This window comes from Spirillospora sp. NPDC052242 (assembly GCF_040679555.1).
Lineage (GTDB): Bacteria > Actinomycetota > Actinomycetes > Streptosporangiales > Streptosporangiaceae > Spirillospora.
The window spans coordinates 1-44,929 of sequence record NZ_JBFAUZ010000069.1 but is presented as its reverse complement, the minus strand read 5'-3'; the positions used below and the strand labels follow the sequence as shown (position 1 = coordinate 44,929).

Here is a 44,929-nt window from a genome sequence, read left to right as displayed (position 1 = left end):
GGGTCTGGCGCGGGCGGGGTTGGGGGTTTGGGGGGGGGGGGGGGGGGCCCCCCCCCCCCCCCGCACGCGCGTTCCCGGACCGGTCCGCGGACGATCCGCGGACCGGCGGGCCGGGACGGTCGCGGGTCAGCGGGTGCGGACGTCCTCCTCGGCGTAGGGGACGAGGCGGACGGGGCCGATCAGGCCGTAGTCCTGCGGGCGCGCGTTCCCGTAGACGCCGGGGTCGGCGACCCGCAGCCGGTTGTTCAGCGTCGTCGCGACCTCGACCTCGATCGTGTTGCGGCCGCGCCGCAGGTACGGGCCGACGTCGATCTTCGGGACGAGCACGCTGACGGCGGGCAGCCGGCGGCCGTTGACGGTGACGCGGCAGGTGTCGAACACCGAGCCGAGGTCGAGGACCGCGCCGGCGGCGCCGTCCCGGCCGTCCCACTCGACGGTGGTCGAGTAGGTGCCGATGCCGGACACGTCCGCCAGCTCGGGGATCTGCGGCCACGGCTTGAGGGCGTCGAGCCGCAGGTCGTGCCGCTTCACCCCGTCGGGCGTCATGTCCTCGACGCGCAGCCGCCAGGACGTCAGCTCGCGGGCCTCGGGGACGCGGCGGATCTCGGTCCGGACGGTCCGGCCGTTCGGCAGGGTCGTGGCGTAGGTCCCGGCGGCGGTCGCGCGGGCGACCAGCCGGTTCCGCTCGACGCGCAGCTCGGCGTCCGACGCCGTGGCGTGCGGCGCGTTCCCGCCGTGCGCCAGCTTGATCACGACGGCCTCGCCGGGCTGCAGCGCGATCCGGAGCGTGACCTTGTCGCCGTCCTCCTTGAACACGGCGACGCGCCGCTCCTCGCCCGTCCACAGGTCCAGCCGGTACGGGACGGCCCGGCGGTCGGAGCGCGTGAACGTGACCTCGTGGTCGATCGGCGCGATCGGGGGCTTCACCTGGTCGGCGTGCTTGCCGTTGACCAGGTAGTAGTAGTCGGCGCGGCGGTCCTCGCGGTGCGCGACGAGCAGCGTGGAGCTCTGCGCGTAGGACACCGCCGGCGTCACGCCGAGGTCGGCCAGGGCGCCCGGGACGTCCGCCTCGGCGGCGACGACGCGGACGCGGGGCTGCGCGAACAGCTCCTTCAGGACGGCCCGCAGCTTCGCGTTCTCGCCGTCGCGCTCCAGGCCGGGGACGGTCGCCGCGGACCAGTCGCCGAGGAAGACGAGCGGCAGCCCGGCCTTCGTCAGCTTCAGCATCGTGCGGGCGCTGTCCAGCGGGAGCGTGCACTCCTTCCCGGCGAACCGGTCGCCCTCCACGAAGACGACCTTGTAGGCGGGGCCGTCCGGGGCGAGGCGGCCGTTCCGGACGGTCGCCGAGCGCAGGTCGAGCAGCGGCGCGCTGATGAACTGGTGCGTCCAGCCGAGCGGAATGCCGTCCTTGGTGAACCAGCCGGCGCCGATGCCGGTCTTGGTGTAGCCCTTCTGCCGGAAGACGGCCACGTCGATGCGGCTCGTGCCGGTGCGCATCGTGTGGTGGATCCGCGACATGTAGGCGGCGACGTCCGGGACGTGGCGCCACGTCGGCTGCCGCGGGCCCCACGACTCGGAGTAGCCGATGTTGCCGCTGTACGGGGTGAACCCGGCGAAACCGGGCCAGTTCGCGCCGGGGGCGGTGGCGTAGGAGAAGCCGTGCAGGACCGTCTGGTTCAGCCCGGCCGCGTAGGCGCCGCCCATGGTGAGCAGCAGCTTCTCCCACGTGGTGTTGTAGGCGCCGCCCTGGTAGGCGCCCGCCTCGCACGACAGGACCTCGCGGCCCGCCATGTCGCGGCCGCCCGCGAGCGCCCGGTAGTCGTCGAGGTTCTTGAACCCGAGCGACTCGCCCTCCGGGACGTCCAGGATCGCCGCCGCCTGCATGGAGTCGGTCTCCAGCCCGTACGGCTGCGCCCGGTACTCCAGCCCGATCGAGTGCGCCCACTTCGCGATCGCCTCGAAGTGGTTCTCGGCGAACAGGTCGGAGATCGTCAGCCAGAAGTCGTGCCGGACGTGCGAGGTGGTCGCGGCGTCGTAGGTGTAGATCGTGTCCTCGTGGTGCCGCACGATGACCGGCAGGTACGGCATGAGGTCGTAGCCGCGCCGCTTGCGGAACTCCTCGGGCAGGCCGGGCGTCCAGTTGAGGGCGTCGGTCTCCAGCTCGATCGAGTCCTCGAACAGCGTCCACCCGGCCTGCCGGATCAGCTTCCGGATGCGCGGGGTGAGGAGCCTCGCCTCCCAGAACGCGGTGACCGCGCGGGTCCCGGCCTTGCTGAAGTGGTCGACGACCGTGCTGGGCGGGTCGCTGTGCGGGCCGGACTCGGGCCGCTGCCCGCTGCCGCGCCGCCAGTACGACAGCAGCACCCAGTCGCCGTCCGACGGCGCCGTCCAGGCGATGCGGCCGTTCGCGGCCTTCGCGGTCAGGTCCTGGAAGGAGGCGGGCGCGAGGCCGGTCTCCTTGCGGGTGTCGTTCGCCGGGTCGAGCCGGACCGCGTGCACCGCGACCAGGTGCCGCTTGGTGACGCCGTCCGCGGGCGCCGCGACGGGCTCGGGGACGGGCCCGTCGTGCGTCGCCCCCGCCCGCACCGTCGTCGCGCCGTACGCGAGCTCCTGCACGGCGGCCTCGTCGTCCGGCGTGATCGACGGGACGGCCGCGGGCCACGCCGGGCCCATCGTCAGGTCGACCGTGACGCCGCGGCGCCGCGCCTGGTCGAGCGCTGCCTCCACGGCCTCGTTCCACGCCTCGGTGCCCCAGCCGTACTTCTTCGGGTCGAGGAGCGACTTGTCGTCGATGCTGTGGTGCAGCGCGACGATCTCCGCGCCGCCGAAGCCGGCGTCGGCGATCTGGTCGATCTCCCGGCGGATCTCGGCCGGGTCGACATGGGCGTCCGGCCACCACCAGCGGAAGCGGGGCCGGACGGCCGCCGCCGGGCGGGCGAACCCGCCGTGCCCGCCCGGACCGTTCCCGGGCTTGGCGGCGGCGACGGCGGCGGTCTCTCCCCCGAGCGCGGGCGCGGCGGCCGCGGCGACGGCGGCGGCGCCGCCGATCTGCAGAACGCGCCTGCGCGAGACCTCGTTGCGGTCGTTCAACTCTTTCCTCCTGTGCGGATCACTGAGATGCGGCCGGAGCCGACCGGGCCGATGGTGAGGAGCCGCCCGGTGACGTCCCGGCTCGTGGCGCGGGGGGCGCGTGCGTGGGGTCCGGTGACGCGGTAGCGGCGCGGGTCGTCGTCGCCGAGCTCGACGACGACGCGGGCGGACGTGTTGGGCGGGACGTCCACGTCGAGGCGGTATCCGCGGTCGCGGTCCAGCCCGACGGTGACGGGCCCGCGGATCGTCGGGACGCGGCCCGCGACGCGGGCGAGGCCGCCGGGGCGGGGCCGGACCTCGATCTCCGCGGCGCCCGGGGCCGTGACCCGCACGCCCAGCACGTGGCGGGGGACGGCGTTCGCGGGCGCCGAGCCCCACGCGTGCGAGAACGTCATGTTGGGCTTGAGGGCCGGGTCCCACGCCTCCGCGACGATCGTGGCGCCGAGGTCGTCCATCATGTGCAGCCAGGAGTTCGTGCCGGTCGCGGTCATGAGGCCGATGGCGTCCTCGGCGCGGCCGGCGGCGAACAGCGCGTCGAGGAGGAACTGCGCCCCGTAGACGCTCATCTTCATGCCGCCGCCCGCCAGCGTCCGGCCGAGCGCGGCGAGGACGTCGTCGGGGACGGCGCCGGGCCCGGCCACGCCGAGCGCCACCGGGTAGGCGGTGGCGTGCTGGGCGCCGTGCGCGGTGCCGAGGCCGTCGACGAACCGCCCGGCGGGGGCGTCGAGGAGCTTCGCGCGCATCGCGTCGGCGAGCTTCGCCGCCCTGGCGCGCCAGTCCCGCGCGTCGGCCGTCCGGCCGAGGACGTCCGCGATCGCGGCCATCGCGTCGAACGCGGCGTACTGGCAGGCGTTGACGACCGTGTTGACCTCGGTGAACACAAACCCGTCCCGGTTGGAGACGGGCCAGTCGACGAGGTCGCCGAGGTCCTGGCTGGACCGTCCCGGGTCCTTGTGGACGAGGCCGTCGTCGCCGATGAACCGGGTCAGGTGCTTGTCCGCGAGGAGGTCGTAGTCGGCGGCGAGCTGCTCGGGGTCGCCGGTGTGCAGGTAGTCCTGCCACGCCGACATGACGTTCATCAGCCGGTACTCGGTGGGCCAGGTGTGGTTGCGGGCGAGGAACGCGTCGGACGCGCGGGCCAGCGCGAACGAGCGCTGCGTCCCGTACTCGGACGCCTGGTTGATCAGCGCGTCGCCCTCGTACGGGCCGCGCTCGCGGGTCGGGGTGTCGATGTAGAGGTCGCCGCGCGTCGCCTCGATCGAGTACCGGCACATCGCGTACACGCGGTCGAGGTCGGGGCTGGAGCTGGTGAACGTCGCGGCGTCGTCGTCCCAGTCGGCGCGCCAGAACCGCCCGGTGACGGCGCCCGACAGGTCCAGGTCGTCGTCGGCGATGAGCTGCGCGTACCGGAAGCCGCGGTAGCCCCAGTGCTCGATCGTCTGGCGGCCGTCCCGCAGCGTCCAGATCTCCCGGTAGGTGACCTGGGCGCGCAGGGCGTGCCGGACGGTGCCGTCGCCGTTCAGCTCCTCGCCGAGCCGGACCTCGACGGTCTGGCCCGCCTTCCCGCGCACGGAGAGCCGCAGCCCGCCGACGATCTCGCGGCCGAGGTCGACCAGCCACGTGCCGGGCGCGGTCCGGCGGACGGACGCGGGACGGACGTCGTGCAGCCGGACGGGCTCGACGAGCGCGGGCTCCAGGCCGTCGATCGGGTCCCGGACGGCGGCCGGTTCCCACGCCGCGTCGTCGAACCCCGGGTGCGTCCAGCCCGCGGGCTCGTGCCGCATGTCCCAGTACTCCTGGCGGCAGTGGTAGTACCCGGTGCCGATCGTGCCCGCGTCGCGCAGCATCCCGGCCTGCCGCCGCGCCTTCCACCCGCGGCCGGTGTCCACGGTCGCGGTCGTCCCGTCGGCGTAGGTGACGGCGAGGCGGGCGACGAACCGCTTGTCGGCGGTGGTGAACGCGAGCGCGGCGAGGGCGTTGCGGCGGCCGGGCCGCAGCAGGCGCGTCACGTCGAACGAGTGGTACTTCGGCGCCCCGGCGCCCGACCGCATCGACGCGAACCCGGCGACCTCGCCGTTCGCCCACACCTTCGCCGGGTACTGGCGGGTCGGCTCCGGCGACTGCGCGGCGACGTGCAGCACCGCCGCCGCGATCTCCTTGCGGGCGAGGACGAACTCCGTGCGCAGCAGCGCCCAGTCGTCGTCGGGCGAGCCCGCTGAGGACAGCGTCGACTGCCCGCGGCCGAGCGTCAGCGCGCCGTCCTCGACCGTCCCGGCGGAGAACGTGCCGCGCCCGGCGGCGAAGTCCTCGTCGAGGACGACGGTGCCGTCGGCGGCCGTGAACGCGACGCGGTCCCACGCGTTCGACTCCGTCGACCCGTTGCGCATCCCGACCGTGCCCGTGCGGTACGTGCCGTCGGTGGTCGTGTCGACGTCCGTCCCGTCGATCGAGGTCGTGAACGTGTCGCCCGCCATCGCGATCGCGACGTCGTACCAGCGTCCGGTCTCGACGGGGACGGCGAGGGCCTTCTCCTCCAGCACCCGGTAGGAGCCGTTCACGCACACGTGCTTCTTCAGCACGCCGGGCGTCCCGGCGCGCAGCTGCCACAGGTAGTTGGCGCCGGTGCCGGACGCCCGGAACCACAGGCCCGCCGCGACGGACGTGATGCGCACGCGCGCGGTGAGGACGCCGTCGCCGGGCGCCGCGGCCGCCGGTGCCCAGATCGGGTCGGCGGTCCACTCCCCCACGCCGGTGGCGAGCAGCGCGGGCTCCGACCAGCGGGACGCGCGGCGCCCGTCGAACGTCCGGACCCGCCACCAGTACGCCGTCTCCGGCGCGAGGGCGGGGCCGCCGTACGGGACGGCCACGGAGTCGGCCGACGCGACGCGGCCGCTGTCCCAGGTGCGGGGGCCGCGTTCGAGCCCGCGCGGGGTCGTCGCGAACTGCAGCTGGTAGTGGGTCTGCTTCGTGTCGTGGCCGAGGTCGGCGACCTGCCAGCTCAGCCGGGGCCGCGCGGCCCGCACGCCGAGGCCGGCCGGGAGCAGCGAGGTCAGCAGCCCGGACGGCGCCCGCCGCGCGGCCCCCGGGGCGGGGGCCGCGGCGGCGGTGCCGGCGAGGGGGCCGACCGCGGAGGGGCCGGCCGCGGAGCCGAGGACCACGGCGCCGGCCGTCCCGGCGGTCGAGGCCGCCAGGAACCGGCGGCGGCTGATGCCCTTTTCGGTGGTCATGGAGCGTTCCCTACAGGTGGTTCGCACGGAAGTGGACGCGGCCGGAGCCGATTTCGAACACCGCGAAGCCGTCCTCCATGCGGACGAACTCGGCGCGGTCGCGGCCGGAGACGCGGACGTCGCGCGCGGAGCGGGCGGGGACCCAGACCTCGGCGCGGACGTTCACCGGGACGTCCGCCGACAGCGAGACGCCGTTCCCGTGGCGCTTCCAGCTCACGCCGACGTCGCCGCGCTGCACCGGGACGGTGCCGGACGCCTCGCCCACGCCGGCCTCCGGCGGCCGCACCCGGACCGTCGCCCCGGCCGGGCTGGTGACGGTGACGCCGAGGAGCGTCTTCTGGATCTCGATGAGCGACGTCGCGCCCCACGGGTGCGAGAGGCTCTGGCCTTCTTCCCGGGCGTCCCACGACTCCCACGTGAAGGTGCCGCCGCGCGCGAGGATGTTGCCCCAGCCGGGCCCCTCGGTGTCGGTGAGCCGCTCGACGACGTCGCCCGGCCGGCCCGCGAGGGCCTCCAGCAGGCGGTGGGCGGTCATCGGGCCCATCCGCATGCCGAGCCCGGCGATGTACTCCTCGATCGCCGCGCGCGACTCGGCGGGCGCGACGCCGTGGGCGAGGGCGTAGGCGTTCGCGATCTGCGACGCGTGGGCGCTCTGCGCGCCGTCGCTCTTGAGGCCGTCGATGTAGACGCCGTCGTCCCGGCGGAGCCGCTCGTTGATCGCCTTCGTGAGCGCGGCGGCGTCCGCGCGCAGTTCGGCCGCCTCCGCCTTCTTCCCGAGCGTCTGGGCGGCGCGGGCGGTGGCGTTGAGGACGTCCACGCCGAGGACGTTGATGACCGTGCGGGCGGCCGTGTCCATGTCGTGCCCGTACCGCATGGTCGCGGGCCAGTCGATGATGCCGTACCGGTACTGGCCCGAGCCGCCCTCCAGGTTCGTGACCAGGCCGGTGCCGGGGTCGATGTAGCGGCGGACGTACCCGGCGACGGCGGTCATGACCGGGTAGGCGTCCGTGAGGGTCGCGGTGTCGCCGGACTGCAGGTAGTAGTCCCAGATCCAGCCGGGGAACATCTCGGTGTAGTCGGGGATGTCGCGCTTGCCGTCGCCGTTCGGGTAGACGGCGTTGAGGCGCCCGTCCGGCCAGTGCCGCCGCTGCGACGACATGAACTCGTAGATCGCCTGGCGGGTGAGGCGCCGCGCCCCGTAGGCGCCCATCATCGCCTTGGAGACGTCGACCGAGTCGCCGAGGAACTGGCCCTTCTCGCGGGTCGGGGTGTCGAGGAACTGCTCCTGCGACCCGTACAGCGCCGACCGCGCCATCAGGTCGTAGGCCGCGTTCACCCCCGTGTCGGACGTGCGCAGCCGCGCCTCGCGCCCGACCTCGGTGTGCTGCACGACCGCGGAGACGTCCTCCGCGGACGCCCCCGAGCCGGGGGCGATCTCCAGGTAGCGCCAGCCGACGAACGTGAGGGCGCGGAACGTCTGGTCGCCGTCGCGCTGGGTGTACCCGAACGCGAGGTTGGTGTTCTGGTTGTCGTCGGAGTCGCGGGACACCGAGCCGTCGTCGGTCAGCCGGTACCCGGCGTGCATCGCGACGTGCCGGCCCTCGACGCCGTCGCGGAATCGGACGACCGGCACGGCGGGGATCACCTTGCCGAAGTCGGCGACCAGCGCGCCCGAGTCGAGCCGCGTGACCTTCACCGGCCGGACCGTCTCGTGCGTCAGGTCGGTCTCCTGGCCCTGCAGGTGCGAGAACACCTCGGTCGGGTGCCGCCCGACGACCTCGGGCGCCTGCCAGGACGCGGCGTCGAAGCCCGGCTCGTCCCAGCCGTCCTGGACCGCCGTGCCGTCGAACTCCTCGACGTAGTCGCCGCCGTCGCCGTTGCGGCGCGGCGCGTCCTTCCACGGGCCGGGCGACACCTTCCACGAGCCGTCGGTGACGACGACCTGGCGGGTGCCGTCCGCGTGCTCGACGACGAGCCGGACGAGCAGGCCCGGCGCGCCCTTCGGCCGTCCCTGCCCGGACCCGTACCAGTGGTAGAGCGCGCCGATCGTGTTCGCCCGGCCCTCGCGGATCTTCGAGGTGACGTCGACGGTCTCGTAGAAGCCCTCGTCGGGGTGCGCGAACGCGGCGCCGCGCTCGATCGCCTCGCCGTTGAGGTGCAGGACGAACTGCTGCCCGGCGGCGACGTGGACGCGGGCCCGCACGATCTTCGATCGTCCGGCGGTGAAGTCCCTGCGGGCGAGCGTGTACTCGTCGGGGTCGTCGGTGGCGCGGCGGATCCAGTGCGCGTCCCAGTCCCCGTCGCGGATGCCGGTGTCGAAGGACGCGGGCCGCGACCAGGGAGAGCGCTTCCCGGTGCGGTCCCAGGTGCGGACCCGCCACGTGTACGCGGCGCCGGGCGCCAGGGCGTCCCCGGTGTAGGCGACGTACTCCTGGCGGCCGGAGCGGACGCGGCCGCTGTCCCAGACGACGGCGCCGGACGCGTCGCGCACCTCGATCTCGTACGCGGTCTGGACCTCGCCGGGGTCGCGGTCGCGCGGCCACCAGCCGAACAGGGGCGCGCCCTCGACGTTCAGCGGGCGGGCCTGGTCGTCGACGGTCAGGTGGGCGGGGGCCTGCGGCGCGTGCCCGGCCTTCAGCGCCGCCTGGGCGGTGCCGGGCAGGCCGACGGCGGTCGCGGCGAGCAGCGTCGCGGCGGTGACGGAGGAGAGCAGGGCGCGGCGGGGACGGTGGGCGTGCATGGTTCTCCTGTTCGCGTGGGGGGTGGCGGGGAGGGCGGGCGGGGGGCGCCCTCCCCGCGTGACGGGACGGGAGGGTCGGGTCAGCCGGTGGCGGAGGCCGTACCGGGTGCGGGGGCGGTGAAGCGGTACGTGCCGGAGCCGACGGCGAACACGGCGGCGCCGTCCCGCATCCGCAGGAACCTCGCCCCCTTCTGCCGCACCTCCGCGGCGGTCCGGGCCGGGACCCACACCTCGGCGGTGGTGTTGACCGGGACGGACACCGACAGGTCGAAGCGGCCGCCGTCGACCGACCACGCCGTCTCGATCGGGCCGTACGCCGAGTCGTAGCGGCCGCGGGCGCGGTCGACCTCGCCGCCGGGGCGCGGCCGGATAACGGTCGTGCGGTAGCCGGGCTCGGCCGGGGCGATGCCGGTGATGTTGGCGTACATCCACTCCCCCACCGCGCCGTAGGCGTAGTGGTTGAAGGAGTTCATCGCCGGGTCCTCGAAGCCGCCGTCGGGCTTGATCGAGTCCCAGTGCTCCCACATCGTGGTCGCGCCCTTGCCGATCTGGTAGCCCCAGGACGGGTACGTCTTCTGGTGCAGCAGCCGGTACGCGACGTCGGTGTGCCCGGTCTCGGTCAGCACCGGCAGCAGCTCCGGCGTGCCGAGGAAGCCGGTGGACAGGTGCCAGCCGCGCGCCTCGATCAGCTCGACGAGCCGGTCCGCGGCGGGCTTACGCGCGTCCTCGGGCAGCACGCCGAACGCCAGGGCGAGCGCGTAGGCGGTCTGGGTGTCGCCCTTGACGCGGGCTCCGCCCTCGGTGACGTACGCGTCGTTGAACGCGGCGCGCACCCGTCCGGCGAGGGCACCGTACTTCTCGGCGTCCTCGTCCTCGCCCAGGACCCGGGCGATCTCGGCGACGAGCGCCGCGCTGTGCGCGAAGTACGCGGTGCCGATGACGTCCTTGGGCGTCTCGTCCTCGACGTTCAGCCAGTCGCCGTACCCGGACGCGGGGCGCAGCAGCCCGTCGCTGTTGCGTTCCAGGTACGCGATCCACTTCCGCATCGCCGCGTAGTTGTCCTCCAGGACGCGGCGGTCGCCGTACGCCTGGTACAGGTTCCACGGGACGGTGACGCCCGCGTCGCCCCAGCCGGCCGACCCTCCGCCGAGGAAGCCGACCTTCGGCGCGACGTCCGGGAACGCGCCGTCCTCCGACTGCGCGTCGCGCATGTCCCGCATCCACTTGGCGAGGAAGCGGGCCGACTGCATGTTGTAGGTGGCGGTGCGCCCGAAGACGTTGATGTCGCCGGACCAGCCCATGCGCTCGTCCCGGGCCGGGGTGTCGGTCGGGATGCTGAGGAAGTTGCCGCGCTGCCCCCAGGTGATGTTGCTGTGGAGCTGGTCGAGCATCGGCACGTCGGTGTCGAACCGCATCGTGAACGGCTCGTCGGTGTGCATGACGCGTCCGGTGACGGCGTCCAGGTCCGGCGTGCCGGGGTAGCCGGTGACCTCGACGTACCGGAAGCCGTGGAAGGTGTACCGGGGCTCATAGGTCTCGACGCCGCCGCCCTTGAGCGTGTAGGTGTCGGTGGCCTTCGCGGTGCGCAGGTTCGCGGTGTAGAGGGTGCCGTCCTCGTTGAGGACCTCGCCGTGCCGCAGCGTGACCGTCCGCCCGGCCTCGCCGGACACGCGCAGCCGCACCGTCCCCACCATGTTCTGGCCGAGGTCGAAGATGTGCACGCCCTTCGCCGGGCTGGTGATCTTCACGGGCTCGATCTCCCGCTCGACCCGGGTGGGCGCGGCGGACTGGGCGACCGGGAGCGGGCCGGCCTGCCCGTTGACCAGGACGGCCTTCCACGACGCCGCGTCGAAGCCGGGACGGCTCCAGCCCGGGGTCTCCTTCCGGGCGTCGTACGCCTCGCCCATGAGCAGGTCGGACGTCTGCACCGGGCCCACCGCGCTCCGCCAGGCCGGGTCGGTGACGATCGTCTGGGACGTCCCGTCGGTGTAGTCGATCTGCAGCCGGGCGGAGAACCAGGGGCGGTCGCCGTACTGCCCGGGCCCGAAGATCGCGATGTGCCCGGAGTACCAGCCCGGCGCGAGGGTCGCGCCGATCGCGTTGCCGCCCTTCCGCAGCAGCTTCGTGACGTCGTACGTCTGGTACTGGACGCGCTTGGAGTAATCGGTCCAGCCGGGGGTGAGCTCGTCGTTCCCGACGCGGCGCCCGTTGATCTCCGCGGTGTAGACGCCGAGCGCGGTCGAGTAGAGCCGGGCCCGCGCGATCTTCTTCCCAACCGCGAACTCCCTGCGGAGCCGCGAGGTCATGCCGTCCGCGCCGGACGACACGGTCTGGAACGAGAACCGGCGGTCGCCGGCCACGGGCTCGCCGTCCCGGTACGCCGTGCCGTGCTCGTAGCCGCCTTCCGTGTGCCCCCACCAGCCGATCCGGCCGGACGGCTCGGACTGCTCGACGTAGTACGCGCCGGCGGGCGCGGGCTCGTCCAGTTCGAGGGTCGCCTCGCCGTTGTCGGGATGGTTCTCCACGCGGCGCCGCGCGAGCACCGCGCCGTCCGGGCCGTCCTCGCGCAGGGTGACGGTCACGTCGGCGTCGGACGTGTGCCAGGTCGGCATCGGGATCGACACCGACGTGACCGGCTTGTCCGACACGAACGTCTGCCCCTGCGTACCCTCCTGGAGCTGCGACGGGTCGTTCTGCCCGGTGAAGGACGTCGGGAGCGGCAGCGGCGCGTCGTGCCCGATCCACGTGCCGCCGAGGTTCCGGCCGTCCAGCAGGCCGGTCTCCCACCACGTGGGCTCGCTCCACCGCGAGGGGCGGCCCCGGTCGTCCCAGACGCGGACGGCCCAGTGGTAGCGGGTGCGGGGTTCGAGCGCGGGCCCGCCGTACGGGACCAGGACCGACTGCGACGACGCGACCTTGCCGCTCGTCCAGACGTCGGCGGACGCGAGCCTCGACGGGCCGGACGCGACGCGGATCTCGTAGGCGGACTGGCTCCGGTTCCGGGCGGGCGAGGCCAGCTTCCAGGAGAAGCGCGGCCGGGGATCGTCGATGCCGAGCGGGCGGTCGCCGTACTCGGTGGTGGTCGCGGCGACGCGGACGCCGCCGGGGTCGGCCGCCGCCGGGGCGACGCCCCCGGCGGTGACGGCCAGGAGGAGGGCCGACGGGAGGATGAGGAGTCTGGACCGTGCGGGTCGCATGGGCTGCCTCCGGTTTTCGGGCACGGCGGGCCGAGCCCGCGGCCGCGCGCACGCGGCCGGGGCTCCGCTCGCCTGCCCCTAGGGTGGGATCCCCCGATCACACTCTCTGTCGTGACGGTCTTCGGTTGTGGCGGTCGCCGGGACGGTCAGCGCAGGAACGCCGCGGCGACTCCGGCGTCCACGGGCACGTGCAGGCCGGTCGTGTGGGTCAGGTCCCCGCCGGTGAGGGCGAAGACGGCCGCCGCGACGTGCTCGGGCAGCACCTCGCGCTTGAGCAGGGTCCGCTGGGCGTAGAACTCGCCGAGCTTCTCCTCCTCGACGCCGTACACGGCGGCGCGCTTGGCGCCCCAGCCGCCGGCGAAGATCCCGGAGCCGCGCACCACGCCGTCGGGGTTGACGCCGTTGACGCGGATGCCGTGCTCGCCCAGCTCGGCCGCCAGCAGCCGCACCTGGTGCGCCTGGTCGGCCTTCGTCGCGCCGTAGGCGATGTTGTTCGGCCCGGCGAACACGCCGTTCTTGGACGCGATGTAGACGATGTCGCCGCCCATCTCCTGGTCGATCATCACCCGGGTGGTCTCCCGGGCGACGAGGAAGGAGCCGCGCGCCATCACGTCGTGCTGCAGGTCCCAGTCCGCGACGGTCGTGTCCAGCAGCGGCTTGGAGATCGACAGCCCCGCGTTGTTGACGACCAGGTCCACGCCGCCGAACGCCAGGACGGCGTCCCGCACGGCCGCCGCGATCTCGTCCTCGGACGTGACGTCCGCCGCGACGGCCACCGCGACGTCCGACGCCCGCAGCGCGGACGCGCCCAGCTCGGCGGCGACCTTCTCCGCGGCGGCCGGGTCGCGGTCGGCGACGACCACGCAGGCGCCCTCGGCGGCCAGCCGGCGCGCGGTGGCCGCGCCGATGCCCGACCCGCCGCCGGTCACCAGCGCGACGCGGGTGGCGAGCGGCTTCGGCTTCGGCATCCGGCGGAGCTTGGCCTCCTCCAGCTCCCAGTACTCGATGCGGAACTTCTCCGCCTCGTCGATCGGCGCGTACGACGACAGCGCCTCCGCGCCGCGCATCACGTTGATCGCGTTGACGTAGAACTCGCCCGCGACCCGCGCGGTCTGCTTGTTCGCGCCGAAGGAGAACATGCCGACGCCGGGCACCAGGACGATCGCGGGGTCCGCGCCGCGCATCGCCGGGGAGTCCGGGGTCGCGTGCCGCTGGTAGTAGGCGGCGTACTCCTCCCGGTACTTCGCGTGCAGCTCCTTCAGCCGCGCCTTGACCTCGTCGAGCGGCGCGGACGGCGGCAGGTCCAGCACCATCGGCGCGACCTTGGTGCGCAGGAAGTGGTCCGGGCAGGACGTGCCGAGCGCGGCCAGCCGCGGGTGCTCGGCGCGCGACACGAAGTCGAGCACGGCCTCGCTGTCGGTGTAGTGCCCCACCTGCGGACGGTCCGCGGACGCGAGCCCGCGGATCAGCGGGAACAGCGCGGCGGCGCGCTCGCGGCGCTCGTCCTCCGGCAGCGGCTCGTACCCGTCGATCACCGGGCCGAACGGGTCGGCCTTGCCGTGCTCGGCGATGTACGCCTCGGCCGTCCGGATGATCTCCAGCGAGTTCGCCTGGCACTCCTCGCTGGTGTCGCCCCACGCGGTGATGCCGTGCCCGCCGAGGATGACCCCGATGGCCCGCGGGTTCGCCTTCTTGATCGCGGCGATGTCGAGGCCGAGCTGGAAGCCGGGCCGCCGCCACGGCACCCACGCCACCTTGTCGCCGAAGATCCGGCGGGTCAGCTCCTCGCCGTCGGCGGCCGTCGCGATCGCGATGCCCGAGTCGGGGTGCAGGTGGTCGACGTGCGCGGCCTCCACCAGGCCGTGCATCGCGGTGTCGATGGACGGCGCCGCGCCGCCCTTGCCGTGCAGGCAGTAGTCGAACGCGGCGACCATCTCGTCCTCGCGCTCGACGCCCGGGTAGACGTCCACGAGCGCGCGCATCCGGTCCAGCCGCAGCACGGCCAGGCCCTTCTCGGTGAGGGTGCCGAGGTCGCCGCCCGAGCCCTTCACCCACATCAGCTCGACGTCGCGGGCCGTCACGGGGTCGGTGACGGTGCCCTTCGCCGAGGCGTTGCCGCCCGCGTAGTTGGTGTTGCGGGGGTCGGAGCCGAGGGTGTTGGCCCGTTCCAGCAGCTTGCCCACCTCGGGTGGGGTCGCGGTCATCGATGCTCTCCTTGTCGGTGCCGAATCCGGATCAGCGTTGTGCGGTGAGGGACGGGTCCCGGGGGGTCAGGCGCCCCAGCCGGCGGCCTGGCCGTCCTTGCGCTCGGCGACGACCCGCTCGTAGTAGCCGGACGCCTTGTACGCGGCGATCGGGTCCGGGTGCAGGCCCATCTCCTCGCGCAGTTCGGCCAGCAGCGGGCGGACGTCGGTGTTGTAGGCGTCCATGAAGATCGCGTTGGCCCCGAGGACGTCGCCGGCGGCCTGCGCGGCCGACAGCGCCTCGCGGTCGATCAGCAGCGCCTTCGCGGTGGCCTCCTGGACGTTCATCACCGAGCGGATCTGGCCCTGGATCTTCGGCTCGATGTTGTGGCACTGGTCGAGCATGAAGGCCACGCCCGTCTCGGCGTCGTAGCCGCCGCCGCGCACCACCTCGTGCATGATGCGGAACAGCTGGAACGGGTCGGCGGCGCCCACCATCAGGTCGTCGTCGGCGTAGAAGCGGGAGTTGAAGTCGAACCCGCCGAGCTTCCCCTCGCGCAGCAGGAACGCCACGATGAACTCGATGTTGGTGCCGGGCGCGTGGTGCCCGGTGTCCACGACGACCTGCGCCTTCGGGCCGAGCTTGACGCAGTGCGCGTAGGACGCGCCCCAGTCCGGCAGGTCGGTCATGTAGAAGGCGGGCTCGAACAGCTTGTACTCCAGCAGGAACCGCTGGTCGTCGCCGAGCCGCTCGTAGACGGCGGCGAGCGCCTCGGCCATCCGGTCCTGCCGGGCGCGGACGTCGTCCTGGCCGGGGTAGTTCGTGCCGTCGGAGAACCACAGCTTCAGGTCGCGGGAGCCGACCTCGTCCATGATGTCGACGCACTCGAGGAGGTGGTCCAGGGCCTTGCGGCGGATCTTCGGGTCGGGGTTGGTGACGCTGCCGAGCATGTAGTCGTCGTCCTGGAAGACGTTGGAGTTGACGGCGCCGATCCGCACCCCCTTCTCCTTCGCGTGCGCGGCCAGCGCGGCGTAGTCGTCCACCCGGTCCCAGGGGATGTGCACCGCGACGGTCGGCGCGACCCCGGTGAAGCGGTGCACCTGCGCGGCGTCGTCGATCTTCTCCTGCGGGGTCCGCGGCACACCCTGCTGGGCGAAGACCTTGAAGCGGGTCCCCGAGTTCCCGTACGCCCAGGAGGGAGTCTCGATCTGCTGGCGGCGCAAGGCGTCCTTCACCGCGCTGGTGTCGCTCACGGTCAACCTCTCGATTCGTCAGTAGCCCTCTGGTGAAGGCCCGTGTTTCCGGTGGCCCGCCTCAGTCGAGGTGGAAGACCTCTTCCAGGGGCCGCATCCCGTCGTCGGGGCGGCCGTCGAGGTCCTCGAAGAACGGCGCCATCTCCGCCTGCCAGCGGGCGTTGACGTCCGTCCGGGCCATGCGCTCCCGCGCGGCCTCGAAGTCGTCGGTCTCCAGGTAGCCGACGAGGAGGCCGTCCTCGCGCAGGAACAGCGAGTAGTTGTGCCAGCCCGAGTCGCGCAACGCGTCCCGCATGTCGGGCCAGACCGCCTGGTGGCGCACCTTGTACTCCTCCAGGCGGTCCCGCCTGACCTTCAGCAGGAAGCACACGCGCTTGGCGCTTCCGGAGTCCATGCGACGATCAGAACTGGAACTCGTCGATGTTCTCGGCGTTGAACTTCGTCGGCGGGCCGAGGATGATCTCGCCGTTCGGCTGGATGGTGCGCTCGCCGAGGTCGCCGGCCTTCAGCACCTCGCCCTCCTTGCCGGTGATCTGGCCGGACGCCAGCGCGCCGCCGGCGTACGCGGCGAGGTAGCCGAGCTGCTTCGGGTCCCAGAGGGCGAACTCCTCGACGGTCTTGTTCTTGATGAACTGCCGCATCTGGTTCGGGGTGCCGAGGCCGGTCACCGCGACCTTGCCCTTGTACTCGGAGCCGTCGATGTAGCGGGCCGCGGCGGCGATGCCGACCGTGGTCGGGGCGATGATGCCCTTCAGGTCCGGGTAGGCCTGCAGGAGGCCCTGCGTCTGCTGGAAGGACTTCTGGTCGTCGTCGTCGCCGTAGGCGACCTTGACCAGCTCCATCTCGGCGTACTCGGGCTTCTCGAGCTCCTTCTTCATGAGCTCGATCCAGGCGTTCTGGTTGGTGGCGTTCGCCGTCGCCGACAGGATCGCGAACTTGCCCTTGGAGTCGATCTGCTCGGCGAGCATCTCGACCTGGGTGCGGGCGATGTCCTCGGAGCTGGCCTGCTTGATGAACACGTCGCGGCACTCGGGCGCGGTGTCGGAGTCGTAGGCGACGATCGCGATGTCCTGCTGCATGGCCTGCTTGAGCGGGCCGCACACCGCGTTCGGGTCGTTCGCCGAGATCATGATCGCGTCGTGCTGCTGCTGGATCAGCGTGTTGATGTAGGAGACCTGCGAGGACGCGGACGCGTCGGACGGGCCGACTTCCTTCGCCTCGGCCTCGAACCCCTTCGCCGCCGCGATGCCGGAGTCGTCGACGATCTTCATGTACGGGTTGTTGACCTGCTTGGGCAGGAACGCGAGCTTGAGGCCCTTCTCCATGGGCGCGTTCGGGTTCGCGGTCTTGCCGCTGCCGGCCTTGTCGCCGGAGCTCTCGGCCGACTCCTTCGTGGTGCCGCCGCAGGCGGCGAGCGACAGCGCGAGCGCGCCGGCGGTCGCCGCGGCGAGGGCGCGGCGCGGGAGGCGCAGACGGACGGTCATGGGTGTGCCTTTCGAAGATTCCAACTGGGGTGGGTCGCGCGAGGGCGGGGGGCGGGGTCCGGTGGGGCTAGGTGGAGGCGGCGGGGGACGCGGTTCTCGCGCCCCGCCGCCGTCCTCTCGCCTCGCGGAACACGGCGATCAGCCGCGGCGTGAGGACGCTGATGATGAGCAGGAACCCGGTGACGATCGACTGGGTCTCGGTGCTGACGTCGTTGAGCATCAGCAGGTTGCGCAGCAGGCCGATCACCAGCACCGCGGCGATGACGCCGCCGAGGGTGCCCTTGCCGCCGTCGAAGTCGATGCCGCCGAGCAGCACCGCCGCGATGACCGTCAGCTCCAGGCCGAGGCCGTTGTCGGCGCGGGCGCTGCCGTAGCGGAGCGTGTAGATGATGCCGGCGAGGGCGGCGACGACGCCCGACACCGCGAACAGCACGAACTTGATGCGCTTGACGCGGATGCCGGCGAAGTACGCGGCGTCCTCCTGCGCGCCGATCGCGAACAGCGACCGGCCGATGCCGGTGGCGTGCAGGACGATCGCGGTCAGCAGGGCCAGGACGGCGAACAGCGCGATCGGGTACGGGATCGGCGTGCCCGGCACGTTGTTCAGCGTCATGTCGGTGTAGGTCTGGGGGAACTGCGACACCGCGCCGGTGCCGAGCGTGACGTAGGCGAGGCCCCGGTAGAGGGTCATCGTGCCGATCGTCACCGCCAGGGACGGCAGCCCCAGCTTCGTCACCAGGAACCCGTTGACCATGCCGCAGACCAGCCCGACGGCGAGCACGATCGGGATGATCGACTCGATGGCCATGCCGCCGTCCCACAGCTTGCCGGTGAGGGCGCTGCACAGGCCGAGGACGGACGCGACCGACAGGTCCACCTGGCCGCAGACGACCAGCAGCGTCATCGGCAGCGCGATCAGTGCGATCTCCGACAGGTCGCGCAGCGCGAACGACAGGTTGCCGCTGTTGCCGAAGTCGGGCGAGAACCCGATGCCGCCGACGAACACCGCGACCAGCAGCGCCGTGATGGCGGTCTCCCACCGGACGAACCGTCCGGCCGCCCCCGTCTTCGCGAGGGAGCGCGCGTCGCTCGTCATGAGTCCTTCCCCTTCGTGACCGTGACCGTCTCGGACCCGGCCTTCGCGGACCCGGCCTTCGGCTCCGCGCCGGCGGCGCCGGGCGCGTCGACCGAATGCCTGGTCCGGGACTTCAGCGCCCGCCCGACGCGCAGCTCCAGCAGCCGGTCCACGCTGATCGCCAGGAGCAGCAGCACACCGGTGATGGCCTGCTGCCAGAACGAGTTGACCTTGAGCACCACCAGCACGCTGCCGATGGTGGTGAGCAGGAGGGCGCCGAGCGCCGCGCCGTAGACGGTGCCGACGCCGCCGGTGATCGCGACGCCGCCGACCACGACGGCGCTGACGACCGTCAGCTCCCAGCCGTTGGCGGCGTCGGCGACGACGGTGCCGAACCGGGCCAGCCACAGCACCCCGGCCAGGCCGGCGAGGCCGCCGCTGACGAGGTAGGCGGTCAGCACGCGGCGGCGGATCGGGATGCCGGCGAGGCGGGCCGCCTCCGGGCTGGAGCCGATCGCGTAGAACTCGCGGCCGGACGAGTAGGAGCGCAGGTAGTACCCGACCATCAGCATCACGACCACCGAGATGATCGGCAGGTAGGGGATGCCGAGGATCCCGCCGGTGCCGAGCGACAGGATCCCGTCCGGGACCTCGGACGCGCTGATCTGCTCGCCCTGCGCGATGCGGTACTGGAGCCCCTGGATCACGTACAGCGTGCCGAGCGTGACGACCAGGGCGGGCACCCTGCAGAAGCTGACGAGCAACCCGTTGACGAGGCCGCAGACGAGGCCGATGCCGACGCCGAGGACGACGGCGACGAGGAGGTTCGTCTCGCTGCCCGACACGAAGCTGCCGACGAGGAACGCGACGAGCCCGACGACCGACCCGACCGACAGGTCGATGTTGCGGGTGACGACGACGATCGTCTGCCCGACGGCCAGCAGCACCAGGATCGAGGCGTTCAGGAAGATGTCCTTCACGCCCTGCTCGGACAGGAACCGCGGGTTCGCGATCGTCGTGGCGACGACCAGGACGACCAGCGCCCCGAAGATGCTCAGCTCGCGCGCGCGCAGGATGAAGTCGACGAGGCGGCGCCCGCCCCCCGGCGCGCCGTCCGGCCCGCTGCGGGCCGGGGACTCTGCGAGGACGGTCATGGGTCAGGCCGCCTTTCCGTTGTCGGCGCGGCCGGTCGCGGCGGCCATCACGTTCTCCTCGGTCGCGTCCCCGCGGCCGATCTCGGCGGTGATCCGGCCCTCGTGCATCACCAGGACGCGGTCGGCCATGCCGATCACCTCCGGCAGGTCGGAGGAGATCATCAGGACGGCGAGGTCCTGCGCGGCGAGCTCGGACAGCAGCCGGTGCACCTCGGCCTTGGTGCCGACGTCGATGCCGCGCGTCGGCTCGTCCACGATGAGGACGTCCGGCTCGGTCGCGAGCCACTTGGCGAGCACGACCTTCTGCTGGTTGCCGCCGGACAGGACGCCGACGACGTCGCTGAGCCGCGCGTACTTCAGCTGGAGCTTCAGCGCCCAGTCGGCGGCGCGGTCGCGCTCCACCTTCCGGGAGATCAGCCCGGCGCGTCCGGTCGCCTTGCGCAGCGTCCGCAGCTGGGTGAGGCCCATGTTGCGCTCGATGGACATGTCCATGACGAGGCCCTGCTGGCGCCGGTCCTCGGGGACGAGCGCGAGCCCGGCCGACATCGCCGCGGTCGGGCTGCCCGGGGGCAGCGCCTTCCCGGCGACCTCCACGGACCCGGCGTCCCAGCGGTCCACCCCGAAGATCGCGCGGGCGACCTCGGAGCGGCCCGCGCCGACCAGCCCGGCCAGCGCGACGATCTCGCCGCGCCGCACCTCGAACGAGACGTCGGTGAAGGTGCCCTCGCGGGTCAGCCGGCTCACCTTGAGCGCGACCTCGCCGGGCTCGACGTCCTGCTTGGGGTAGAGCGCGTCGAGGTCGCGGCCGACCATGCGGCGGACGAGGTCGTCGGGCGTGAGGCCCTCGAGCGCCTCGGTGCCGATGTAGGTGCCGTCCCGCAGCGTGGTGACCCGCTGGCAGATCTCGAAGATCTCCTCCAGCCGGTGGGAGATGAACAGGATCGCGCAGCCCTGCTCCTGCAGCGTCCGGGTGACGGTGAACAGCCGGGCGACCTCCTGCCCGGTCAGCGCGGCCGTCGGCTCGTCCATGATCAGCACGCGGGCGTCCCGGGAGATGGCCTTGGCGATCTCGACGACCTGCTGGTCGGCGATCGACAGGCCGCGCGCGGGCTGCTGCGGGTCGAGCGCGACCCCGAGCCGCTCGAACAGCTTCGCGGTCTCGGCGTGCATCGTCCTGCGGTCGATGCGGCCGCCGGCGGCGCGCGGCTGCCGGCCCATGAAGATGTTCTCCGCGACCGACAGGTCGGGGAACATCGTCGGCTCCTGGTAGATGACGGCGACGCCGGCGGCCTGCGCGTCGGCGGGGCCGCCGAAGCTCACCGGCTCCCCGTCGACCCGCACCTCGCCCGCGTCCGGCCGGTGCACGCCTGCGAACGTTTTTACGACCGTGGACTTGCCGGCGCCGTTCTCCCCCGCGAGCGCGTGCACTTCGCCCGCGTGGAGCTCCAGGGTCACGCCCTGCAGGGCGCGGACGGCGCCGAACGACTTGCTGACGTTGACCAGGGCCAATGTCGGGGGTGCCGACCGGCCGGGTGCACTCATGGCGACCCTCCTCGCGGGGGACGTCCGAAACGGGACGGTGAAAAACGTTTTAACAGGATGTTGCGGAGGACGGTAGATGTGACCTGATGCACCCGTCAAGAGGGAACATCGGCGAGAACCCGGCGTAACCTCGCGGAAACCTCGGTGTGGCAAGGGACGGCGATGTTTTGAAGATCCCTCGCGATCGGGTCCGGCCGCCGCCGGACAGGGCCTCGATCTGTTCATCTCGGGGTTGACACGTTTTAATCGATGACCCAAAGTGTCCGACACCACAACCGGATCTCCGACGGGGGCGAAGCGTGAGCACTGAAGGCACCGGGCGGCCGGGCGGCGGCCGCTCCGCTCGGGGGCGCCCCGCCGTGGGCATCAAGCAGGTCGCCGCGCGCGCCGGCGTCTCCCCCGGCACCGTGTCGAACGTGCTCAACCGCCCCGAGCGGGTCGCCGACGCCACCCGCGCCCGCGTCGAGCAGGCGATCGTCGAGCTCGGGTTCGTCCGCAACGGCTCGGCGTCCACGCTGCGCGCCGGGCACAGCAGCACGATCGGGCTGATGGTGCTCGACCTCGCCAACCCGTTCTTCACCGACCTCGCCCGCGGCGTCGAGGACGTCGCCAGCGAGCGCGGTTACGCGGTGATCCTCGCGTCGTCGGCCGAGTCGGACGAGCGGGAGCAGCGCAACCTGCGGGTGCTCGCCGAGCAGCGGGTCCGCGGCGTGCTGCTCACCCCGGTCGGCGACGACGGCGCGAACGCCGACGTGCTCCGCGACCGCGGCGTCCCGGTCGTCCTGCTGGACCACCCGACGCCGCGCGCCAACCAGTGCTCGGTCGCGGTCGACGACGTCGCGGGCGGCGAGCTGGCCGCCGGGCGGCTGCTGGACGACGGGGCCCGCACGCTCGCGTTCGTCGCGGGCCCGTCCGTCCTGCGGCAGTGCGCCGACCGCCGCAAGGGGGCGCTGCGCGCGCTCAAGGCCGCCGGGCTCGGCCGGGAGGCGATGCGCGAGGTGACCGTCCCGGCGATGAACGCCCGGTCCGGGCAGGAGGCCGCGCTGCGGCTGCTGTCGGACGGCCGCCCGCTGCCCGACGCGATCTTCTGCGCCAACGACCTGCTCGCCCTCGGCGTGCAGCGCGAGCTGCTGCAGGCCGGGGTGAAGGTCCCGACCGACGTCGCGATCATGGGGTACGACGACATCGAGTTCTCCGCGGCCGCCGCCGTCCCGCTCAGCTCCGTGCGGCAGCCCACCTACCAGCTCGGCCGCATCGCGACCGAGCTGCTGCTCGAGGAGTGCGACGACGAGGGCGCCGGGCACGCGCACCAGCAGGTGATGTTCCAGCCGGAACTGGTGGTCCGCGAGTCCAGCCGGCCGGCCGGGGGCCCGAAGGGGGGTCAGGGGTGAAGATCGCGCTGTTCCTGACGTGCGTCAACGACACGATGTACCCGGAGACGGGCAAGGCGATGGTGCGGCTGCTGCGGCGGCTCGGCCACGACGTCGAGTTCCCGCCCGGGCAGACGTGCTGCGGGCAGATGCACCTCAACACCGGCTACCGCACGCAGGCGAAGCACCTGGTCAAGGGGTTCTCCGAGACCTTCGACGCGTACGACGCGGTGGTGACGCCGTCGGCGTCGTGCGCGGCGATGATCCGCGACTGGCATCCCCGCCTCGCGCCCCGCACCGCGGGCCTGGCGTCCCGCGTGCACGAGCTGACCGAGTTCCTCGTGGACGTCCTCGGCGTCACCGACGTCGGCGCGTACTACCCGCACCGCGTCACCTACCACCCGACCTGCCACTCGCTGCGGATGCTGCACGTCGGCGACCGCCCGCTGAAGCTGCTGCGCGAGGTACGCGGCATCGACCTGGTCGACCTGCCGGACGCGACGCAGTGCTGCGGGTTCGGCGGCACGTTCGCGCTGAAGAACTCCGAGGTGTCGGCCGCGATGTGCGCGGACAAGGTGACGGCCGTCCGGGAGACCGGCGCGGAGACGCTGTGCGCCGCCGACAACTCCTGCCTGATGCACATCGGCGGCGCGCTCAGCCGCACCCGCGCGGGCGTCCGGACCGTCCACCTGGCCGAGATCCTCGCGTCCACGGAGGAGGACCCGTCGTGACGTCCCAGAACGCGATGCCGACCTACCTCGGCATGCCCTCCTTCCCGGACGCCGCCCGGCGCGCCGTCGCGGACCCGCGGCTGCGCGGGAACCTCGCGCACGCCACCGGCACGATCCGGGGGCGCCGCGCCGCCGCCGTCGCCGAACTGGACGACTGGGGCGCGCTGCGGGAGTCGGGGAAGCAGATCAAGGACCACGTCCTGGCGAACCTCGGCCACTACCTGCGGCTGCTCGAGGAGAAGGTGACCGAGGCGGGCGGAACGGTCCACTGGGCCCGGGACGCCGCCGAGGCGAACCGGATCGTCGCCGACCTGGTGAAGGCGACCGGCGAGACCGAGGTCGTCAAGGTCAAGTCGATGGCCACCCAGGAGATCGGCCTGAACGAGGCGCTCGCCGAGGAGGGCATCGCCGCCTACGAGACCGACCTCGCCGAGCTGATCGTCCAGCTCGGGCACGACCGCCCGTCGCACATCCTGGTCCCCGCCATCCACCGGAACCGGTCCGACATCCGCGACATCTTCCGCAAGGAGATGCCGGACGCGCCCGCCGACCTGAGCGACGCCCCCGCCGACCTCGCCGAGGCGGCCCGGCGGCACCTGCGCGCGAAGTTCCTGTCGGCGAAGGTCGCGGTGTCGGGCGTCAACTTCGCCGTCGCCGACACCGGCACCCTCGTCGTCCTCGAGTCCGAGGGCAACGGCCGGATGTGCCTCACCCTCCCCGAGACGCTCATCTCGGTGATGGGCGTGGAGAAGATCGTCCCGACGATGCGGGACCTCGAGGTGTTCCTGCAGCTCCTCCCCCGCTCGTCCACGGCCGAGCGGATGAACCCCTACACCTCCACCTGGACGGGCGTGCACCCCGGGGACGGGCCCCGCGACTTCCACCTCGTCCTGCTCGACAACGGCCGCACCGACACGCTCGCCGACGAGGTCGGCCGCCAGGCGCTGCGCTGCATCCGCTGCTCGGCGTGCCTGAACGTCTGCCCCGTCTACGAGCGGGCCGGCGGGCACGCCTACGGCTCCCCGTACCCGGGGCCGATCGGCGCGATCCTGTCGCCGCAGATCCGCGGCATCGGCTCCGACGTCGACGCCTCCCTGCCCTACGCGTCGTCGCTGTGCGGGGCGTGCTTCGAGGCGTGCCCGGTCGCGATCGACATCCCCGAGGTGCTCGTCCACCTGCGCGCCCGCGCCGTCGAGGACGGGCCGCGCCACCCGGTGGAGCGGGCCGCGATGACGGCCGCCGGGTGGACGCTGCGCTCGCCCGCGCGGCTCGCGCTCGCGCAGCGCGCCGCGTCCGCGTCCCGCCGGATCGTCGCGCCCCGCGGCCGGATCCGGCGGCTCCCCGGGCCGCTCGGCGCCTGGACCGAGACCCGCGACGCGCCCGCGCCGCCGAAGGAGTCGTTCCGCGCCTGGTGGGCCCGCACCGACGGCGGCCGCACAGAGGAGGACCGCACGGACGGTGCGGGGCACGGCGAAGGGACGAGCGATGAGCGCGCGTGACGAGATCCTGCGGCGGGTCGACGGGATCGTCCCGGTCCGCCCCGCTTCGGAGGTCGCCGACGACTACGCGCGGATCGAGCGCGGCTACCTGCGGCGGCACCACGACGACGGGGTCCTCGACCTGCTCGCCGAGCGCGTCGCCGACTACCGGGCGACCGTCGTGCGCACGACCGAGGCCGAGCTGCCGCGGGTGATCGCCGAGCGGCTGGCCGCGCGTCCGGGCGCGCACGGGGTCCCCGCCGACCTGCCGGCGGCATGGCTCGCGGGCGTGGACGCCGACCTGGTCCGCGACCCGGCCGTCGCCGACCTCGACGGGCTCGCGGGCGCCGTCACCGGCTGCGCCGCCGCGATCGCCGAGACCGGCACGATCGTCCTCGACCACGGCGCCGGGCAGGGGCCGCGGGCGCTGTCGCTCGTCCCCGACTACCACCTGATCATCGTCCGCGCCGGCCAGGTGGCGCCGGACGTCCCCGAGGCGCTGGAGCGGCTCGACCCGTCCCGCCCCCTGACGATGGTCTCCGGCCCGTCGGCGACCAGCGACATCGAGCTGTCGCGCGTGGAGGGCGTGCACGGCCCCCGAACGTTGGAAGTGGTGATCGCCGAATGAGCGAGAAGGTGTTCGCGGCCGTCGACCTCGGCGCGTCCAGCGGCCGGGTGATGACCGCGCGGGTCGGGCCGGGCGTCCTGGACCTGCGGGAGGTGCGGCGGTTCGCGAACCGGCCCGTGCGGGTGAACGGCACGCTCCACTGGGACATCCTCGGGCTCTACGGCAACGTCCTCGACGGCCTGCGCGCGCACACGGACGACCTGGCGTCCATCGGCATCGACTCGTGGGCGGTCGACTACGGGCTGCTCGACGAGAACGGGAAGCTGCTCGGCAACCCCGTCCACTACCGGGACGGGCGCACCGACGGGGTCATGGAGCGGCTCCGCACCGAGATCGGCGACGATCTGCTCTACCGGGAGTCGGGCCTCCAGTTCCTCCCGTTCAACACGATCTACCAGCTGGCCGCCGACGACCTGTCCCGCGCGCGTTCCCTGCTGCTGATCCCCGACCTGCTCGCCCACTGGATGACGGGGGAGAAGGTCGCGGAGCGGACGAACGCGTCCACGACGGGCCTGCTGGACCCCCGCACCGGCCGCTGGTCGGACACGCTGCTCGACCTCGTCGGCGTCTCGCCCGATCTGCTGGCGCCGCTGGTCGATCCGGGCGAGGTCATCGGCCCGATGGGGCCGGAGGCGGGCGGCGAGTGCGGGCACCGCGGCACCCCCGTCACCGCCGTGGGCTCGCACGACACCGCGTCCGCGGTCGCCGCCGTCCCGGCGTCCGGCCGGTTCGGCTACATCTCGTGCGGGACGTGGTCGCTGGTCGGCGTCGAACTGGACGGGCCCGTCCTCGGCGAGGAGAGCCGGAAGGCGAACTTCACGAACGAGGGCGGGGTGGACGGCACCGTCCGGTACCTGCGCAACGTGATGGGGCTGTGGCTCCTGCAGGAGTCGATGCGGGCCTGGGGGAATCCCGACCTGCCCGCGCTGCTCGCCGAGGCCGCGCGGGTGCCGGGGCTGCGCTCCCTCATCGACCCCGACGACCCGGAGTTCCTGCCGCCCGGCGACATGCCGTCCCGCATCGCCGCGCACTGCCGCCGCCGCGGGTTCCCCGAGCCGGCCACGCGCGCGGAGACCGTCCGCTGCATCATGGACAGCCTCGCCCTGGCGCACCGGGAGACGCTGCGCGAGGCCGCGCGCCTGTCGGGCTCCGACGTGGAGGTCGTGCACCTCGTCGGCGGCGGGAGCCGCAACGACCTGCTGTGCCGGCTGACGGCCGACGCGTGCGGGCTGCCGCTCGTCGCGGGCCCGGTCGAGGCGACCGCACTGGGCAACGTCCTCGTGCAGGCGCGCGCGCACGGCATCGTGGGGAGTCTCGCGGAGATGCGCGAACTCGTCGCCGCGACCCAGCCGCTGCGCCGCTACGAGCCGTCGGCCGATTCCGGACGCTGGGACGAAGCCGCCGAGCGCCTGCGCTGACATATAGCGCCGCCATATAGCGACGTATAGCCTCGCCGTGTGCGCGCGCGGCGAATCCTCGGCTGGACGCTCGTCGGCGGCGCCGCGGGTTACGCGGCGTCCTGGCTCGCCACGAGCACGGCGATGCTGCTGCTGAGCGAGCGCGCCCGCGCGGGCGTCCACCGCGTCCCCGCACCGGGCGTCGCGAAGTTCGCCCGCGTCGACGGCCGCGTGTGGCGCGGCGCCGCCCCGACCGCCGAGGGCTACCGGTGGCTGCGCGCGGAAGGCGTCCGCACGATCGTCGACCTCCGCGCCGAGATCCCGCCGTTCCTCGAGCCTCCTGGCATGGCGGTCGTGCGGATCCCCGTGCGGGACGGGCGGGTGCCGACGCCCGAGCAGGTGCGGCGGTTCCTGGACGTGGTCGCGGACGCGCGCCGCCCGGTGTTCGTCCACTGCGGCGCCGGGGTGGGGCGGACGGGATCGATGGTCGCGGCGTACCTCGTCGGGACGGGCCGGGCGTACGCGGCGACGGCCGCGCGGCGGAGCCTGGCGTTCGGGCCGCCGACGCTCGAGCAGCTCGCGTTCATGCGGGGACTGGACGGCCCGGCGGCGCGGCGGCCCCCGCGGGCGGTCGTGGTTTTCAGCCGGATCGCCGACTCGCCGCGCCGGGCGCGGGCCCGGGTGCGCGGAATGTGACGGCCGGGGCACGGTTTACCCACCACCGGTTGACACCGGCCCCCTTGCGACGCTTGATAGCTATTGGACACGATGGTCACGAGGAGGCAGATCCGCGCGGGCCCGCGAGGTCCGGGAGCGCGTTCCCCCGACTTATTGACTGATCACCCGATAAGGTGATCCCTGCAATTCTCGGGAACCGCGACGACAAGCATGATCACGGCGTATCGACCGCCTGTCGCTGTTGGGGTGTGGACATGGAGGGTCGTGCCGACCGCGACGCCGGTGCTCAGCCGATCGGCAACGCTCCGCTGGTAGGGCGGCGGGACGCGCTGGACGGGATCGGCCGCGCGCTGGACGGCGTCGAGCACGGGTTCGGGTTCCTGGCGCTGATCGGCGAGCCGGGCGTCGGCAAGACGCGCCTGCTGGGCGAGCTGGCGGACGGCGCCGCCGCCCGCAAGCTGCCGTGCCGCGCCGGGCGCGCCGCCGAGTTCGAGCAGGAGATGCCGTTCGGCGCGGTCGTGGACGCCCTCGACGACCTCCTCGAGGAGTCGGCCCCCGACCTGCCGGACGCGCAGCTGCGGCTGCTCGGCACCGTGTTCCCGTCCCTGTCGGATCCCGCGACCGAACCCGCGCCCGCCGGGGGCGACCCCGTGTCGCGGGTGGCCCGCTACCAGCTGCACCGGACGGTGCGGCACCTCCTCGAACAGCTCGCGGCGCCGTCCGGCCTGGTGCTGATCCTGGACGACCTGCACTGGGCCGACGACGCGACGATCGAACTGCTCGACCACCTGGTCCGGCACCCGCCGCGCGCCCGGGTGCTGGTCGCGGCGGCGTACCGTCCCGCGCAGGCGTCGCCGCGGCTGGCGGCGCTGGTCGACGCGGCCGGGGCGCACGGCACCCGCATGCCGGTCGACCCGCTCACCCAGGGGGAGGTCGAGGAGTTCCTCGGCCCGCGGGTGAGCGCGACGCGGTGCGAGTCGCTGTACAAGGCCAGCGGCGGCAACCCGTTCTACCTCGAGGCGCTGGCCAGGATGGGGCGCGACGACGTCGCCGGGGTCGCCGGAATCGACGGGACCGACTGGCGCGAGGGCGTCGCGGACCTCACCGAGGTGCCCGCGGCCGTCCGGACCGCGCTGCAGGTCGAGCTGAGCGCGCTGCCGCCGGAGGCGCTGCTGCTGGCGCGCGGCGCGGCCGTCGCCGCCGACTTCTTCGAGCCCGCGCTCGCCGCTGTGGCCGCCGAACTGGACGAGCCCGCCGCGCTGGCGGCGCTCGACGTGCTGACCGGGCACGACGTGGTGCGCGCCGGGTCGGGCGGGCGGTTCAAGTTCCGGCACCCGCTGGTGCGGCACGTCGCGTACGCGTCGACGGCGGCGGGGTGGCGGCTCGCGGCGCACGAGCGGGTCGCCGTCCGGCTGGCGGAGCTGGGCGCCCCCGCGACGGTGCGGGCGCACCACGTGGAGCGGTCGGCCCGGTTCGGGGACCGGCGGGCGGCGGCGACGCTGGTGGAGGCGGCGCGCTCGGTCGGGCAGCAGGCCCCCGGCACCGCCGCGTACTGGCTGCAGGCCGCGCTGGGGCTGCTGCCGGACGAGCCGGCGGGCGACACCGGCGGCGACCCGGACGACGGGCCGGACCGGACGGAGCTGCTGCTGGAACTCGCGCACGTGCAGGCCGTCAGCGGCCACGCGGAGGAGGGCCGGGAGACCGCGCGGACGCTGCTGGCGCTGCTGCCCGCGGACGACACCGTCCGCCGGGCGCGGACCGTGCACCTGTGCGCGGTGATGGACCGGCAGATCGGCCGCATCCACGAGGCGCGCGCGCTGGTGCTGGACGAGCTGCGCCGCCTCCCGGACCGGCAGACGCCCGAGGCGGTGCTGCTGCGGATCCGGCTGGTCGCCGACCGCATCCAGAAGGCCGACGACCGCGGCTCCCAGGCCGTCCTGGACACCATTCCCGAGAGCGCGCCCGAGTGGGGCGCGGGCCTGACCGCGGCGGTCGCGTCGATGCGGCCGATGGTGTCGTACGTGCGCGGCGAGATCGCCGAGGCGATCGCGTACGCGCGCGCGGCCGACGAGCGGTTCTCCGCGGCGGCCGACACCGACTTCGCCGACTGCCTCGACTGCATCACCTGGCTGGTGTGGGCGGAGCTGTTCCTCGGCATGTACGACAGCGCGCTGCGGCACGTCGACCGGCTCGTCGCGATCGCGCGGCGCACCGGGCAGCTGTACATCCTCGGCTACATGCTGGCCGGGCGGGCCCGCGGGCTGAGCCTGCTCGGACGGTTCGAGGAGGCCGCGGCCGCCGCCGACGAGGCCGCCGCCGTGGGCCGCGACCTGCGCTCCCCCGAGGTGATCGCCTACGGGGCGACGCAGCAGTGCCTGATCGCGAGCTGGACGGGCGACCACGAGCGGGCGCGGGCCGCCGGGGACGAGGCCGTCTCCTGCGACACCGGGTCCGGCGAGTGGTGGACGCACATGGCGCCCGTCTCCCGCGCGTTCGCGATGATCAACGCGGGCGGCCACGCGGAGGGCGCCGAGGCGCTGATCGCCGCGTGTTCGGCCGGCACCGGCGGGCTCGACTTCGGCACGCTGACCGCGTGCGCCGAGGCGCTGGCGTGGGTCCGCGCCGGGCAGGACGACGCCGACGACGCGGCCACCTGGGCGAACATCGCCGAGGAACTGGCCAACCCGGCACTGGAGGGAGACGTCGGGCTGGGCCGGCTCGCCCGCGCCCACGCCGTCCGCCGCACCGACCCGGGACGCGCCGCGGGCATCGCCGGCGAGGCCGCCGCGCTGCTGGCGGCGGCGGGCCGCCGCCCGGAGGCGGGCCGCGCCGAGCTGACCGCCGGGATCGCGCTCGCCGCCGCCGGGGAACGCACGGCCGCGCTGGACCGGCTGCGCGCCGCCGCCGCGATCTTCGACGCCTGCGGCATGCGCGACCTGCACGCCCAGACCGTCCGGGAGCAGCGGCGGCTCGGCGTGCGGGTGCCGGGCGGCGGCGCCGGGAAGGGCGGGCGGCGCACCCGGGCGAAGGCCGCCGCGGACGCGCCGTACGGGCTGTCGCCGCGCGAGCTGGAGATCGCCGGGCTCGTCGCCGAGGGCTGCAGCAACCAGCAGATCGCCGAACGGCTGTACCTCAGCGTCCGGACGGTCGAGACGCACCTCACCCGCGTCTTCGCGAAGATCGGCGTCTCGTCGCGGGTCGGGGTGGCGACCGCCATGCAGCGGCCGGAGTGAGGCGCGTGCGGCGTCCGGGGTGAAACACTGCCCGGAGTGAACCGACGAGTCCCTTTTCGACTCTTATCTCACGTACGTGGTCACGGGCCGCACGCCTCACGGTGCACGTAAGTACGGGTTCTCCACGATGCCGCGCCGACCTCGGCGTTTGGCAGGGTAGGGGCGTCCGGAGCCGGGAGGAAGGCCGCGAAGGAGGTGGACACCCCATGAAGACGATCAGAACGGTCGACGCCGACGGGATCGCACGTTTCACGCACGACGGCGTCGCCGACGCCGAGGTGTCCGCGCATCCCTTCGCCACCGCCGACGGGCTCGGCCTCGCGCTGACCCGGTTCCGCCGCGCGGGCGCCGCCCGCGCCGACACCGACGCCGTCCTGCTGGTGCACGGGCTGACGACGTCCAGCGACATGTACGTCATGCCCGAGCACGGGAACCTCGTGAACGCCCTGCACGACGCCGGGTTCGGCGACGTGTGGGCGCTGGACTACCGGATGAGCGCCCGGTTCCCCTACAACGCGGAGACCCATCGCCACACCCTCGACGACGTCGCCCACTGGGACCACCCGGCGGCGCTGGCGGAGATGCGCCGCCACATCGGCGACGGCCGCCGCGTCCACGTCATCGCGCACTGCCTCGGCTCGGTGACGTTCTCGATGGCGCTGTTCGCCGGGACGGTCACCGGCGTCGCCGGCCTGGTGTGCAACAGCGTCGCGCTGACGCCCCGGACGCCGCCGTGGTCGAAGCTGAAGCTCAAGTACGGGCCGGCGCTGATGGAGTACGTCCTCGGCCCGCCGTACGTCGACCCCCGGTACGGGAGGTCGCCGGTGATGACGCGCGGCTGGATGCTCGCGAAGGCGGTCGCGCCGTTCCACCGCGAGTGCGACGAGCCGGCCTGCCACATGCTGTCGTTCATGTGGGGCGGCGGGCGCCCGATCTTCTCGCACGACAAGATGTCGCCGGTCACGCACGCCCGCCTGACCGACCTGTTCGGCGCCTGCAACGTCCACTACTACCGGCACATGCACCGGATGGTGGAGGCCGGACGCGCGGTGCGGTACGCCCCGCGCGACCCGCGGCACGCGGACCTGCCCGTCGACTACCTCGCGGGCGCCGCCGACGTGACGACGCCGATCCTGTTCCTCACCGGAGACCGCAACCACGTGTTCACCGACTCCAACATCGTCTGCCACCGCGCGCTCGAGTCGATCGCCCCCGGGCTGCACGAGCTGGAGATCCTCCCCGGCTACGGGCACCAGGACCCCTTCATGGGCCGGGCGTCCGACACCGAGGTGTTCCCGCGGGTCCTGGACTTCCTCAAGCGGAAGGCGGGCTGATCGGCATGGCGGCGCGGACGGGAGAGACGCGGACGGGAGAGCGGGCCGAGCACGTCGACGCGGTCGTCGTCGGCTCCGGGTTCGGCGGGTCGGTGGCCGCCTACCGGCTCGCGGAGGCGGGGCTGTCGGTGGTGCTGCTGGAGCGCGGGCAGCCGTACCCGCCGGGCAGCTTCCCGCGCTCGCCGCGGCAGATGGGCCGCGCGTTCTGGGACCCGGCGGCCGGGCTGTACGGCATGTACGACGTGTGGAGCTTCAAGGGCTGCGACTCGGTGGTGTCGGCGGGCCTCGGCGGCGGGTCGCTGATCTACGCGAACGTCCTGCTGCGCAAGGACGAGCACTGGTTCGTCGACGAGCAGCCGATGCCGGGCGGCGGCTACGAGTCGTGGCCGATCTCCCGCGCCGACCTGGACCCGCACTACGACGCCGTCGAGCGGATGATGGGCGCGACGCCGTACCCGCTGGACGTGGCGCCGTTCTGCGACACCCCGAAGACGCACGCGATGCAGGACGCCGCGGCGGAGCTGGGGCTGCGCTGCGAGCTGCCGCCCCTCGCGGTCAGCTTCGCCGGCCGGCCGGGCGGGCGTCCGGGCGTCGGCCTGCCGATCGTCGAGCCGTCGTACGGCAACCTGCACGGCATGCCGCGCCGCACCTGCAAGCTGTGCGGCGAGTGCGACATCGGCTGCAACGAGGGCGCCAAGAACAGCCTCGACCACAACTACCTGTCGGCGGCCGCGCACCACGGCGCCGACATCCGCACCGGCCGCGAGGTGAAGGCGATCCGGCCCCGTCCCGGCGGCGGCTACGAGGTCGACTACGTGCACCACGCCGACCTGACCGTCCGGCGGAGGGCGGCACGGCAGCGCGTGGAGACGATCACGTGCGACCGGCTGATCCTGGGCGCCGGCACCTACGGGACGACGTTCCTGCTGCTGAAGTCGCGGACGGCGCTGCCCGGGCTGAGCGGCGCGCTCGGCACCCGGTTCAGCGGCAACGGCGACCTGCTGACGTTCCTGCTGAACGCCCGCGACCGCGAGCGCGTCCGGCCGCTGGACGCGTCCCGCGGACCGGTGATCACCAGCGCGATCCGGCTGCCCGACGAGGTGGACGGCGTCCCCGGCGCGGGCCGCGGCGCCTACATCGAGGAGGGCGGCTACCCGGGGTTCACCGACTGGATCGTGCACAGCCTCGACGTGGGCGACGCGGTCGAGCGGGCGGTGCGGTTCCTGTGGGACCGGTTCGTCGAGTTCTTCAAGGACGCGCCGGACACGAACCTGTCGCAGGAGATCTCCGACCTGATCGGGGACGGCGCGCTGACCGTCAGCTCGCTGCCGCTGCTCGGCATGGGCCGCGACATCGCCGACGGGCGGCTGCACCTGCGGGACGGGCGCCTCGCCGCCGACTGGACGACCGAGACGAGCGAGGAGCTGTTCACCCGCGTCCGCAAGACGATGCAGGGCATCGCGGACGTGCTGGGCGCCGAGTACGCCGACAACCCGATGTGGTTCCGCAAGCGGATCGTCACCGTGCATCCGCTGGGCGGCGCCCCGATGGCCGACCATCCGGGGCGGGGCGTCTGCGACGCCTTCGGGGAGGTGCACGGATTCCCGGGCCTGTACATCGCCGACGGGGCGGCGATGCCGGGTCCGGTGGGTCCCAACCCTTCCCTCACGATCGCCGCGCACGCCGACCGCATGGCGACGCGGCTGCTGGAGGGCGCGACCCGCACCGTCTCCGCGCCGGGGGGCGCGGAGGCGGCGGGGGGCCCCGTTCCGGTCCTTACGGGGGCCGAGCCGGTCGGGGGGTCGACCGGCTCGCCGGATCGGGCGAGGAACGGCGCGGCGTACGCGTCGGAGTCGGGGAGCCGCGGCGGTACCAGGGGACCGTCCGCCGCGGCGTCCGACCGTACGCCGCCGCCGCTCGGCGCGGCGGACCGCGCCGCGCCCGCACCCGCCGGCACGTCCGAGTCCGGGGCGGCCGATGCCGAGGCGGGGTCCGGCGACGAGGCGACCTCGCTGTCGTTCACCGAGACGATGAAGGGGTTCGTCACCTACGGCGTCACCGAACCGCGCGCCGGGGCGGCGCATCCGGGGCGCGAGCCGCTGTCGTTCCGGCTGACGATCACGGCCGACGACGTGGACCGGTTCCTGGCCGAGCCCGGGCACGAGGCGCGGGCCGAGGGGTGGGTGGACGCCGCCGCGCGCGGGGGCCGGCGGCCCGTCCAGCGGGGCCGGTTCAACCTGTTCGCGCCGGCCGGCGACGAGGACCGGCGGCTGATGAAGTACCGGCTGTTCTTCACCGACGGCGAGGACCGGCCGCGCACCCTCACCGGCCGCAAGAACGTGCTGCACGGGCCGCCGACGCGGATCTGGCCCGACACGTCCACGCTGTACGTGCGGCTGCTGGACGGGCACGTCCCCGAGGACGCCGAGGCGGACGCGGCGGTCGTCGCGGCGGGCGTCCTGCACATCGAGCTGGGCGACTTCGCGCAGCAGCTCACGACGTTCCGGACGTCCGGTCCGGACGGCGCCGGGAAGCTGCTGGACTTCGCCCGGTTCTTCGCCGGGGAGCTGTGGGAGGTGTACGGCCCCGAGTCCGACTAGGGGCCGTCCGAGGACGGGTGCGGGCCGAGGGAACTGCGGGGTGCTCTCGGCCCGTGCCTCTTTTCCGGGCAGTCCGGGCGCCGGGCGTTCCGGGCGCCGGGTGCTAGAGGTCGCCCGCGTCGCGGGCGGGGCAGTCCGGCGGGCAGTTCGCGGCGTGCTCGGGAAGCCGGCGGACGAACGTCTTCAGCATCAGCCGGAAGAAGAGGCGCAGCAGGGATCCGGTGCCGGGGACGAGGGGTTCGAACGTCGCCCGCCACCGCAGGTACGTGCCGGTCCCGTCCTCGTGCTCCTCCAGGTGGACGTCCGAGCGGTACCGGCGGACGGGCAGCCCGGACAGCGCGATGTAGGAGAAGCGCGCGTAGGGCTCGTAGGCGACCGTCTGCTCCTTGGCGGGCCAGATCTGCTTGACGCACCCGACCCCGTACGTGGTGGTGTCGCCCTTGCGGACCTGGCGGGCGCGCGTCGGGAACCGGCCCCACGCGCCCCACGCCTCCGGCACGGCGAGGTGCCGGAACAGCACCTCGGGCGCGGCGGTCGCGGTGGCGGCGACCTCGATCTCCTGCGGCATGCGTGCCTCCCCGGGTGACGGTCCCCGGCACCGTACCGCGCCCGGCGCGCGGCGTCAGCCCTCCCGGGCGCCGTCAGCCGCCGGACTGCGCGCGGGCGCGGAACGCGGCGGTCTTGACGCGGTTCTGGCACGCGGTGGAGCAGAACCGGCGGGTGCCGTTGCGGGAGGTGTCGACGTAGACGCGGTCGCAGCGGGGCGCGGTGCAGACGCCGAGCCGGTCGCGGAAGTCGCCGCCGAGGACGATCGCGAGCCCGGTGGCGCACGGGGCGGCCCATTCGGCGGTGAGCGTGCCACCGTCGCCGTGGAAGTGGACGTGCCAGGGTTCGCCGTCGTGGCGTTCCAGGCGGGGCCGGGCGCGGGTGTCGTCGAGCAGCCGGTTGACCTGCTCGGCGGCGGCGTCCAGATCGCCGGCGGCGACGCCCTCGAAGACCGCGCGCAGGTCGCGGGCGACGGCCGCGAGCTCCTCGGCCTCAGCCGCGTCGGCCCGGGGCCGTTCCGGGCGCAGGCCGCGGAGCACGTCCGACGCGGCGGCGATCCGGTCGGCGGGGGTGGGCAGCAGGTAGGGGCGGCCGCGCCGCTCCCCCTCGGTCAGTTCGTTGACCAGCTCGACGGCGGCCTCCACGACCGCATCGGTGTGACTGTTGAAGTCCACTTGACCAGTTACGCCTTCCCGTTTAGCGTGTAACCACCCAAAGGCTATACGACAGTTACGGGAGAGGTCATGACGCTGCTCGACCGGGAGACCGCCGACGCGTGGATCGCACGCTGGGACGTCCAGCAGGAGGGCTACGTCCCCGACCGCGAGGAGCGGTTCACCGCGCTGATCGACGCGCTGGAGGCCGCCGCCGGACGCCCCGACCCGCTCGTCCTCGACCTCGGCTGCGGGCCCGGCTCGCTCGCCGCCCGCATCCTGGACCGGCTGCCCGCCGCCACCGTCGTCGCGATCGACGCCGACCCGCTGCTGATGGCCCTCGGCCGGGCCGCGCACGCCGGCCGGGACGGGCTCCGGTTCCATGAGCTCGACCTGCGCGAACCCGGCTGGGCGGCGCGGCTGCGGCTCGACCGGCAGGCCGACGCCGCCGTCAGCACCACCGCGCTGCACTGGATCTCCGGGGCCGAGCTGCGCGTCACCTACCGCGAGCTGGCCGCGGTCCTGCGCCCCGGCGGCCTGTTCCTCAACGGCGACAACCTGGCGACCGGGGACGTCGCGCCCGGCCTGGCCCGGCTGGAGGCCGCGCTGTGCGAGCGGGAGCGCGCCCGGCGGTTCGCGCCGGAGGGCGCGGGCGCTCCGGAGGACTGGGAGCAGTGGTGGGCGGCGATCGCGGCGGACCCGGCGCTCGCCGGGCTGCGCGCGGAGATCCGGGAGGAGTCGGCCGGGCACCACGGGTCGGAGTCCGCGCTGCTGTCCACCCACGCCGCCGCGCTCCGCGACGCCGGGTTCGGCGAGGTCGGGACGCTGTGGCAGCGCGGCGACAACCGGCTGCTCGCCGCGCTCCTCACCGGCTGAGCCCCGCCCGCGGGGCGGCCGGGGACCGCCCGGCCGGGTGCTCCCCTACCCGGCCGGGCGGACGATCGTCCGGCGTCTGTCCCGGCGTTCCCGCGCCGGTCACCGCGCGGCGAGCGCGGGGAACGTCAGGACGCGCCCGGGCGGGCCGCCCGGCGGGCCCGCGGCCCCTCCGGCGTCCGCCCCGTCCCGGCCCGCCGGCTCCGCCCGCACCGCGTCGCCCGGGAGGGCGCCGGTGAGGAGGTGGCCGCGGAACGCCGCCCCCTTCGCGGTGATCTTCATCGGCTGGAACGCGCCCGGCGCCAGCGCGCAGAACCCCGTCTGCACGACGTCCTCGTAGAGGGAGTCGGACACCACGTAGGCCAGGTCGCGGGCGTCGTCGTCCAGCAGGCGCCGCAGCGGCGCCGCGTCCAGCAGGCGCTGGACGACGATGGGCGCGTCGCCCGCCGGCCCGAACGGGCCCGCGGTCAGCGTGCCGTAGTGCAGCGCGAGCCGCACCCGCAGCCGGTGCCGGCCGGGCCGGCGGTTCACCTCCCGCAGCGCCGCCGCGAGCCCGATCGCGAACCCGCCGGCGACCGGCGCCGGGTCGGTGCCGGCCGGCAGCGTCGCCAGCTCCCCGTCCCCGCCGACCTGCTTGTCCCAGCGCGCCCGGTCGAGCCCGATGCCGTGCGCCGCGCGGTCCAGCGCGTCCGCGAGCTGGTGCTGCGCGGCGAGCTGGTCGCGGGCGTCCCGCCTGCTGTACTGCTGTATGTCCACCGCCAGCAGGAGGCGGTAGTCGAGCCGTGCCGTCGTCTCGATTCCTCTCATTCCCGATCCCGCCCTCGGTTGCTTCGAGCGAACAGGGCCCGGTGCCCGCGTCCGCTCCACGCGCGGAGTGAACGTCGCTTCGCGAAGGTCCCCGTGAAGAGGATCCGGGTTCCGCACCCCCGTCCGCATCTCGATTTCCGTCTCCCACGCCCCGTTCGACGCGGAAGGCCGCGGGCCGGTGCCGGAGGTAAGGCCGCTCTGTCGAACTAGTTAGCGTCCATCTGGAATAGCGAGGTCAAAAGGTGTATCTCGGGCTTACCGGCGTGACGGGGCCCACTGATCGCGGACGGTGCGCGCGACCGGGCGTCCCCTAGGCTGGCGGTGTGAGCACGACCCGACCGTCCGCCCGGCCCCTGCTGCTGCCCGCCCTCCGCGAGGTGTACGACGCCTACGTGCGGGAGGCGGACGCGCTGCCCGCGCTGCCCGCCGCGCTGCAGGCCGAGGTGTGGACGTCCGCGCAGCTCGGCGGCCTGCTGGCCGCGGCGCCGCACGAGCAGGCCCGGCGCGCCGCGCTCGGCGACCTGATCGGCTGCCTGCACGCCGCCGGGACGCCCGGGGCGCGGGCGTTCCTGCGCGCGCTCGCCGCGATCGGCCCCGAGGTGGGCCGCCGCGCGGCGGCCAAGGCGGCGGACGCGCTGCGCGACGTCCCGGCCGCCCCGTGGGAGGGCGCGCTCGGCCGCGTCGTCCCCGGCCAGGCGTGGCTGATCCAGGAGGGGCCGCTCGACGGCGACCGCCTGGTGTGCGAGTTCCGGTACGCGGACATGGGGACCGCGGGCCTGCACGCGCTGGCCGTCCGGCTGACCTACGGCGACGCGCCGACCGAGGTTGTCGCGGTGGGCGACGTCCCCGCGCTGATGACCGCGGCCCGGCAGGCCATGCAGGCCGAACTGTGCGTCGTGCAGCCCTACGACACGGCGGCCGTCGGGGCCAGGCTCCGCGCCGCCCTGAACGGCGCGGAGCCCGTCCCCGCGGACTGCCGCCCGGCGCTGGCGCTCGCGCGCCACCGGGCGTCCCTGCTGCCCTAGCGGCCCATCGCGCGGTACCGGCGGACCGCGAGCGGGAAGAACACCGCCGCGATCGCCAGCGGCCACGCCACCGCCAGCAGCAGCGCGTTCTCGGCCGCCCACGAGTCACTGGCCAGCGCGGCCTGCGCGGGGTCGCCGAACAGGTCCCGGCAGGCGGTGACGGTGGCCGACATGGGGTTCCACTCGGCGATCGACCCCAGCCAGCCCGGCATCGTGCTGGGCGCGACCATGGCGCTCGACAGGAACCCGATCGGCCACACCAGGATCTGGATTATCATCACCGACTCGGGCCCCTTCGCGATCAGCCCCAGGTACACCCCCACCCAGACCAGGGCGAACCGCAGGAGCAGCAGCAGGCCCAGCCCGGCGAGCGCGGGGACGATCCCGTCGTGGACGCGCCAGCCCATCGCCAGGCCGCACAGCGCCGTCACCGACAGCGCCGCCAGCGAGTCGACCATGTCGGCGGCGCCGCGCCCCACCACCACGGCGGACGGCGACATCGGCATCGCCCGGAACCGGTCGGACACGCCCTTGGCGGCGTCGGCGGCGACCGCGGTGAACGTGGCCTCGACCCCGAACACCATGGTCATGGCGAACATCCCCGGGATGATGAACTCCCGGTAGTCCCCGCCCGGCACCTCCATCTGGCCGCCGAACAGGTAGCCCATCATCAGCACGACCAGCACCGGGAACGCCAGCCCGATGACCAGCTGGTCGGGGCGCTTGACCCAGTGCGTGAGCGCCCGCCGGGTGAGCGTCCAGCCGTCGGCCGCCGCCCACCGCAGCCGTCCCAGCGGGCTCCGCGGGATCTCCGGAATCGGCGGCATCGATGCCACGGTCACGCGGGCACCTCCTCGTTCTCGTCGGTCGGGTCGCCCGTGAGGTGCAGGAACACCTCGTCGAGCGTGGGCCGCCGCACCCCGATGTCGGCGACCCGCACGTCCGCCTCGTCCAGCGCCCGGACCGCGCCGGTCAGCGCCCCGACCCGGTCGCGGACGGGCGCGCCCACCCGCAGGGCGTCGGCGTCCACCTCGGGTTCGGTCCCGGCGATCCGGGCGACGACCGCCGCGGCCCGGTCGAGCGCGCCGGGATCCTCCAGGACGATCTCCAGGTGGTCGCCGCCGAGCCGGGACTTGAGCTCGTCCGGCGCACCCCCGGCGATGACGCGGCCCCGGTCGATCACCGAGATCGCGTCGGCGAGCCGGTCGGCCTCCTCCAGGTACTGGGTGGTGAGGAGGACGGTGGTACCGCCGTCGGCGAGCGAGCGGACCGCGTCCCACACCTCGATGCGGCTGCGCGGATCGAGCCCTGTGGTGGGCTCGTCCAGGAACAGGACGGACGGCGCCAGGATCATCCCCGCCGCCAGGTCGAGGCGGCGCCGCATGCCGCCGGAGTACTGCCCCGCCGGCCGGTCGGCGGCGTCGGCGAGCCGGAACCGCTCGAGCAGCTCGTCGGCCCGCCGCCGCGCCCACCGGGCGCCCAGGTGGTAGAGGCGGCCGAACATCACGAGGTTCTGCCGCCCGGTGAGCACCTCGTCGACCGCCGCGTGCTGGCCGACGAGCCCGATGCGCGTCCGGACCCGCCCGGGGTCGCGCACGACGTCGTGCCCCGCGACGACCGCGCGTCCCCCGTCGGGACGGGCGAGCGTGGCGAGCACCCGCACGCACGTGGTCTTGCCCGCGCCGTTGGGGCCGAGCACCCCGTGCACCGTCCCCGCGGGGACCCGCAGGTCCAGGCCGTCCAGCGCCCGGGTCGCGCCGTAGGTCTTCCGCAGCCCCGCCGCGTCGATCGCGAACTGTGGCTCTGTCATCACTCTCCCGAAACTCCGTACACAATACGGATTGACCATCCCGGGCAATATAACGTACGCCGTACAGAGTTTCATCCCGGCGGCGGACTTTTTTGGGAGGATGCGAACGTGACGACCGAGTACAGCGGCGGCGGCGACCCCAAGCGCAGCCTCGAACTCCTGTGGGGCGTCCAGCCCGCCCCCCGGCGCGGCCCGAAGCCCAAACTGACGGTCGAGGAGATCGTCCGGACCGCGATCGCGATCGCCGACGCCGAGGGCCTGGACGCCCTGTCGATGCGCCGCGTCGCCGACGGGCTCGGCGTCGCCCCGATGTCGATCTACACCTACGTCCCGAGCAAGGCCGAGCTGATCGACGTCATGTTCGACCGCGCCCTCGCCGAACTGACCCCGCCCGACGACGTCCCCGGCGGCTGGCGCCCCAAGCTCGAGCACCTCGCCCGCGACAACTGGGACCTGTACCACCGGCACCCCTGGCTGCTGCACGTCTCGGTCGTCCGTCCGCCGATGGGGCCCGCGATCTTCGCCAAGTACGAGTTCGAGCTGCGCGCCGTCGACGGCATCGGCCTGACCGACGTCGAGATGGACTCGGTGGTCGCCCTGGTCACCGGCTTCGCCGAGAGCTCCGCGCGCGTCTCGGTCAACGTCGCCGAGGCCGAACGGCGCACCGGCATGAGCGACGTGCAGTGGTGGGAGACGATGGCGCCGCTGCTGGAGCAGATCGACACGGGCGGCGACGAGTACCCGCTCAGCGCCCGCGTCGGCGCGAGCGCCGGGATGGAGTACCAGGGCGCCGTCGGCCCGCGCCACGCGTTCGAGTTCGGCCTCGCACGCATCCTGGACGGCATCGAGGTCCTGATCGCCTCCCGCCGCTGACCCCTACCGCCGGCGGTTCGCCCGTTTCGTCGGGACGGCCGACGCCGGATCATCGGGCCACGGGTGCCGCGGGTACCGGCCGCGCAGCTCGGCGCGCACCGCCCGGTACCCCTCGCGCCAGAACGACGCGAGGTCGGCGGTGACGGCGGCCGGACGTCCCGCCGGGGACAGCAGGTGCACCACCACCGGCACCCGCCCGCCGGCCAGCCGGGGCGCGGCGTCCCACCCGAACAGCTCCTGCAGCTTCACGGCCAGGACGGGCTGCTCGGGCGCGTAGTCCACGCGGATCCGGGAGCCCGACGGGACCTCGATCCGCTCCGGCGCCAGCTCGTCCAGCCGCGCCGCCAGGTCCCACGGGAGCAGGCCGCGCAGGGCCGCCGCGACGTCGATGCGGGCGAGGCCCGCGCGGTCGCGGGCGCCCGCCGCCGTCGCCCAGTCCGGGACGTGCGCGAGCAGCGCGCCGTCGTCCACGGCCGGCCACGGCTCCCCCAGCGCGCGGTGCAGGAACGCGAGGCGTTCCCGGAGCGCCGTCGCGGCGGGCGTCCAGGTCAGCACACCGGTGCCCGCCGCGCGGACGCCGTCGGCCAGCGCCGCCCGCACCCGCTCGGGATCGGGGTCGCGCAGCGGCCGCGCGTCCAGCTCGATCGCCCCGAGCCGCTCGACCCGCCGCGCCACCACGTCCCCGTCCCGCCACGCGACCTCCTCGCCGGACGCCGCGAGCGGCGCCGCCGCGAACCGGGCGACGTCCTCGTCGATCACCACGGCCTGCCGGATCCGCGCCGACGCCGCGCCCGCCGGACGGTCGGCCGCCGCGACCGCGAGCCACCGGGGCCGCGCCCCGGCGAGCGCCGACCCGTCGGCGAGGGCCGCGCCCGTCCCGGACGCCATCAGGAAGTCGCGCCCGCCCTCCGCGCGGACCCGCGCGACCCGCTCGGGAAACGCGAGCGCCACCACGACCCCCGCCACCGCGTCGTCCCCCGCGAAACGACCATCCCGAGCCGCCTCCCCCGCCCGACCGGCATCGCGAGCCCGACCGACGGCGCCCGCCCGAACGGCATCACCTGAACGAGCGTCATCGCCCGGCCGTCCGGCAGCACCCGCCCGTGGGGCGGCGCCCGGCCGTGCGTGGTCACCGGCCGGACCGGCGGCATCCGCCCGCGCAGGGGCGTGCAGCGCCGGGGGGTCGGCAGGTGCGGGAGCGGCGTGCGTCCCGGTGGGGGTGTCGCTCGTCGGGGTGGGCGGCGCCTCTCGCGGGAGGGCGGCGCGGAGGCGGCGGGACTCGTCGCGCCAGCGGGCGGCGTGGGCGTCGGCGGGCGGGCCGGGGCGGCGCAGGGCGCGCCAGGCGGCGGTCAGGTCGTCCCCGGCGGCGCGCGGCGGGGGCTCGGACAGGAGCGCGACGACCTCGGCGGCGGCGCGGGGGCCGACCTCGCGGGCGCCGTCCAGCAGGGCGCGGGCCAGGCGGGGGTGGACGCCGACGCGGGCGAGGCGGCGACCCCGGTCGGTGGCGCGGCCGCCCGCGTCGACGGCGCCGATCGCGCGGAGGGTGGCGCGGGCGGCGTCGAGCGCGGCGGGCGGCGGCGGGTCGAGCAGGGCGAGGGCGCGCGCGTCCGGGTCGCCCCAGCACGCGGCCTGCAGGGCGAACGCGGCGAGGTCGGCGAGCTCGATCTCCGGGCGCGGACGGGACGGGCGCCGCGCGTGGTCGTGCTCGTCCCAGCAGCGGTAGACGGTGCCGGGGGCCTCGCGGCCGGCGCGTCCGGCGCGCTGCTCGGCGGCGGCGCGGGACGCGCGGACGGTCGTGAGGGCGCCGAGCCCGCGGGCGTGGTCGGTGCGGGGTTCGCGGGCGAGACCGGAGTCGACCACGACGCGGACGCCCGGCACGGTGAGGCTCGACTCGGCGACGGACGTGGCGAGCACGACGCGGCGGCCGGCGCCCGGGGACAGCACCGCGTCCTGCACGGCGGGCGGCGCCTGCCCGTGCACCTGCAGGATCTCGGCCGGGGCGCCGCGGAGCAGGCCCGCGACGCGCGCGATCTCCCCGGCGCCCGGCAGGAAGCACAGGACGTCGCCGTCGCGTTCGGCGAGGGCGCGGCGGACGGTCGCGGCCGCGTGCGCGAGCAGGGCCGGGTCGACGCGCATGCCGTGCGGGGGCGGGACGGGACGGTCCGGGGGCGCCCACACGACCTCGACGGGGTGCAGCGCCGCCGCGGTCTCCACGACGGGCGCGGAGCCGAGGAGCCGCGACCACGGGCCGGTGTCGGCGGTGGCGGACGCGGCCACGAGGCGCAGGTCGGGCCGGAGCGCGGCGCGGACATCGAGGAGGAACGCCAGCGCGGTGTCGGCGTCCAGGTGCCGCTCGTGGCACTCGTCCATGATCACCACGTCGGTGCCCGGGAGTTCGGGGTCGTCCTGCAGGCGCTGCAACAGCACGCCGGTGGTGACGACCTCGATGCGGGAGCCGGGGCGGTGCTCGCCGCGGACGGTCACGCCGACGCGGCCGCCGGGGCGTTCGCCGAGCAGCCACGCCATCCGCCGGGCCGCGGCGCGGGCCGCGAGCCGCCGCGGCTCCACCACGGTGATCCGGCCCGCGGGCGCCGGCGCGGGCAGGGCCAGGCCGGCGAGGGCGAGCGGGACGAGCGTGGTCTTGCCGGTGCCCGGGGGCGCGGCGAGGACGGCGGCGCCCGGGCCGGCGAGCGCGGCGCGCAGGTCCGGGACGGCCCGGTGGACGGGCAGGCGTTCGGCGGCGGCGAGGCGGTCGGCGGTGGCGGTCCCGGTCACCGCACCAGTGTGCAACGGATCAGTATCGCGCCGCGCGCCGGTACCGCAGAGTGATCACCCGTGTGAGAAATGCCACGAAATCGAAAAGGGTCGTGCGGGTTACGGTGATAGTTGCATCGACCCTTTCGGGATTGGTCGAGAAGACGTCAAAGTTCGTCCTCGGAACCACCAGGTCGGGGGATGCGAAAGGCCAGGTGGGCAATGGTCTGGGAGGTCAGGGCATTGCTTTACCGTTTGACATACGTCACCACTCGTCGTGTGGTGACATTCCGCCGGGTATCCGCATAATGAGGTTGTCGTAGCAGGATGCCAGGAGGATCGGGATGATCGGCAGCTCCATCTATCTGCGGGACCGCCCCGCCTTCACCGGCGGCTCGCCCCAGGCCATCTACGAGGACCTCTGGCAGCGCGACCGGAAAAAGCGGCTGCGGACCCGCGCAATTCTGGCGGGCGGGACGCTGCTGGCGTGCGGGCTGCTGGTCAGCGGGGTTTTCGGAATCGCGATGGCGCTCCTGGTCGCCGCCGCGGACTCGTTCGTCCATTGGCGTATTTACCACGCTTCGCGCGTCTGGCGGCTCGGTCTGCGCGGGGACGAGCGGATGGGGCGGCTGCTGCGCCTCACCCGGGAACGCCGCGGCCACCGGGTGCTGTACGGCCGGACCGTCCCCGGGCACGGCACCGCCGACCAGCTGGTCATCGGCTCGGACGGCCTGTGGCTGGTGCACAACGAGGCATGGCATCCCGACGCCGAGGTGTCGTGCCACGGCGGCCGGCTGTTCGTCGACGGCCGCACCAAGACCAAGCTCGTCCGCGAGGTCACCGCGCGGGCCGAGGCCGCCGCGGACCTGATCTCCCGGGCCGCCGGAACCCCCGTGAAGGTGCGCCCGCTGCTGGCGGTGCACGGCGGCGAACTGCCCCGCCGGACGCGGCTGTTCACCGCCGACGGCATCGTGTTCGGCACCCCGCTGCGCCTCCTGCGGTACATGCGGCGCAACCCGTCCGCCGACTACTCCCCCGACGAGATCGACGCGATCATGCGCGCGGCCGTGCTGGCCCTCCCGATCGGGGGCCGGCAGATGGCGCCCGCCGCCTGATCCGACGCAGCTCCGCGGGGGCCGCCTCCCGGCGCGGACCCCGCCCGACCCCGGGAGCGTCCATGCGCCCGCAGATCG

30 protein-coding genes are annotated in these 44,929 nt (G+C 74.2%); 13 read left to right on the top strand and 17 right to left on the bottom strand.

The annotated features are described in order from the left end of the window. Positions 1-126 precede the first annotated feature (126 nt). The 11 genes from AB0L25_RS37590 to AB0L25_RS37540 form a co-directional block, all read right to left on the bottom strand. A complete protein-coding gene (locus AB0L25_RS37590) occupies positions 127-3,090 on the bottom strand; it encodes a glycosyl hydrolase (protein WP_500177978.1) in 2,964 nt (987 codons plus the stop codon). Next, the gene (locus tag AB0L25_RS37585) at positions 3,087-6,317 is read right to left on the bottom strand and encodes a family 78 glycoside hydrolase catalytic domain (protein ID WP_500177976.1); all 3,231 of its coding nucleotides are present in this window, start codon (positions 6,315-6,317) and stop codon (positions 3,087-3,089) included. The genes AB0L25_RS37590 and AB0L25_RS37585 overlap by 4 nt, the downstream gene beginning before the upstream one ends. A 10-nt stretch (positions 6,318-6,327) precedes the next feature. Beyond that, a complete protein-coding gene (locus AB0L25_RS37580; RefSeq protein WP_500177974.1) occupies positions 6,328-9,057 on the bottom strand; it encodes a family 78 glycoside hydrolase catalytic domain in 2,730 nt (909 codons plus the stop codon). An 80-nt stretch (positions 9,058-9,137) separates the two neighbouring features. Further along, positions 9,138-12,254: a family 78 glycoside hydrolase catalytic domain gene (locus AB0L25_RS37575; protein WP_500177973.1), complete on the bottom strand. Its 3,117-nt coding sequence runs from the start codon at positions 12,252-12,254 to the stop codon at positions 9,138-9,140. A gap of 146 nt (positions 12,255-12,400) precedes the next feature. Then, the gene (locus AB0L25_RS37570) at positions 12,401-14,458 is read right to left on the bottom strand and encodes a bifunctional aldolase/short-chain dehydrogenase (RefSeq protein ID WP_500177972.1); all 2,058 of its coding nucleotides are present in this window, start codon (positions 14,456-14,458) and stop codon (positions 12,401-12,403) included. Positions 14,459-14,524: 66 nt separating this feature from the next. Next, the gene (gene rhaI / locus AB0L25_RS37565; protein ID WP_500177970.1) at positions 14,525-15,691 is read right to left on the bottom strand and encodes an L-rhamnose isomerase; all 1,167 of its coding nucleotides are present in this window, start codon (positions 15,689-15,691) and stop codon (positions 14,525-14,527) included. A 61-nt stretch (positions 15,692-15,752) separates the two neighbouring features. Then, entirely contained in the window at positions 15,753-16,085 is a 333-nt protein-coding gene (locus AB0L25_RS37560) for an L-rhamnose mutarotase (protein ID WP_500177969.1), read from the bottom strand. A gap of 7 nt (positions 16,086-16,092) precedes the next feature. Continuing rightward, a complete protein-coding gene (gene rhaS, locus AB0L25_RS37555) occupies positions 16,093-17,175 on the bottom strand; it encodes a rhamnose ABC transporter substrate-binding protein (RefSeq protein WP_500177967.1) in 1,083 nt (360 codons plus the stop codon). A gap of 67 nt (positions 17,176-17,242) precedes the next feature. After that, entirely contained in the window at positions 17,243-18,271 is a 1,029-nt protein-coding gene (locus AB0L25_RS37550; RefSeq protein ID WP_500177965.1) for an ABC transporter permease, read from the bottom strand. Further along, on the bottom strand, positions 18,268-19,404 hold the full coding sequence (locus tag AB0L25_RS37545) for an ABC transporter permease (RefSeq protein WP_500177963.1): 1,137 nt from the start codon (positions 19,402-19,404) through the stop codon (positions 18,268-18,270). The genes AB0L25_RS37550 and AB0L25_RS37545 overlap by 4 nt, the downstream gene beginning before the upstream one ends. Before the next feature lie 3 nt (positions 19,405-19,407). Next, positions 19,408-20,946 carry a sugar ABC transporter ATP-binding protein gene (locus AB0L25_RS37540; RefSeq protein WP_500177961.1) on the bottom strand — a complete coding sequence of 513 codons (1,539 nt, stop codon included), beginning with the start codon at positions 20,944-20,946 and terminating at the stop codon, positions 19,408-19,410. A 299-nt stretch (positions 20,947-21,245) separates the two neighbouring features. Between AB0L25_RS37540 and AB0L25_RS37535 the strand changes: the two genes are divergently transcribed. The 9 genes from AB0L25_RS37535 to AB0L25_RS37495 all read left to right on the top strand — a co-directional run bounded on the left by AB0L25_RS37535 (position 21,246) and on the right by AB0L25_RS37495 (position 34,395). Then, the gene (locus AB0L25_RS37535; protein WP_500177959.1) at positions 21,246-22,337 is read left to right on the top strand and encodes a LacI family DNA-binding transcriptional regulator; all 1,092 of its coding nucleotides are present in this window, start codon (positions 21,246-21,248) and stop codon (positions 22,335-22,337) included. Next, entirely contained in the window at positions 22,334-23,047 is a 714-nt protein-coding gene (locus tag AB0L25_RS37530) for a (Fe-S)-binding protein (protein ID WP_026404645.1), read from the top strand. Before AB0L25_RS37535 ends, AB0L25_RS37530 begins: the two co-directional genes overlap by 4 nt. Positions 23,048-23,079: 32 nt before the next feature. Further along, positions 23,080-24,546 carry a LutB/LldF family L-lactate oxidation iron-sulfur protein gene (locus AB0L25_RS37525; protein WP_500177982.1) on the top strand — a complete coding sequence of 489 codons (1,467 nt, stop codon included), beginning with the start codon at positions 23,080-23,082 and terminating at the stop codon, positions 24,544-24,546. Further along, positions 24,533-25,153 (top strand): LutC/YkgG family protein, encoded by a 621-nt coding sequence (locus AB0L25_RS37520; RefSeq protein ID WP_500177957.1) that lies wholly within the window; start codon positions 24,533-24,535, stop codon positions 25,151-25,153. The genes AB0L25_RS37525 and AB0L25_RS37520 overlap by 14 nt, the downstream gene beginning before the upstream one ends. Continuing rightward, entirely contained in the window at positions 25,150-26,571 is a 1,422-nt protein-coding gene (locus AB0L25_RS37515) for a rhamnulokinase (RefSeq protein ID WP_500177955.1), read from the top strand. The genes AB0L25_RS37520 and AB0L25_RS37515 overlap by 4 nt, the downstream gene beginning before the upstream one ends. Before the next feature lie 39 nt (positions 26,572-26,610). Beyond that, positions 26,611-27,246: a fused DSP-PTPase phosphatase/NAD kinase-like protein gene (locus tag AB0L25_RS37510; RefSeq protein ID WP_500177953.1), complete on the top strand. Its 636-nt coding sequence runs from the start codon at positions 26,611-26,613 to the stop codon at positions 27,244-27,246. 236 nt (positions 27,247-27,482) lie between these two features. Next, complete coding sequence (locus tag AB0L25_RS37505) at positions 27,483-30,461, top strand: helix-turn-helix transcriptional regulator (RefSeq protein WP_500177951.1); 2,979 nt, start codon at positions 27,483-27,485, stop codon at positions 30,459-30,461. A gap of 206 nt (positions 30,462-30,667) precedes the next feature. Continuing rightward, on the top strand, positions 30,668-31,795 hold the full coding sequence (locus AB0L25_RS37500) for an alpha/beta hydrolase (protein ID WP_500177949.1): 1,128 nt from the start codon (positions 30,668-30,670) through the stop codon (positions 31,793-31,795). 5 nt (positions 31,796-31,800) lie between these two features. Continuing rightward, entirely contained in the window at positions 31,801-34,395 is a 2,595-nt protein-coding gene (locus AB0L25_RS37495; protein WP_500177947.1) for a GMC oxidoreductase, read from the top strand. 103 nt (positions 34,396-34,498) lie between these two features. Here AB0L25_RS37495 and AB0L25_RS37490 read toward each other — a convergent pair whose 3' ends face one another. Further along, a complete protein-coding gene (locus AB0L25_RS37490) occupies positions 34,499-34,963 on the bottom strand; it encodes an SRPBCC family protein (protein ID WP_500177945.1) in 465 nt (154 codons plus the stop codon). Positions 34,964-35,036: 73 nt separating this feature from the next. Next, positions 35,037-35,615, bottom strand: coding sequence for a CGNR zinc finger domain-containing protein (locus AB0L25_RS37485; RefSeq protein WP_500177944.1), 579 nt, complete (start codon positions 35,613-35,615; stop codon positions 35,037-35,039). A 69-nt stretch (positions 35,616-35,684) separates the two neighbouring features. On the opposite strand from AB0L25_RS37485, the gene AB0L25_RS37480 reads away from it, so the two are divergent. Continuing rightward, positions 35,685-36,470, top strand: coding sequence for a class I SAM-dependent methyltransferase (locus tag AB0L25_RS37480; RefSeq protein WP_500177942.1), 786 nt, complete (start codon positions 35,685-35,687; stop codon positions 36,468-36,470). A gap of 99 nt (positions 36,471-36,569) precedes the next feature. Here AB0L25_RS37480 and AB0L25_RS37475 read toward each other — a convergent pair whose 3' ends face one another. Then, entirely contained in the window at positions 36,570-37,274 is a 705-nt protein-coding gene (locus tag AB0L25_RS37475; protein ID WP_500177940.1) for a nucleotidyl cyclase domain-containing protein, read from the bottom strand. A 323-nt stretch (positions 37,275-37,597) separates the two neighbouring features. Here AB0L25_RS37475 and AB0L25_RS37470 point away from each other — a divergent pair, with 323 nt between their 5' ends. Next, on the top strand, positions 37,598-38,299 hold the full coding sequence (locus tag AB0L25_RS37470) for a hypothetical protein (protein WP_500177938.1): 702 nt from the start codon (positions 37,598-37,600) through the stop codon (positions 38,297-38,299). Here the strand turns inward: AB0L25_RS37470 and AB0L25_RS37465 are convergent. Both AB0L25_RS37465 and AB0L25_RS37460 read right to left on the bottom strand, forming a co-directional pair. Continuing rightward, positions 38,296-39,126, bottom strand: a complete 831-nt coding sequence (locus tag AB0L25_RS37465; RefSeq protein WP_500177980.1) for an ABC transporter permease — start codon at positions 39,124-39,126, stop codon at positions 38,296-38,298. The genes AB0L25_RS37470 and AB0L25_RS37465 overlap by 4 nt on opposite strands. Before the next feature lie 11 nt (positions 39,127-39,137). Further along, on the bottom strand, positions 39,138-40,109 hold the full coding sequence (locus tag AB0L25_RS37460; RefSeq protein WP_500177937.1) for an ATP-binding cassette domain-containing protein: 972 nt from the start codon (positions 40,107-40,109) through the stop codon (positions 39,138-39,140). A gap of 108 nt (positions 40,110-40,217) precedes the next feature. Between AB0L25_RS37460 and AB0L25_RS37455 the strand changes: the two genes are divergently transcribed. After that, the gene (locus tag AB0L25_RS37455) at positions 40,218-40,982 is read left to right on the top strand and encodes a TetR/AcrR family transcriptional regulator (RefSeq protein ID WP_500177935.1); all 765 of its coding nucleotides are present in this window, start codon (positions 40,218-40,220) and stop codon (positions 40,980-40,982) included. Between the two features lie 3 nt (positions 40,983-40,985). On the opposite strand, the gene AB0L25_RS37450 is transcribed toward AB0L25_RS37455, so the two are convergent. Further along, complete coding sequence (locus AB0L25_RS37450) at positions 40,986-43,757, bottom strand: ATP-dependent RNA helicase (RefSeq protein ID WP_500177933.1); 2,772 nt, start codon at positions 43,755-43,757, stop codon at positions 40,986-40,988. A gap of 323 nt (positions 43,758-44,080) precedes the next feature. On the opposite strand from AB0L25_RS37450, the gene AB0L25_RS37445 reads away from it, so the two are divergent. After that, positions 44,081-44,851 carry an NERD domain-containing protein gene (locus tag AB0L25_RS37445; RefSeq protein WP_500177932.1) on the top strand — a complete coding sequence of 257 codons (771 nt, stop codon included), beginning with the start codon at positions 44,081-44,083 and terminating at the stop codon, positions 44,849-44,851. Positions 44,852-44,929 lie beyond the last annotated feature (78 nt).

Coding starts and splice junctions, on each gene's coding strand:
- AB0L25_RS37580 (WP_500177974.1), bottom strand. CDS start 9,057: ATGCACGCCCACCGTCCCCGCCGCGCCCTGCTCTCCTCCGTCACCGCC.
- AB0L25_RS37570 (WP_500177972.1), bottom strand. CDS start 14,458: ATGACCGCGACCCCACCCGAGGTGGGCAAGCTGCTGGAACGGGCCAAC.
- AB0L25_RS37495 (WP_500177947.1), top strand. CDS start 31,801: ATGGCGGCGCGGACGGGAGAGACGCGGACGGGAGAGCGGGCCGAGCAC.
- AB0L25_RS37550 (WP_500177965.1), bottom strand. CDS start 18,271: ATGACGAGCGACGCGCGCTCCCTCGCGAAGACGGGGGCGGCCGGACGG.
- AB0L25_RS37545 (WP_500177963.1), bottom strand. CDS start 19,404: ATGACCGTCCTCGCAGAGTCCCCGGCCCGCAGCGGGCCGGACGGCGCG.
- AB0L25_RS37500 (WP_500177949.1), top strand. CDS start 30,668: ATGAAGACGATCAGAACGGTCGACGCCGACGGGATCGCACGTTTCACG.
- AB0L25_RS37540 (WP_500177961.1), bottom strand. CDS start 20,946: ATGAGTGCACCCGGCCGGTCGGCACCCCCGACATTGGCCCTGGTCAAC.
- AB0L25_RS37460 (WP_500177937.1), bottom strand. CDS start 40,109: ATGACAGAGCCACAGTTCGCGATCGACGCGGCGGGGCTGCGGAAGACC.
- AB0L25_RS37560 (WP_500177969.1), bottom strand. CDS start 16,085: ATGGACTCCGGAAGCGCCAAGCGCGTGTGCTTCCTGCTGAAGGTCAGG.
- AB0L25_RS37465 (WP_500177980.1), bottom strand. CDS start 39,126: ATGCCGCCGATTCCGGAGATCCCGCGGAGCCCGCTGGGACGGCTGCGG.
- AB0L25_RS37480 (WP_500177942.1), top strand. CDS start 35,685: ATGACGCTGCTCGACCGGGAGACCGCCGACGCGTGGATCGCACGCTGG.
- AB0L25_RS37505 (WP_500177951.1), top strand. CDS start 27,483: ATGGAGGGTCGTGCCGACCGCGACGCCGGTGCTCAGCCGATCGGCAAC.
- AB0L25_RS37445 (WP_500177932.1), top strand. CDS start 44,081: ATGATCGGCAGCTCCATCTATCTGCGGGACCGCCCCGCCTTCACCGGC.
- AB0L25_RS37585 (WP_500177976.1), bottom strand. CDS start 6,317: ATGACCACCGAAAAGGGCATCAGCCGCCGCCGGTTCCTGGCGGCCTCG.
- AB0L25_RS37515 (WP_500177955.1), top strand. CDS start 25,150: ATGAGCGAGAAGGTGTTCGCGGCCGTCGACCTCGGCGCGTCCAGCGGC.
- rhaS (WP_500177967.1), bottom strand. CDS start 17,175: ATGACCGTCCGTCTGCGCCTCCCGCGCCGCGCCCTCGCCGCGGCGACC.
- AB0L25_RS37575 (WP_500177973.1), bottom strand. CDS start 12,254: ATGCGACCCGCACGGTCCAGACTCCTCATCCTCCCGTCGGCCCTCCTC.
- AB0L25_RS37520 (WP_500177957.1), top strand. CDS start 24,533: ATGAGCGCGCGTGACGAGATCCTGCGGCGGGTCGACGGGATCGTCCCG.
- AB0L25_RS37525 (WP_500177982.1), top strand. CDS start 23,080: ATGCCCTCCTTCCCGGACGCCGCCCGGCGCGCCGTCGCGGACCCGCGG.
- AB0L25_RS37490 (WP_500177945.1), bottom strand. CDS start 34,963: ATGCCGCAGGAGATCGAGGTCGCCGCCACCGCGACCGCCGCGCCCGAG.
- AB0L25_RS37475 (WP_500177940.1), bottom strand. CDS start 37,274: ATGAGAGGAATCGAGACGACGGCACGGCTCGACTACCGCCTCCTGCTG.